The organism is Kribbella sp. NPDC054772 (genome assembly GCF_053611945.1).
The window spans coordinates 53,754-108,712 of the sequence record NZ_JBSHBJ010000030.1 but is presented as its reverse complement, the minus strand read 5'-3'; the positions used below and the strand labels follow the sequence as shown (position 1 = coordinate 108,712).

46 protein-coding genes are annotated in these 54,959 nt (G+C 69.1%); 27 read left to right on the top strand and 19 right to left on the bottom strand.

Annotation, left to right across the window (positions count from 1 at the left end):
• Window positions 1-127: 127 nt before the first annotated feature.
• Entirely contained in the window at window positions 128-2,497 is a 2,370-nt protein-coding gene (locus ACWGID_RS32980) for an immune inhibitor A domain-containing protein (RefSeq protein ID WP_452203234.1), read from the bottom strand.
• A gap of 187 nt (window positions 2,498-2,684) precedes the next feature.
• On the opposite strand from ACWGID_RS32980, the gene macS reads away from it, so the two are divergent.
• The 6 genes from macS (at window position 2,685) to ligD (ending at window position 11,104) form a co-directional block, all read left to right on the top strand.
• Window positions 2,685-3,809: a MacS family sensor histidine kinase gene (gene macS / locus ACWGID_RS32975; protein WP_452203233.1), complete on the top strand. Its 1,125-nt coding sequence runs from the start codon at window positions 2,685-2,687 to the stop codon at window positions 3,807-3,809.
• Window positions 3,806-4,447: a response regulator gene (locus ACWGID_RS32970; protein ID WP_452203232.1), complete on the top strand. Its 642-nt coding sequence runs from the start codon at window positions 3,806-3,808 to the stop codon at window positions 4,445-4,447. Before macS ends, ACWGID_RS32970 begins: the two co-directional genes overlap by 4 nt.
• A 190-nt stretch (window positions 4,448-4,637) precedes the next feature.
• Window positions 4,638-5,222 (top strand): dihydrofolate reductase family protein, encoded by a 585-nt coding sequence (locus ACWGID_RS32965; RefSeq protein ID WP_452203231.1) that lies wholly within the window; start codon window positions 4,638-4,640, stop codon window positions 5,220-5,222.
• Between the two features lie 512 nt (window positions 5,223-5,734).
• Entirely contained in the window at window positions 5,735-8,035 is a 2,301-nt protein-coding gene (gene secD, locus ACWGID_RS32960; protein WP_452203230.1) for a protein translocase subunit SecD, read from the top strand.
• A 97-nt stretch (window positions 8,036-8,132) separates the two neighbouring features.
• Window positions 8,133-10,130, top strand: a complete 1,998-nt coding sequence (locus tag ACWGID_RS32955; RefSeq protein WP_452203229.1) for an ATP-dependent DNA helicase — start codon at window positions 8,133-8,135, stop codon at window positions 10,128-10,130.
• Window positions 10,127-11,104: a non-homologous end-joining DNA ligase gene (gene ligD / locus ACWGID_RS32950; RefSeq protein ID WP_452203228.1), complete on the top strand. Its 978-nt coding sequence runs from the start codon at window positions 10,127-10,129 to the stop codon at window positions 11,102-11,104. Before ACWGID_RS32955 ends, ligD begins: the two co-directional genes overlap by 4 nt.
• A gap of 174 nt (window positions 11,105-11,278) precedes the next feature.
• Here the strand turns inward: ligD and ACWGID_RS32945 are convergent, their stop codons facing one another.
• Window positions 11,279-11,788, bottom strand: a complete 510-nt coding sequence (locus ACWGID_RS32945; protein ID WP_452203227.1) for a glutathione peroxidase — start codon at window positions 11,786-11,788, stop codon at window positions 11,279-11,281.
• Window positions 11,789-11,836: 48 nt separating this feature from the next.
• On the bottom strand, window positions 11,837-12,667 hold the full coding sequence (gene lexA / locus ACWGID_RS32940) for a transcriptional repressor LexA (protein ID WP_452203226.1): 831 nt from the start codon (window positions 12,665-12,667) through the stop codon (window positions 11,837-11,839).
• A gap of 369 nt (window positions 12,668-13,036) precedes the next feature.
• On the opposite strand from lexA, the gene ACWGID_RS32935 reads away from it, so the two are divergent.
• Window positions 13,037-13,618: a LysM peptidoglycan-binding domain-containing protein gene (locus tag ACWGID_RS32935; protein WP_452203225.1), complete on the top strand. Its 582-nt coding sequence runs from the start codon at window positions 13,037-13,039 to the stop codon at window positions 13,616-13,618.
• Between the two features lie 12 nt (window positions 13,619-13,630).
• Here ACWGID_RS32935 and ACWGID_RS32930 read toward each other — a convergent pair whose 3' ends face one another.
• Complete coding sequence (locus ACWGID_RS32930; RefSeq protein ID WP_452203224.1) at window positions 13,631-14,200, bottom strand: GNAT family N-acetyltransferase; 570 nt, start codon at window positions 14,198-14,200, stop codon at window positions 13,631-13,633.
• Window positions 14,201-14,274: 74 nt separating this feature from the next.
• On the opposite strand from ACWGID_RS32930, the gene ACWGID_RS32925 reads away from it, so the two are divergent.
• Window positions 14,275-14,865, top strand: coding sequence for a TetR family transcriptional regulator (locus ACWGID_RS32925; protein WP_452203223.1), 591 nt, complete (start codon window positions 14,275-14,277; stop codon window positions 14,863-14,865).
• On the opposite strand, the gene ACWGID_RS32920 is transcribed toward ACWGID_RS32925, so the two are convergent.
• Window positions 14,858-15,808, bottom strand: coding sequence for a nucleoside hydrolase (locus ACWGID_RS32920; RefSeq protein WP_452203222.1), 951 nt, complete (start codon window positions 15,806-15,808; stop codon window positions 14,858-14,860). The two genes, ACWGID_RS32925 and ACWGID_RS32920, sit on opposite strands and share 8 nt — an antisense overlap.
• Window positions 15,809-15,896: 88 nt before the next feature.
• On the opposite strand from ACWGID_RS32920, the gene ACWGID_RS32915 reads away from it, so the two are divergent.
• The 3 genes from ACWGID_RS32915 to ACWGID_RS32905 all read left to right on the top strand — a co-directional run bounded on the left by ACWGID_RS32915 (window position 15,897) and on the right by ACWGID_RS32905 (window position 21,287).
• A complete protein-coding gene (locus ACWGID_RS32915) occupies window positions 15,897-17,483 on the top strand; it encodes a GH39 family glycosyl hydrolase (RefSeq protein WP_452203221.1) in 1,587 nt (528 codons plus the stop codon).
• Window positions 17,484-17,762: 279 nt separating this feature from the next.
• On the top strand, window positions 17,763-18,257 hold the full coding sequence (nrdR, locus tag ACWGID_RS32910; protein ID WP_452203220.1) for a transcriptional regulator NrdR: 495 nt from the start codon (window positions 17,763-17,765) through the stop codon (window positions 18,255-18,257).
• A 117-nt stretch (window positions 18,258-18,374) separates the two neighbouring features.
• Entirely contained in the window at window positions 18,375-21,287 is a 2,913-nt protein-coding gene (locus tag ACWGID_RS32905; RefSeq protein ID WP_452203219.1) for a vitamin B12-dependent ribonucleotide reductase, read from the top strand.
• An 80-nt stretch (window positions 21,288-21,367) separates the two neighbouring features.
• Here ACWGID_RS32905 and ACWGID_RS32900 read toward each other — a convergent pair whose 3' ends face one another.
• A complete protein-coding gene (locus tag ACWGID_RS32900) occupies window positions 21,368-22,192 on the bottom strand; it encodes an aldo/keto reductase (RefSeq protein ID WP_452203218.1) in 825 nt (274 codons plus the stop codon).
• A gap of 199 nt (window positions 22,193-22,391) precedes the next feature.
• Here ACWGID_RS32900 and ACWGID_RS32895 point away from each other — a divergent pair, with 199 nt between their 5' ends.
• Together ACWGID_RS32895 and ACWGID_RS32890 are read left to right on the top strand one after the other, a co-directional pair.
• The gene (locus tag ACWGID_RS32895) at window positions 22,392-23,021 is read left to right on the top strand and encodes a hypothetical protein (protein ID WP_452203217.1); all 630 of its coding nucleotides are present in this window, start codon (window positions 22,392-22,394) and stop codon (window positions 23,019-23,021) included.
• Window positions 23,022-23,243: 222 nt separating this feature from the next.
• Window positions 23,244-24,323, top strand: a complete 1,080-nt coding sequence (locus ACWGID_RS32890) for a hypothetical protein (protein WP_452203216.1) — start codon at window positions 23,244-23,246, stop codon at window positions 24,321-24,323.
• A gap of 74 nt (window positions 24,324-24,397) precedes the next feature.
• Here ACWGID_RS32890 and ACWGID_RS32885 read toward each other — a convergent pair whose 3' ends face one another.
• Window positions 24,398-24,691 (bottom strand): hypothetical protein, encoded by a 294-nt coding sequence (locus ACWGID_RS32885; RefSeq protein WP_452203215.1) that lies wholly within the window; start codon window positions 24,689-24,691, stop codon window positions 24,398-24,400.
• A 141-nt stretch (window positions 24,692-24,832) separates the two neighbouring features.
• Between ACWGID_RS32885 and ACWGID_RS32880 the strand changes: the two genes are divergently transcribed.
• The 3 genes from ACWGID_RS32880 (at window position 24,833) to ACWGID_RS32870 (ending at window position 25,749) form a co-directional block, all read left to right on the top strand.
• Complete coding sequence (locus tag ACWGID_RS32880; protein WP_452203214.1) at window positions 24,833-25,186, top strand: helix-turn-helix domain-containing protein; 354 nt, start codon at window positions 24,833-24,835, stop codon at window positions 25,184-25,186.
• Between the two features lie 62 nt (window positions 25,187-25,248).
• Complete coding sequence (locus tag ACWGID_RS32875; RefSeq protein WP_452203213.1) at window positions 25,249-25,452, top strand: KTSC domain-containing protein; 204 nt, start codon at window positions 25,249-25,251, stop codon at window positions 25,450-25,452.
• Between the two features lie 69 nt (window positions 25,453-25,521).
• Window positions 25,522-25,749, top strand: a complete 228-nt coding sequence (locus ACWGID_RS32870) for a hypothetical protein (RefSeq protein ID WP_452203212.1) — start codon at window positions 25,522-25,524, stop codon at window positions 25,747-25,749.
• Between the two features lie 5 nt (window positions 25,750-25,754).
• Here the strand turns inward: ACWGID_RS32870 and ACWGID_RS32865 are convergent, their stop codons facing one another.
• The 5 genes from ACWGID_RS32865 to ACWGID_RS32845 all read right to left on the bottom strand — a co-directional run bounded on the left by ACWGID_RS32865 (window position 25,755) and on the right by ACWGID_RS32845 (window position 32,065).
• On the bottom strand, window positions 25,755-26,282 hold the full coding sequence (locus tag ACWGID_RS32865; protein ID WP_452203235.1) for an SAM-dependent methyltransferase: 528 nt from the start codon (window positions 26,280-26,282) through the stop codon (window positions 25,755-25,757).
• Between the two features lie 183 nt (window positions 26,283-26,465).
• On the bottom strand, window positions 26,466-29,579 hold the full coding sequence (locus ACWGID_RS32860; protein WP_452203211.1) for a chromosome segregation ATPase: 3,114 nt from the start codon (window positions 29,577-29,579) through the stop codon (window positions 26,466-26,468).
• Window positions 29,576-30,241 carry a hypothetical protein gene (locus ACWGID_RS32855; RefSeq protein ID WP_452203210.1) on the bottom strand — a complete coding sequence of 222 codons (666 nt, stop codon included), beginning with the start codon at window positions 30,239-30,241 and terminating at the stop codon, window positions 29,576-29,578. The genes ACWGID_RS32860 and ACWGID_RS32855 overlap by 4 nt, the downstream gene beginning before the upstream one ends.
• A complete protein-coding gene (locus ACWGID_RS32850) occupies window positions 30,234-30,878 on the bottom strand; it encodes a hypothetical protein (RefSeq protein WP_452203209.1) in 645 nt (214 codons plus the stop codon). The genes ACWGID_RS32855 and ACWGID_RS32850 overlap by 8 nt, the downstream gene beginning before the upstream one ends.
• Entirely contained in the window at window positions 30,875-32,065 is a 1,191-nt protein-coding gene (locus ACWGID_RS32845) for a hypothetical protein (RefSeq protein ID WP_452203208.1), read from the bottom strand. The genes ACWGID_RS32850 and ACWGID_RS32845 overlap by 4 nt, the downstream gene beginning before the upstream one ends.
• Before the next feature lie 282 nt (window positions 32,066-32,347).
• Between ACWGID_RS32845 and ACWGID_RS32840 the strand changes: the two genes are divergently transcribed.
• From ACWGID_RS32840 to ACWGID_RS32825, 4 genes are all read left to right on the top strand, one after another.
• Window positions 32,348-33,139: a TrmH family RNA methyltransferase gene (locus ACWGID_RS32840; protein ID WP_452203207.1), complete on the top strand. Its 792-nt coding sequence runs from the start codon at window positions 32,348-32,350 to the stop codon at window positions 33,137-33,139.
• A gap of 13 nt (window positions 33,140-33,152) precedes the next feature.
• The gene (locus ACWGID_RS32835) at window positions 33,153-34,175 is read left to right on the top strand and encodes a GDSL-type esterase/lipase family protein (protein WP_452203206.1); all 1,023 of its coding nucleotides are present in this window, start codon (window positions 33,153-33,155) and stop codon (window positions 34,173-34,175) included.
• Between the two features lie 106 nt (window positions 34,176-34,281).
• Window positions 34,282-34,935 (top strand): maleylpyruvate isomerase N-terminal domain-containing protein, encoded by a 654-nt coding sequence (locus ACWGID_RS32830; protein WP_452203205.1) that lies wholly within the window; start codon window positions 34,282-34,284, stop codon window positions 34,933-34,935.
• Window positions 34,839-35,288 carry an iron chaperone gene (locus ACWGID_RS32825; protein WP_452203204.1) on the top strand — a complete coding sequence of 150 codons (450 nt, stop codon included), beginning with the start codon at window positions 34,839-34,841 and terminating at the stop codon, window positions 35,286-35,288. Before ACWGID_RS32830 ends, ACWGID_RS32825 begins: the two co-directional genes overlap by 97 nt.
• A 290-nt stretch (window positions 35,289-35,578) precedes the next feature.
• Here ACWGID_RS32825 and ACWGID_RS32820 read toward each other — a convergent pair whose 3' ends face one another.
• Both ACWGID_RS32820 and ACWGID_RS32815 read right to left on the bottom strand, forming a co-directional pair.
• Complete coding sequence (locus ACWGID_RS32820; protein ID WP_452203203.1) at window positions 35,579-36,841, bottom strand: SWIM zinc finger family protein; 1,263 nt, start codon at window positions 36,839-36,841, stop codon at window positions 35,579-35,581.
• Window positions 36,834-39,656: a DEAD/DEAH box helicase gene (locus tag ACWGID_RS32815; protein WP_452203202.1), complete on the bottom strand. Its 2,823-nt coding sequence runs from the start codon at window positions 39,654-39,656 to the stop codon at window positions 36,834-36,836. Before ACWGID_RS32815 ends, ACWGID_RS32820 begins: the two co-directional genes overlap by 8 nt.
• Before the next feature lie 105 nt (window positions 39,657-39,761).
• On the opposite strand from ACWGID_RS32815, the gene ACWGID_RS32810 reads away from it, so the two are divergent.
• Window positions 39,762-40,718 carry a zinc-binding dehydrogenase gene (locus ACWGID_RS32810; protein WP_452203201.1) on the top strand — a complete coding sequence of 319 codons (957 nt, stop codon included), beginning with the start codon at window positions 39,762-39,764 and terminating at the stop codon, window positions 40,716-40,718.
• Here ACWGID_RS32810 and ACWGID_RS32805 read toward each other — a convergent pair.
• Window positions 40,708-41,892 (bottom strand): diguanylate cyclase, encoded by a 1,185-nt coding sequence (locus ACWGID_RS32805; protein ID WP_452203200.1) that lies wholly within the window; start codon window positions 41,890-41,892, stop codon window positions 40,708-40,710. The genes ACWGID_RS32810 and ACWGID_RS32805 overlap by 11 nt on opposite strands.
• 299 nt (window positions 41,893-42,191) lie before the next feature.
• On the opposite strand from ACWGID_RS32805, the gene ACWGID_RS32800 reads away from it, so the two are divergent.
• Entirely contained in the window at window positions 42,192-42,380 is a 189-nt protein-coding gene (locus ACWGID_RS32800; protein WP_452203199.1) for a DEAD/DEAH box helicase, read from the top strand.
• Window positions 42,381-42,425: 45 nt separating this feature from the next.
• On the opposite strand, the gene ACWGID_RS32795 is transcribed toward ACWGID_RS32800, so the two are convergent.
• The gene (locus ACWGID_RS32795) at window positions 42,426-43,697 is read right to left on the bottom strand and encodes an MFS transporter (protein ID WP_452203198.1); all 1,272 of its coding nucleotides are present in this window, start codon (window positions 43,695-43,697) and stop codon (window positions 42,426-42,428) included.
• A 398-nt stretch (window positions 43,698-44,095) separates the two neighbouring features.
• On the opposite strand from ACWGID_RS32795, the gene ACWGID_RS32790 reads away from it, so the two are divergent.
• Together ACWGID_RS32790 and ACWGID_RS32785 are read left to right on the top strand one after the other, a co-directional pair.
• Window positions 44,096-46,666, top strand: coding sequence for an MXAN_6230/SCO0854 family RING domain-containing protein (locus ACWGID_RS32790; protein ID WP_452203197.1), 2,571 nt, complete (start codon window positions 44,096-44,098; stop codon window positions 46,664-46,666).
• Window positions 46,667-46,804: 138 nt separating this feature from the next.
• Window positions 46,805-47,374, top strand: coding sequence for a hypothetical protein (locus ACWGID_RS32785; protein ID WP_452203196.1), 570 nt, complete (start codon window positions 46,805-46,807; stop codon window positions 47,372-47,374).
• Window positions 47,375-47,482: 108 nt separating this feature from the next.
• On the opposite strand, the gene ACWGID_RS32780 is transcribed toward ACWGID_RS32785, so the two are convergent.
• Genes ACWGID_RS32780 through ACWGID_RS32770 form a run of 3 tightly spaced genes read right to left on the bottom strand, consistent with a single transcriptional unit; the run spans window position 47,483 to window position 51,302 of the window.
• A complete protein-coding gene (locus ACWGID_RS32780; RefSeq protein WP_452203195.1) occupies window positions 47,483-48,868 on the bottom strand; it encodes a sensor histidine kinase in 1,386 nt (461 codons plus the stop codon).
• Entirely contained in the window at window positions 48,868-50,517 is a 1,650-nt protein-coding gene (locus tag ACWGID_RS32775) for an FAD-dependent oxidoreductase (protein ID WP_452203194.1), read from the bottom strand. The genes ACWGID_RS32780 and ACWGID_RS32775 overlap by 1 nt, the downstream gene beginning before the upstream one ends.
• Window positions 50,518-50,570: 53 nt before the next feature.
• On the bottom strand, window positions 50,571-51,302 hold the full coding sequence (locus ACWGID_RS32770; RefSeq protein ID WP_452203193.1) for a FadR/GntR family transcriptional regulator: 732 nt from the start codon (window positions 51,300-51,302) through the stop codon (window positions 50,571-50,573).
• A gap of 251 nt (window positions 51,303-51,553) precedes the next feature.
• On the opposite strand from ACWGID_RS32770, the gene ACWGID_RS32765 reads away from it, so the two are divergent.
• The 3 genes from ACWGID_RS32765 to ACWGID_RS32755 are packed head-to-tail and all read left to right on the top strand — an operon-like array spanning window position 51,554 to window position 54,815.
• A complete protein-coding gene (locus ACWGID_RS32765; RefSeq protein WP_452203192.1) occupies window positions 51,554-53,056 on the top strand; it encodes an ABC transporter substrate-binding protein in 1,503 nt (500 codons plus the stop codon).
• Window positions 53,053-54,000 (top strand): ABC transporter permease, encoded by a 948-nt coding sequence (locus tag ACWGID_RS32760; RefSeq protein WP_452203191.1) that lies wholly within the window; start codon window positions 53,053-53,055, stop codon window positions 53,998-54,000. Before ACWGID_RS32765 ends, ACWGID_RS32760 begins: the two co-directional genes overlap by 4 nt.
• Window positions 53,997-54,815: an ABC transporter permease gene (locus ACWGID_RS32755; protein ID WP_452203190.1), complete on the top strand. Its 819-nt coding sequence runs from the start codon at window positions 53,997-53,999 to the stop codon at window positions 54,813-54,815. The genes ACWGID_RS32760 and ACWGID_RS32755 overlap by 4 nt, the downstream gene beginning before the upstream one ends.
• Window positions 54,816-54,959: the final 144 nt, after the last annotated feature.

Here is a 54,959-nt window from a genome sequence, read left to right as displayed (position 1 = left end):
AAACGCTCGACTGGGACACCCCAGCCGAGCGTTTGCGTGATCTACTCACCACCTAGAACCCAAGGCGGTGTTGCGACGACCCCTTGAAACCGCCAATCTCTCGGGGGCTGTTCTGTGTTTCAGGACGTCACTTGCGCTTGCTGACCTGGACCTTCATCGAGGTGCCGGTCTTGGAGACGACCTTGATGTTGACGCCGTTGTTCGGGACCTTGACGCTGCTCGTCGGCTGGTCGGCGGACCAGTAGGACAAGCCGTCGTTGAAGGTCGGGACGGCGTTCTGACCGCGGACGTAGCTCGCCTGTCCGTTGACGTGCAGGGTGAACGAGTCCGCCTTCTCCAGCCCGAACGGAGCGTCGTACCCACCGACGCGCGGCCGCCAGAGCTGGCCGTCGATCCGGTTGATCGGCGTCGGGTGCGAGTCGATCGGCAGGACCAGACCCGCACCCGGGTGCGCGCTGGTGTTGTTGTCGGACTGCGAGGTGTCCCAGTACCAGATCAGCAGACCGTCCTGGTACGGGAAGTGCTCCACCTTGTCCGACAGGGTGCTCGCCCAACCGAAGTTGTACGGGCCGGTCTGCAGGTACTTGTCGTGGTCGACGTAGTTGATGTTCGACGCGAGGTAGTAGTTGTCGTGCAGGCTCGTGTACGACGCGCCGATCGCGCTGAACCCGTTCAACGTCCACCCGTCCGGCGAAGTCTCCGCCCCCGACGTGACCAGCGCGGTGCTACCGGACGTCACCTTGATGTCGTCGGCGAAGAAGCCGATCCCGCCGGCCGCCGGGTCGGTGGCGTAGCGGAACTGCAGGGTGATCGTCTTCCCGGCGTACGACGAGAGGTCGAACGTGGCCGGCTTCCAGCCGTTGCTGGTGCCGTCGATCCCGTTGCCCTCGGCGTCGTTGGTGATGTTGCCCTTGATCGTCTTGAAGCCGCTGCCGTCGTTCACGTCGACGTAGGCGTAGTCGCAGGCCGTCGTACCGCAGTCCTCGATGTCCCAGTTGGCCTGGAACGTGAGGCTCGCGGGCTGACCGGCCGGCAGCGCGACCTGGCGGCTCATCGTGTGCGTGAAGCTGTTGCCCTGACCGCTCCACCAGGACTTCGTCCCGGCGGCCGGTGCGACGAGCTGGTGCGTGACCGACTTCTTCGGCAACGGTACGACCAGGCCCTGGGCCTTCTTCGAGTTGTACTCGTGCGGGCCGAGTTCGACGGTCCGGTTCTGGCCGGCGTTCACGATCTCGTAGTCCAGCCAGCCGAGCTGCAGCTTGTCCCAGGCGCCGAAGTCGGCCGCCTGCTCGCCGATCCCGCCGTCACTGGGCTTGCCGACCCGGCTCTGCGCCATGATCGTCCACCAGTTGACGCCGTTCTCGCCGCCGGCGGTGTCGTAGTGGTCCGGCAGACCAAGGTCGTGGCCGTACTCGTGCGCGAAGACGCTGACGCCGCCGTTCTCCGGCTGGATCGTGTAGTCACCGACGTACATGCCGGTGTCACCGATCTGCGCGCCGCCGTTCGGGTTCGTCGTGGGGCCGCCCGGGAACCCGGCGTACCAGCGGTGCGACCAGATCGCGTCCTCGCCCTGCCACGGGTCGCCGTCGGCCTGGTCGCCACCGGCGTGCACGATCTGGAAGTGGTCGATGTAGCCGTCCGGCTCGTTGAAGTTGCCGTCACCGTCGTAGTCGTAGCGGTCCCACTGGTCGAACGACTTCAGGTCCGCGGTGATCTCCGCCTTGGTCCGGCCCTTGGCCTCCTGGTCGGCGACCCACTGGTTGACCGCGTCCTGGATCAGGTACCAGGTGTTGTTGCAGACGTTGCCGGTGCACGGGTAGCCGTTCGAGCGTCCGTACCGCGCCTCGTTGTACTTGACCTTGACCCAGTCGGTGACCTCGCCGTCGACGCTGTACCGGCCGGACGACTGCTTCTCGTAGTACTTCTTCACCGAGTTGCCGGCGCCGAAGTAGAGGTCCTGGAAGTGCTGGCGGTCGTAGTTCGGGCTCCAGACGGTGGAGTTGTCCACCGAGCGGTCCGGCGCCGGGATCTGGTTGTTCAGCGGGCCGTCGAACCGCGCCGGACCGGGGAAGGCGGGCGACGTGTCCTGGTCGGGGTAGCTCGGGTGCCGCTCGTTGCCGAACTCCGCGAGCACGACGAAGATCTTGTCGGTCTTCTCGCGGGACAGCTCGACGTACTGGTCGACCTTGCCCTTGGCGTTCTTCACGCCCTTGGCCCCGGCGGCCTTGGCGCCCAGGTTGACGACCGTGCTGGTACCGCGCTTCTCCGGGGTGGCCTGACCGTTCAGGACCTTGGTCAACGCCTCCTGGCGGAGATCGCGGCGCTTGTCCTCGAGCGGGCTGGACAGCTCGTCCGGCGCCGGCGCGGCCTCGCTGGCGATCGGCGCCGACCCTTGCGTGGGCGATGTGGCGGCGTTTCCGGCCGATGCCGAGGCGATGCCCAGCCCGGTCGTCGCCGCCAAGGCCAGGCTGAACAGCCCGGCGGGTAGCTTGCGCACGATTCCCCTCCGTGTCTCATAACGCACTGTGTTCGAAGCTCCCCCGAGCGTGTTTGGCGCGAGAGTACGGGGAAAACCCGCCCAGCTGAAGTGGAACTGAGGAAATCCTGTGAAGGTGCGGGGAATCCTGCGGACTGAGTAGTAAGCCTCACGCAGAGCAGCCCCGCGGCTTGGCAGACTATGGCGCGTGGAGCGTGAGACCGTCGATCTGTTGCAGCCGCTGTGGCGCGCACTCGTCGCCTTTCGCGTGATCACCTGGGTGTTCGCCTGCTTCGGCGTGTGGACCCGGTGGGACGGCATCGTCCGGCCGTCCGGCGCGGTGCTCCAGCTGGCCGTGATGGGAGTCTGGACGCTGATCTCGTCGTACGGCTACAGCCGGCGCTGGGGGCGTCGGAACACCCGGCTCGCTTTCGTGGACCTGGGCGTCACGGTCGGCTGCATGTTTGCGACGTTGTGGGCCCAGCCGCTGCTCGACATCCGCGCCGGCGCCTCGGTCCTGACCTCCGTGTGGGCGGCCGGGCCGGTGCTCGCGCTGGCGATCTCCCGCGGCCGGGACGGCGGACTGCTCGGCGCCACCACGATCAGCCTGGCGCTGCTGGCGCTGCGCGGCGTTGACCACACGTCGAAGATCCTCGCCAACGTCCAGCTGCTCCTGGTCGCCGGCCTGGTGGTCGGGTACGCCGCCTCGACTCTGCGGCGGGCAGGGGCCAGGCTGCATGAGGCGATCGCTGCCGAGAGCGCGACGGCCGAGCGGCTGCGGCTCAGTCGGTCGATCCACGACGGCGTACTGCAGGTGCTGGCCCAGGTCCAGCGACGCGGTACGGCGATCGGCGGCGAAACGCTCGAACTGGCGCAGCTGGCGGCCGAACAGGAAGTGGCGCTGCGCACCCTGATGTCCACACGCGTGGTTGCCACCGAAGGTGATCAGGCCGATCTGTGTGGCCTGCTGTTGCCGCTGGCCACGACTCGGGTCGACGTCGTCGTACCGGCCGGTCAGGTCCTGCTGCCCGCGGCCACCGCGGCCGAACTGGTTGCCGCGGTCAAGGAAGCGCTGAGCAACGTGATCAAGCACGCCGGTCCGGACGCCCGCTGCTGGGTGGTCGTCGAGGACCTGGGGGAGGAGATCGTGGTGTCCATCCGCGACGACGGAGTCGGTACGACGCCCGCGCGGCTCGAACAGGCCCGCGTGGACGGGCACCTGGGCGTCAGCCAGTCGATCCGCGGCCGGATCGCCGACCTCGGCGGCACTGTCACGGTCCGCACCGCGCCAGGCGAGGGAACCGAATGGGAGCTGAAAGTGGTGACCGCATGATTCGCGTGATGATCGTCGACGACCACCCGATGTGGCGCGAGGGCGTGGCACGCGACCTCGGCAGCCGCGGGTACGACGTCTGCGCGACCGCCGCGGACGTCGCGAGCGCGGTCAAGATCGCGCTGGCGACCCGCCCGGACGTGGTCGTGATGGACCTCCAGCTCGGCGACGGATCCGGGGTCGATGCGACCCGCGAGATCACCGCGGCACTCCCCGACACCCGAGTTCTGGTGCTGTCGGCCAGTGCCGAGCAGGACGACGTACTCGCGGCGGTGAAGAACGGCGCCTCCGGGTATCTGGTGAAGTCGGCGTCACTGGACGAGTTCGACGACGCCGTACGGCGCACCGCGGAGGGCGACGCCGTCTTCAGCGCGGGCCTCGCGGGACTGTTGCTGGGCGAGTACCGCCGCCTCGACGCCACCACCGGCCCCGAGGTCCCGCACCTCACCGACCGAGAGACCGAAGTACTCCGCCTGGTCGCCCGCGGCCTCACCGCCAAACAGATCGCCACCCGCCTCGTCCTCTCCCACCGCACGGTCGAGAACCACGTCCAGAACACCCTCCGCAAACTCCAGCTCCACAACCGAGCCGAACTGGTCCGCTACGCCATCGAAAACGGCCTCGACACTTGGCCGTGACCGGTGATGGGGTACGTGTGGTTCGTCCCACCCACCCCCGGGCTCACCGCGGCACATCCATTCCGGTCTACCGCTGGTCCCAGTAGCTGTCAGCATTTGATGCGGCGCCGTGTCGTATCGGCGGCGAAGTGTTCGTAGCAGGGGTGAAGGGTTGCCGACGACGGCGCCTGTTGAACTCAAGGAGACCGAAGTGAGCGCCAGCTTTACCTTTGACATTTTTTCCAGCTTCGACGGCTACGGCTCCCCGACCGGCACGTTCGGCGGGTACTGGGGCAAGCAGGGGCCGGAGTTCCTCGAGCACCGCCTCGACCAGTTCGGCGAGAAGCAGCGGCTGGTTCTCGGCGCCAACACCTATCGGCTGATGGCGTCGATGCTCGCGTCGCACCCGGCGGGCTCGGAGGTGCACGACTCGTGGGTCAGCCGGATGACGAACCTGCCGACGACAGTGGTGTCGAACACACTCCAAGGACCGCTCGACTGGCCGGATGCGACGGTCCTGAGCGGCGACCCGGTCGAGGCGGTCGCGCGGCTCAAGGAGGAGTCGGATCTGCCGCTGCGTTCGCACGGCAGCCTGACGCTGAACCGGGCACTCCTGGCCGCCGGCCTGGTCGATCGGGTACAGGTGACGGTGTTCCCGGTGATCAACAGCCGGGGCCAAACGGCAGAGAACCGGATCTTCGACGGCACCGGCGACTTCGACCTGGAGTTGCTCGAGAGCCGCATCCTCGACGGCCACACCCAGGAGCTCATCTACCGCCCGACCCTGCGCAACTGAGTAGCGGGTGGCATCCCACCTCCGAGAGGGCATCCCACCTCCGAGAGGGGATGCCACCCGCCGTGCCGGTACATGTTGTGCTTCCGAACGCACTCGTCCTGGTTCGCACAGGTGACTGTGTGGGCGCTCTGGGTCGGCGCCTGCGCCTGCGCCACCGGAGCCCCGCCGGCAACCCCAGCCACCGCCGCCGCGCCCATCGCAACCATTCGCCCGATCGATCTCATCAAGCATCAACCTTTCGCATCGGTCAGCTCGTTGCCCTATGCAACACCTCGTCACCCTGGTGCCGCGTTCGCAAGCCACCCGAACGATTCGATCTCAAGGCAATCCCGTTTTCCGAAAGCATGCCCTGGGCAACAGCCAGTGGCGGTCCGGCGAACTTCCGCGACCCGGTCGCTTCTGCGATTGTTCCCCGTAGGGCTTGAACGGCTTCGTACACTGTGCCTTCACACCCGCGTGGGTGCTCTCTGTCACGACACCCGTACTGCGGGTGCCCAGCTCCGGAGGCTTCGGTGAACCGGTCGTCCCTAGCCCGTGCCCTGCTCGCATTCCTCGTCCTGGCGGCGTCGACGTACGTCACGCTGACCGCGAAACCACAACTCGGTCTCGACCTGCGCGGCGGGACGCAGATCGTCCTCGAGGCCAAGGACTCGCCGACGGTCAAAGCGACCAAGGACACCACCGACAAGGCCACCCAGGTGCTGCACCGGCGGATCGACGCGCTCGGCGTCAGCGAGCCGAACGTGACCCGCCAGGGCGACAACCGGATCATCGTCGAGCTGCCCGGCGTGCAGGACCCGCGTGAGGCCGCCAAGGTGATCGGCAAGACCGCGCAGCTCACCTTCCACGAGGTGCTCGACCAGGTCGCGACGAAGCCGGCCAAACCGGCCGCGGGGGAGACGTACCTGCCGGCCGAGGGCGGTCAGGGCTTCCTCCGGCTCGCCAAGCCGGCGATGACCGGTGAGCTGGTCAGCGGCGCCGAGGGCCGGCTCGACCCGCAGCAGGTCGCGCAGGGCTGGTTCGTCGAGATGAACTTCAAGGGCGACGGCGGCAAGACCTGGGCGAACATCACCGGCAAGGCCGCCTGCCAGCCGGTCGGTACGCCGCAGCGGCTGATCGCGATCGTGCTGGACAACGACGTCATCAGCGCGCCGCAGGTCGACCCGAACGGCGGCAACCAGCTGTGCAACGTCGGCATCGGCGGCGGCACCACGACGATCTCGGGTACATTCACCGAGGAGCAGGCCAAGGACCTGGCCGCGCTGATCTCCGGCGGAGCGCTGCCGGTGCCGGTGCAGGTCATCGACCAGCGGACGGTCGGCCCGTCGCTCGGCCAGGACGCGATCCAGGCGAGCGCGCTGGCCGCGATCATCGGTCTCGCGCTGACCGCGCTGTTCATCGTCGTGGTCTACCGCCTCGTCGGTTTGATGGCCGTCCTCGGCCTGATCGGGTACGCCGCGATGTCGTACGCCGCCCTGACCGCGATCGGCGCCACCCTCACACTGCCCGGCCTGGCCGGTTTCGTGCTGGCGATCGGAATGGCGGTCGACGCGAACGTCCTGGTCTTCGAACGCGCCCGCGAGGACTACACAGCGGGCCGTACCGACGGCCTCCGCAGATCGCTGCGCAGCGGCTTCCAGAACGCCCTGTCCGCGATCGCCGACTCGAACATCACCACTCTGCTGGCCGCGGGGCTGCTGTTCTTCCTGGCCGCCGGTCCGGTCCGCGGCTTCGGCGTCACGCTGTCGATCGGTGTCATCGCGTCGGTGCTGTCGGCGCTCGTCGTCACCCGGGTGTTCGCAGAGTTCGCGGTGTCCCGAGGGTTCGTACTGCGCCGTCCGGGCCTGAGCGGGATCGCGGGCCACGGCCGGGTCCGGACCTGGCTCGAGGCTCGGCAACCGTCGCTGATGGAGCACAGCCGACGCTGGCTGGTGATCACGGTCGTGGCGATCGTGATCAGCCTCGCGGGGGTCGCCGTCCGCGGTCTGAACCTCGGGATCGAGTTCACCGGCGGCCGGCTGCTCGAGGTGAGCACGACGCAGCCGATCACGCCGGACCAGGCGCGGGCGGCGGTCGGGGAGGCGGGGTATCCGACCGCGGTCGTGCAGGCGTCAGGAGCCGACGACATCACGGTGCGGACGTCGACGATCAGTGACGACGAGGCGGAGAAGATCAAGGAGTCGCTGTCGCGGATCGGTGGTGGCGCCGAGGTGATCCGCAACGAGAGCATCGGCCCGTCGCTCGGCGAAGAGCTGCGGAACAAGGGCTTGATTGCCCTCGGCATCGCATTGCTCGCCCAGCTGGCGTACCTCGCCGTGCGGTTCCGCTGGACCTTCGGCGCCGGCGCCGTACTGGCGTTGCTGCAGAACGTCGCGATCGTGGTCGGTGTCTTCGCCTGGACCGGGAAGCCGATCGACGGCATCTTCCTGGCCGCGATCCTGACCATCATCGGCTACACGGTGAACGACTCGGTGGTGGTGTTCGACCGGATCCGCGAGACGCGCAGCGCCCGCTCGACCGACAGTCTCGGCAAGATCATCGACACCGCGATCGTGAACGTGCTGCCACGCACGATCAACACCGGGATCTCGACGCTGTTCATCCTGTCCGCGCTGCTGTTCTTGGGCGGTGACTCGCTCGCCGACTTCGCGCTGGCGCTGCTGCTCGGCATCCTCGTCGGCACATACTCCTCCAACCTCACCGCGGCACCGCTGCTGCTGGAGCTGGAGCGTCGCTACCCGGCGCCGCCGCCACGCCCCAAGCGCCAGCAGGTGGACCGCGATGCCCAGCCGGACCGCGGCGCGGTGGTCTGACTCTCGGTTCACCTACAGCCCCCGAAAGCGTCGCGCGGGAGCTTGTCCACAGCCTGGCCCGCCGGATCGGAAATCTGTCCGCCGGGCGGGCTAGGGTGTGGCGGTGGGTGTTGATGTGCGGGAACTGCTCGAAGCTGCCGTGTCCGGGATCAGTGGTCAGACGCGGCCAGGACAGGTGGAGATGGCGCAAGCCGTGGACACCGCGATGCACGACGGGTCGCATCTCCTCGTGCAGGCGGGCACCGGCACCGGAAAGTCCCTCGGGTACCTCGTTCCCGCCCTCGTGCACGCGATCGAGGACCGGCGGGTGGTGGTGTCCACCGCGACGCTCGCGCTGCAGTCGCAGCTGGTCGATCGGGACGTTCCGGCGCTCCTCGACGCGACCGAGAAGCTGCTGCCCCGCAGACCGAAGTACGCGATCCAGAAGGGCCGGAACAACTACGCCTGCCTGCACCGGATCCGCGAAGGCGCGCCGGACGAGGACGGCATGCTCATCGACGTGCCGCCCGCCGGCGAGATCGGCCGGTCCGTGATCGAGTTGCGCGAGTGGGCCGAGCAGCAGTTGCTGGACGGCGAGGCGGGCGACCGCGACCACGCGCCCTCGCACCAGTACCAGGCGTGGCAGCAGGTCGCGATCGCGGCGCGCGAGTGCCTCGGCGCCCAGAAGTGCCCGTACGGCGAGGAGTGTTTCGCCGAGAAGGCCAAGGAACACGCCCGCAAGGCCGACATCGTCATCACCAACCACGCCCTGCTCTCGATCGACGCCTTCGAGAACCGGACCGTCCTGCCCGAGCACGACGTCGTCATCGTCGACGAGGCGCACGAGCTGCCCGCCCGGGTCACCGGCGCGGCCGGCGACGAGCTGTCACCGCAGATGGTCGAGCGTGCCGCCAAGCGGGCCCGCCGGTTCGTCGACGACGACAAGGCCGACGACCTGATCGACGCCTCCGACGCCCTCCGTGCCGCCCTCGACGGCACCCGCGAGGGCCGGATCGAGCCGTCCAACACGCCGGTCCTGGAGGCCGCCGGCCTGGTCCGCGACGCGGCCCGCGGGCTGTACTCCGACCTGAACAAGAAGTCCGACGACAAGGACGACGACCCGGACGGCGCCAAGCGGCAGTCCAAGGGCGCGGTCAAAGAGATCTTCGACGTCGCCGAACGCGTCGCAGCGCTGAACGACCTGGATGTCGTCTGGATGATCGACCGCGACCGCTTCGGCCGCGAGCTCCGGATCGCGCCGCTCACCGTGGCCGGCCTGCTCCGCGAGCTCGTCCTCCGGGACCGGACGGCCGTGCTCACGTCCGCGACCCTGACTCTCGGCGGCGACTTCGACGCGATCGCCCGCCAGGTCGGTCTGCGTCCCGCCGACAAGCTCGAGGACGCCGACGAGATGCCGGAGCTCGACGACGACTCCGAGACCGGCCCGCTGCCGTGGCGCGGGCTCGACGTCGGCTCCCCGTTCGAGTACGAGAAGCAGGGCATCCTGTACGTCGCCAAGCACCTCCCGCCGCCGCATCGGGACGGCCTCGGCAAGAAGCAGTTCGAGGAGATCGTCGACCTGATCACGGCCGCCGGCGGCCGGACCCTCGGCCTCTTCTCGTCCCGCCGGGCGGCCGAGGCAGCGACCGCCGCGGTGCGGGAGGCGACCGACTTCAAGGTGCTGTGCCAGGGCGACGCGCAGCTCGGTGAGCTCGCCCGCGAGTTCGTGGAGGACCCGGAGACCTCCCTGTTCGGGACGTTGTCGCTGTGGCAGGGGATCGACGTACCGGGCTCGACGTGCAACCTGGTGATCATCGACCGGATCCCGTTCCCGCGGCCGGACGAGCCGTTGATGGCGGCTCGTCAGCGCGCCGTCGACGAAGCGGGTGGGAACGGGTTCATGGCAGTCGCGGCCACGCACGCCGGGCTGCTGCTCGCGCAGGGCACCGGCCGGCTGATCCGCCGCAGCTCGGACCGCGGCGTGGTCGCGATCCTCGACCCCCGCATCGTCACCCAGCGGTACGGCGGGTTCCTGCGTGCCTCCTTGCCGCCGATGTGGCCGACCGCCGACCGGGAGAAGGTGCTCGGCGCGCTGAAGCGGTTGCAGTCGTCATGAGTCCCGTGACCGGTCCGCCGGTGCTGCCGATGATGGCGGCGCTCGGGGAGCTGCCGTCAGGCGCGGGCTGGTCGTACGAGATGAAGTGGGACGGCATCCGGGTGATCGCCGAGGTGGACGACGGCGTCTGCCGGTTGTGGTCGCGCAACAGCCACGACGTGTCCGGTGGCTATCCGGAGCTGGTCGGGCTGGCGGATGCGCCGGGGCTGCGGCTTCCCGCCGTACTGGACGGGGAGATCGTCACACTCGACGAGAACGGCGCACCCTCGTTCGGTCTGCTGCAGCGACGGATGCATGTCCGCGACCCGCGCCAGCTCCGGCACCTGATCACCGAGGTGCCGGTCTCGGTGCGGCTGTTCGACCTGCTCCGCTTCGACGGCCAGTGGTTGCTGGATGCAACGTACGACGACCGTCGGGGGCTGCTCGATTCGCTGGAGATCGGGGACCCGTTCTGGGAGATCCCGCCGGCGCTGCGCGACGGTCAGGAAGCCCTGAAGCAGTCCTCCGAGCAAGGGCTCGAGGGAGTGGTCGCGAAACGGCGCAAGTCGCGGTACCTGCCGGGCCGCCGGAGCGCCGACTGGATCAAGATCAAGCCGGTGCGGACGCGGGACGTCGTACTGTGCGGCTGGCATCCGGGGGAGGGCAACCGGGAAGGGAAGATCGGCTCGTTCTACTGCGGGGCCTACGCACCGGACGGCGAGCTCGTCCTGATCGGGAAGGTCGGGTCGGGTCTCGACTTCGCGACCCTCGACATGCTGAGCGCCGAGCTGACCGGGCTGGAGATCGATCGGCCGGCCTTCGACCCGGCCGGGATCCCGATGACCGACCGGCGCCGCGCGCACTGGCTCGATCCGGTGCTGGTCGCCGAGATCACCTACTCGGGGTGGGGCGGCGACGGCCGGCTCCGCCATCCCGTCTGGCGCGGGTTGCGTCTCGACATCACCCCGGATGCGGTCCTGGTCGACAGCGAATAGCGACAGGCAGATCCGCGGGGGAATTGTTCGGAATGCGGTGCGAATTGCTGTTGCGCTGCGACGGATGATGTTCAGCTGTCGCAGAAAACAACGAAATTTCGCCAACGCCGACAGTGAATCGTGGTGCTTTCACGTGAACGGCTGGTTGCGCACGGCCTTGAGCCGTGTGCCGGGTCAGTCGTTCGTCTCCCGCGACGGCGCCGGCACCGCCAGTGCTGCCTCGATCTTGTCGGCCAGTTTGTCGGGCGAGTGGGTGGGCGCGTAGCGCGAGATCACCCCGCCGTCGCGGCCGACCAGGAACTTCGTGAAGTTCCACTTCACCCGGCCGCCGAGCAGGCCGCCCTGCTCGCGTTTCAGCCAGTTGTACAACGGGATCGTGCGTGATCCGTTGACGTCGATCTTGGCGAACATCGGGAACGTGACGTGATAGATCGTCGAGCAGAAGTTCGCGATCTCGTTCTCGTCACCAGGCTCCTGGTGGCCGAACTGGTCACAGGGGAAGCCAAGCACCGTGAAGCCCTGCCGGCGGTAGGTCCGGTAGAGCTTCTGCAGGCCGGTGTACTGCGGTGTCTGGGCACACTGCGACGCCGTGTTCACCACCAGGAGCACCTGGTCGCGGAAATCGGCAAGAGACTGTTCATTGCCTTCGATCCGCCGCGCGCTGAAGTCATAGACAGTCGTCATGACTCAATGCTGACATGTCCCGCCGGACTTTGCTCGGTGTCTGCGATGTCAGACACGCCGCAGAACTGTTACGACCTTTCCGAGAATGATGGCGTCCTTGCCGTCGATCGGCTCGAAGGCCGGGTTGTGTGGCAGCAGCAGGATCTCGGTCTTGGTCTTCTTGAACGTCTTCACGGTCGCCTCGCCGTCGATCATCGCGGCCACGATGTCGCCGTTCTCCGCGGTCGGCTGCTGCCGGACGACGACCCAGTCGCCGTCGCAGATCGCCGCCTCGATCATCGACTCACCCTTGACCCGGAGCATGAACAGCGTGCCCTCGCCGACCATTGCCTTGGGCAACGGGAAGACCTCTTCGATCTCCTGCTCGGCGAGGATCGGGCCACCGGCCGCGATCCGGCCGACGACCGGCACGTACGCCGCGTCCGGGTGCGCGTCACCGGCACCGGTCTCGTCGTACGCCGTCTGCCGGACCGAGCCGAGCGCGGAACGCCGGGCGGCGGCGTCGACCTCGCCCGGGTAGCGGACCTCGATCGCCCGCGGGCGGTTCGGATCGCGGCGGAGCAGGCCCTTCTGCTCGAGCACGCGGAGCTGGTGCGACACCGAGGAGGAGCTGGTCAGGCCGACCCGCTCACCGATCTCGCGCATCGAGGGCGGGTAGCCCCGGCTGTCCACCGAGTCGCGGATGACGTCCAGCACGCGGCGCTGGCGCGGCGTCAGACCGGTCGCGTCGGCCGGGCCGTCGGGCAGCTCGGAGACGGTCCGGTCGGCCTTCCCGGCCTTCTCGGCACTCTTCCCCGGAGCCTTCGGAGCGGCCTTGCCCGCGGCCTTCTCCACGCCTGTGCGCTCGTCCTTGCTGGAACCGCTCGGCGTCCTGGCCATCGCTGGTTGCTCCTCGGGTCGGGCCGGCGATCGCACCACCGGCCGAAGCTTGCTCGACTGAGATGACCGTAGACCGAATTCTGAGATTCTTCAAACATCTGTTCGAAGGCGTGTCGGTTCGCACGTCTGTTCGCGTGTCGGGTTATAAGGCGTGCGCGGGGTGCTGCGGCGGCAGGGAATTTCCCGGGCGTGTCGCGGTTGGTAGTGGTTGCGCGAACGGTGGCCGTCGGTTAATCATTCGTACAGACGTTCGATCGAACAGGTGTTCGGTCCGGTCGAACGGGGCGCTCTTCCGGAAACTGTCGGAGGCGACCGATAGACAGGAACCGACACCGCAGGACGCGCACCGACCGAGGTCTGGAGGATCCGATGAGCACAGCAGCTCTGGCGGCCGACGCACTTGTATCCCGCCGCGCACCCGAGGCTGTGCCGCCACGCACGCCATCCACCCGGACGGGCCGGTCGGCCCGGCACCTGACGGCGGTTCCGACCGCCCGAGCGGCGTCGCCGGCTGCGACCCCGTCGCCCGCCGTGTCACCTGCCGCCCCGCGGCGCCGCCGGCCTCGGGTCGGTGGCTCTGATCCGCTGTCGGTTCGCGGGTGCTCCGGCGAGGTTGTCGGTCGCCGCACACAGGAGCGTCACGAGTCGGCGCCGCTCCGCCTGACCCGTCGCGGCCGTCTGCTGGTGACCACGCTGTCGGTCCTGGTCTTCGGTTCCGCGATCCTGGTCCTCGGCCTCCGCGTGGCCGGCGTTCTCGAGCCCGGCCCGCACTTCACCCACACCGTGCCGGTCCAGGTGGCTCCCGGTCAGACCCTGTGGTCGATCGCCCAGTCCACCAACCCCGGTCAGGACCCAGGCACGGTCGTGGAGAAGATCGCCGACCTCAACAAGCTGTCCGGCCCGGCTGCCATCACGCCCGGCCAGACCCTGCAGATCCCCGTCGTCGGCTGAGTCCTCGGCTGATCAGGAGCGCGCCGCGCGCCACTCGTCCTCGAGCAGCGCGTAGACGTATTCGTTGCCCCACTCACCCTTGAACCACTGGGCGTGCAGATGGTGCGCTTCGCGCCGCATCCCCAGTCGTTCGAGCAGCCGGGCGGACGCGACGTTCCGGTCGTCCAGGACCGCGACGATCCGATGCAGCCCCAACTCGTCGAAGCCGACCCGCAGCATCTCCTGCGCCGCTTCCGCCGCGAGTCCTTTGCCCTGGTAGTCGGTGTGCAGCGCGAACCCGATCTCACCTTGGCGGTCCGCCTCGCTGGCCCACTTCAGCAGCACCTCGCCGATCACGGTCCCGGTCTCGCGGAGCTCGATCGCGAGCACCAGCCACTGACCCGCCTCGGTCAACTCTCCTTGCGGCAGCTTCCGCTCGAGCGCGATCCGGGTCTGCTCGCGATCCCGTACCGGCCACGGTGTGTACCGCACGACCTCCGGCCGCGAGTGGAACGCGAACAGGTCATCCAGGTCTTCCCGGCGGTGCGGCCGCAGCTCCAGCCGCTCGGTCAGCAACGGGTACGCGGGTCGGAATCCGGTCACGGCACCATCCTCGGCCAGTCTGTCTAATAACGTTAGACAGTATTCCCGACCAGCCCGCCGGACAACGAGATTTCATGACCACACGCGACCCCTCGTCCCATGCCGCGGCCGGTGTCACCGTCGCCGCGATCGCCGACGCGGCCCTCGCGGTGATCCGCGCGGACGGCGTCGACGGCCTCACCATGCGCGCGGTCGCCGAGCGCCTGCGAGTCCGCGCTCCGTCGCTCTATCACCATGTCCACAACAAGTCCGAGCTCCTCGACCTCGTCGCCCGCAATGCGTTCGACCAGTTCACGGCCGACAATGCGGCGTACCGGGAGCTGCGGACCGTCGACGAGTGGATCGACCTGACGCGATCCGGATCGCTCGAGCTGCGGGCGTTCTACGGCGACCACCCGGGCCTCGCCGGTCTGATCCAGCCCAAGGCCACGCCGGATCGTGACCGGGGCGACGGTTCCCGCGCCGAACTGGTCCGGGCCCAGATCGAGGCCCTCGCGCGCCTCGGCGTACCGGAGGATGCGGCGCGGCACGTCTTCGAGGTCACCGCGCGATGGACTCTCGCGGCCGTCGTCGCCGATTCCGCTGACGGTCCGGATCTCTTCGCGGACGGCCTCGATCTCTTCCTGTACGGCGTTCGCGCCCGCCTGATCGAGCTGCTTACCTAACGGTCGCCAGCCACATTTCGGCGTACCGCTTGCCGTCGACCGCTGTCGCGACGCGGACCGTCGTCGGCGCCTGTCCGTGCGGGTCGCTGGTCAGATCAGCGGACCAGTCGCGCGTGTCGACGATCGTCCGCCCGCGCGACCAGCTCCCGGACAGCTCGACGCGCACCGGGTACGACTGGGTCGTCAGCCCCGACGGATCGATCACCGCGCACACGGCCCCGCCGTCGCCGATCGTCGCGCCGTCCGACTGGTACAGCTCGCTGCGCTTGGCGATCAGCTTCTGCGCGAGGTCCGCGGAAGGGGATCCGTCGAGCCCGCGGGCCTGCTCCAGCGAGACCACGACGTCGTAGAACACATCCAGTCCGTACATCGTCAGCGGTACGCCGAGATCGCCGGCGGCCGCGAGAACGATCGCGGCCGCTTCCGGATCCGTCCAGATGTTGAACTCGGCCGACGCGGTCGCGTTCCCGATCCCCGCCGCGCCGCCCATGAACACGATCTCCCGCAGCCCCGCCGCCGTATCCGGATAGGTGCGCAGCAGCAAGGCGATGTTCGTCAGCGGCGCCAGCGGGATCAGCGTGATCAACTCACCGGTCGCCGCGGCTTCCCGCAGTACGTCGCGCAGCAGTTCGACGGCATGCCGCGGGTCGGTCGGCCGGGTCGACCGCGGCCAATCGAGATCCCCGAGCCCGTCGTCCCCGTGCACATGCCGCGCCTCCCGCACCGGCTGGATCAGCGGTACGGCGGCACCCCGCGCGACCGGTACGTCGGGCCGGCCGGCCGCGTCGAGCACGGTCAGCGTGTTGCGCACCACCGCGTCGAGCCCGACGTTCCCGCCGACGCAGGTGACCGCCTTCAGGTCGAGCTCGGGGTGCCGAGCGGCCAGCAGCAGCGCACAGGCGTCGTCCAGACCCGTGTCGACGTCCAGAATCACCGGCTTCATGGGCGACATCCTCACATCCCGCGCCGGCCGCGGGTTCCCGGTAGGGTCGGTCCTGGCTGTTTATCGATACAGCGATCAAGGGGCCAGGATGAGCCGGAACGCGCGCGTCACCGTCAACGCAGCCCACGACCTCGGTGTGCTGCATCGCCTGTGGGCCAGCCTCGGGTACGACGAGATCAACTGGACCTACACCGCACAGGGCCGTCGCACGCTCGAGGCGATCGGTGCGTTCGCGGAGACGCCGTACCACGTCCGGCCGCACAACATCTTCACCAGCGGCACCGGCCTCGGCCTGCCGCACTGGGGGAGTGGCAACGTCTATCACGAGCACGCGGACGGGACGCCGTACTACGACTTCACGATCGCGGACCTGACGTACGACGCGATCGTGAACGCCGGCCACCATCCGCTGGTCGAGCTCGGCTTCACCCCGCTCGCGCTCGTGCCGGACCATGCCAAGACCGACTTCCCGTACGAGGGCAGCCCGAGTCTGTACAGCGAGTACGAGGCGGGCTGGTGGTCGTATCCGCCGAAGGACTTCCGCAAGTTCGCCGGGCTGGTCACATCACTCGCCGAGCACGCCCTGGAGCGGTACGGCGAGGACGAGGTCCAGCACTGGCTCTGGGAGCTGTGGAACGAGCCGGACATCACCTACTGGCGCGGGACGCCGGAGCAGTACTACGACCTGTACGAGCTGACCGTGAGCGCGATCCGCGACGTCTACCCGGACGCGAAGGTGGGCGGCCCAGCGGTGACCGGTGGCGGTGACGACTTCCTCCGCGGATTCCTCCAGGCCTGCGCCGATCGCGACCTCGCGGTCGACTTCGTGTCGTTCCACACCAAGGGCGCGCATTTCACCCCTTGGCGAACCTACGGTCCGATCGGCGCGCCGGCGCCCGCACAGGAGTCTCCGTCGACCGCGAAGATGCTCCGCGAGATCGACACCGCGCTGACGGTCATCGACGAGTTCCCGCAGTACGCCGGGAAGCCCGTGATCGTGGACGAGTGCGACGCGTCCGTACCGGCGCACTGGGGGATCTACGACAACGCGAACTTCGGCTACCGCAACACGGAGTACTACCCGGTCTTCCAGGCGCAGCTGATGAAGGAGATCCTCGACCTCAACGAGCGGCACACCGCGCAGGTGCGCGAGGCGACGACCTGGAGCTTCTCGATGGAGGGCGAGCGGTACTTCGAGGGCACCCGGAGCTTCGTCACCGCGTCCGGCATCGAGAAGCCGCTGATGAACGCGTACCGCGCCTTCGCCCACCTCGGCGACCGGCGCGTTGAGGCCGCCGGCTCTGGCGAGATCGACGCGCTGGCCGGGCGGGACGCGGACAAGGTCGCGATCCTCGTCTGGCGGCACACCGACGACCAGTACGCCGCCGACACCGCCACGACCCGCGTCGATCTCGAGATCGAGGGGCTCGAACAGGGGCGATGGACCGTCGAGCACTTCCGCATCGACCACGCGCACAGCAACAGCCACACCATCTGGCAGGGGCTCGGCGCACCGCAGGACCCGACGGCCGAACAACTGGCGGAGATCACCGCGCGTCAGGGCTTGGAACGGCTCTGCGACGACACGCCGGTGGACGTGAATTCGGGCTATTGTCTGCCCCTTGACCTGCCGCTCCCGGCGTTGAGTCTGGTCGTCCTCACCCGTCAGCCCTGACCCGTCAGGGAGGCCGTAGTTTGCGCCTCCGAAGGGTCATTCGGGTGGCGCCACGCGGGAGTACACGGGTCCGCTTCAGTGTTGAAACCTAGACACGCGCGGGCGATCCGAGCCTGCTTGCAAACTGTCGGAGCAGGGACCTAAGATCCCTAGATGTAGTGGTTACACGGGTGTAATTTTCCACAGGTAGTGGTTAGTTGCACACAGGTTCTACACAAGTTGTCCCCAGGCTGATCCACAGGCCGCCCCTTCGGCGGTCACGGGAGGAAGTGATTCGTCGTGCACTGTCCGTATTGCCGGCACGCCGATTCCCGAGTGGTCGACAGCCGGGTGGCCGAGGACGGCGGAGCGATTCGCCGCCGCCGGCAGTGCCCGGTCTGCGAGAAGCGATTCACCACCGTCGAGCAGATGCAGCTCACGGTCGTGAAGCGCTCCGGCGCGACCGAGCCGTTCAGCCGGGAGAAGGTCATCAACGGGGTCGGGAAGGCGTGCAAGGGCCGGCCGGTGAACGCGGACCAGCTCGCACGCCTGGGTCAGAAGGTCGAGGACGCGCTCAAGGGCAGCGGCTCGCCGGAGATTCCCGCGCACGAGGTCGGACTCGCGATCCTCGGGCCGCTGCGGGAGCTGGACGAGGTCGCCTACCTGCGGTTCGCGAGTGTCTACCGGCAGTTCGAGTCGGCCGACGACTTCGAGACGGAGATCGCGCTGCTGCGGGCCGAGAAGGAGCCGCAGGGCACGGAGCCCGGCCGCCTGAAGCCGACCCAGCAAACGTAAACCGGGGGAACGGTAGTTCCAGAAACACCAGCGGTATCAGCGGTACGGCGTTACGCAGTACACCAACGGGGCGGTCCCGACAGACCGCGGTATGCAGACACAGGGCGAGGAGCAACCATGACAGAGACGGTGACCGGCCACTCGGGGTCGACCAAGCGGTCGGCGGCCGGGTTCCGCGGGCGGAAGAACGCGCCCACGGGACTCACCATCGAGCGCGTTTTCAGCACCGAGGGCGCGCACCCGTACGACGAGGTGACGTGGGAGCGTCGCGACGTCGTACAGCAGAACTGGAAGACGGGTGAGACGGTCTTCGAGCAGCGCGGGGTGGAGTTCCCCGACTTCTGGAGCGTCAACGCCTCGACGATCGTCACCACGAAGTACTTCCGCGGCGCGGTCGGCCACGACAACCGGGAGTGGAGCCTGCGCCAGCTGCTCGACCGGGTCGTGAAGACCTACCGCAAGGCCGGCGAGGACCACGGGTACTTCGCCACGCCGGGCGACGCGGAGGTCTTCGAGCACGAGCTCACCTGGATGCTCCTGCACCAGTACTTCAGCTTCAACTCGCCGGTCTGGTTCAACGTCGGGACGTCCTCGCCGCAGCAGGTGTCGGCCTGCTTCATCCTCGCCGTCGACGACTCGATGGACTCGATCCTGAACTGGTACAAGGAAGAGGGCCTGATCTTCAAGGGCGGCTCCGGCGCCGGCCTGAACCTGTCCCGGATCCGCTCCTCGAAGGAGCTGCTGCAGTCCAGCGGTGGCACCGCCTCCGGCCCGGTCTCGTTCATGCGCGGCGCGGACGCGTCGGCCGGCACCATCAAGTCCGGCGGCGCCACCCGGCGCGCGGCCAAGATGGTCGTCCTGGACGTTGACCACCCCGACATCGAGGAGTTCGTCGACACCAAGATGCGCGAGGAGGAGAAGATCCGCGTCCTGCGTGACGCGGGCTTCGACATGGACCTCGGCGGTCGCGACATCACCTCCGTGCAGTACCAGAACGCGAACAACTCGGTCCGGGTCTCGGACGAGTTCATGCGCGCGGTCGAGGAGAAGGGCGACTTCGGCCTGCGGGCGCGGATGGACAACTCGATCATCGAGACCGTCGACGCCCGTGAGCTGTTCGACAAGATCTCCCAGGCGGCGTGGGCGTGCGCCGACCCGGGCCTGCAGTACGACGACACGATCAACGACTGGCACACCACGCCGGAGACCGGCCGGATCACCGCGTCGAACCCGTGCTCGGAGTACATGCACCTGGACAACTCGTCCTGCAACCTGGCGTCGCTGAACCTGATGAAGTTCCTCCGCGACGACGACCTGTTCGACTCGGAGAAGTTCGCCAAGGCCGTCGAGCTGATCATCACCGCGATGGACATCTCGATCTGCTTCGCCGACTTCCCGACCGAGGCGATCGGTGACACCACCCGCGCCTACCGGCAGCTCGGGATCGGCTACGCGAACCTCGGTGCGCTGCTGATGGCGACGGGTCACGCGTACGACTCCGACGGTGGTCGCGCACTGGCGGGCGCTATCACCTCGCTGATGACCGGGACGTCGTACAAGCGCTCCGCCGAGCTGGCCGGCATCGTCGGCTCGTACGACGGCTTCGAGCGGAACAAGGACGCCCACACCCGGGTGATGCGCAAGCACGCGGCGGCCAACGACGCGATCCGCACCCTGCACCCGATCGACAAGGACGTCCACAAGCACGCGTCCGCCGCGTGGGACAGCGTCCTGAAGACCGGCGCCAAGAACGGCTGGCGGAACGCGCAGGCCTCGGTGCTCGCGCCGACCGGCACCATCGGCTTCATGATGGACTGCGACACCACCGGCATCGAGCCGGACTTCTCGCTGGTCAAGTTCAAGAAGCTGGTCGGCGGCGGCTCGATGCAGATCGTGAACACCACGGTCCCGCGGGCGCTGCGCCAGTACGGCTACACCGAGGAGACGATCGAGGCGATCGTCGAGTACATCTCGGAGAACGGTCACGTCGTGGACGCGCCGGGCCTGAAGCCGGAGCACTACGAGATCTTCGACACCGCGATGGGTGAGCGGGCCATCAAGCCGATGGGTCACGTGCGGATGATGGCGGCGGCGCAGCCGTTCCTGTCCGGCGCGATCTCGAAGACGGTGAACCTGCCGGAGACCGCGACGGTCGAGGAGATCGCCGACGTCTACTTCCAGGGCTGGAAGCTCGGCCTGAAGGCGCTCGCGGTCTACCGCGACAACTGCAAGGTCGGTCAGCCGCTGGCGGACGCGAAGGCGAAGAAGGCCGCCGAGGCGGCCGAGGCCGAGACCGAGGCGGTCGCCGAGAAGATCATCGAGAAGGTCATCGAGTACCGGCCGACGCGCAAGCGCCTGCCGAAGTCGCGGCCGTCGCGGACCACGTCGTTCAGCGTCGGTGGCGCCGAGGGCTACATGACCGCCGGGTCCTACCCGGACGACGGTCTGGGCGAGGTCTTCCTGAAGATGGGCAAGCAGGGTTCGACGCTGGCCGGTGTGATGGACGCCTTCTCGATCGCGATCTCGATCGCGCTGCAGCACGGCGTACCGCTGGAGACCTACGTCCAGAAGTTCACCAACCTGAAGTTCGAGCCGGCCGGTCTGACCGACGACCCGGACGTCCGGATGGCGCAGTCGATCATGGACTACATCTTCCGGCGCCTGGCTCTGGACTACCTGCCGTTCGACGATCGGGCCGCGCTGGGCATCTACTCCGCCGAGGAGCGGTCGCGCCAGCTCGACACCGGTTCTTACGAGGCGGCTCCGGTCGAGATCTCCGAGGCCGAGTCCCTGAAGTCGATCGAGCCGGCCGCCGACGCCGCTGACACCGCCGAAGCCACCGTCAAGCCGGCCGACGCGGCAGCAGCCAAGCCGGTCAAGGGCGAGGCCCACACCACCGCCGAGATGCTCGAACTCATCACCGGCACGTCGGTCGACGCCCCGCTCTGCTTCACCTGCGGCACCAAGATGCGGCCCAGCGGCTCCTGCTACGTCTGCGAAGGCTGCGGCAGCACCTCCGGCTGCAGCTGATCCAGTAGCTGCAACCGACCCGCGCTGATAGCGCCACGGCCCCCGGGAACTTCCCACTTCCCCCGGGGGCCGAGGTGCGTTCAGTGGCCGGAACGATCCGAGTCCGCCGGCGGCTTCGCGGTGCCGTCCAGCTCGTCCAGCGCCGCCAGCTCGTTGCTGGTCAGGTCGAAGTCGAAGATCGCCAGGTTCTGCGTGAGCCGGCCGGGGTCGGCCGACTTCGGGATCGGTACGACGTTCTGCTGGGTCTCCCAGCGGAGGACGACCTGGCCGGGGGAGCGGTCGTGGGCTTCGGCGATCGCCTGGACCGTTGGGTGGCTGAGGAGCTCCGTGCCCTTGCCGAGCGGGCTCCAGGCCTCCGTGACGATGCCGTGCTGCTCGTGGAAGTCCCGCTCGGCGGCCTTCGTCCACACCGGGCTGAGCTGGACCTGGTTCACCTCCGGCGCCACGCCGGTCTCGTCGATCAGCCGTTGCAGGTGCGTGGGCTTGAAGTTCGACGTACCGATCGCCTTCACCAGCCCGGCCTCGCGCAGGGCGATCAGCCCTTGCCACGCCTCGACGTACCGATCCTGGGCCGGGTTCGGCCAGTGGATGAGCAGGAGGTCGAGGTACTCGACGCCGAGTTTCTCCGCGCTCGCCTCGAACGCGGTCCGCGGGCCGTCGACGCTGTGCCAGCGCTTGTTGAACTTCGACGTCACGAACAGCTCGTCCCGCGGGGCGCCGCGCAACGCCCGCCCGACGCCGGTCTCGTTGCGGTAGTTCTCCGCCGTGTCGATCAGGCGATAGCCGAGTTCGAGCGCCGTACTCACCGCCCGTTCGGCGTCCGCGTCGTTCATCGGTGAGGTTCCGAGTCCGACCCGGGGCATCCTGGATCCGTGACTCAACGTGACCGTTGGAACGTGGCTCATCCGTCTCCTCCTTCGTCAACCGCTGCCCGAACACGGTACGTCGGTCACCGTCCGAACTCATCGGAACAGCCCACGAACCGGCCGTACGGCGTACGGTCCGGGCGGCCGGTCTCATCGTTGGTACACCGGGGCGCGAACTGTCGGATCCGTGCCTCATCATGGTCCCGCAGGGCTTGAAAAGCTTGGGAGGGATGGGCGAATGCGGAATCGGCTGATCACTCTGGTGGACCTCGGTCTGGACAACTCCTTCGACGCGTCGATGACCTTCGTGCAGGGGATCACCGGCAACATCAACGCGGGCTGGGACCAGCCGGTCATCGATGTGAACTTCGTCCGGACCCGCGACCACGAGACCGCGTTCTCCGCCCTCACCACCCCGTCGACCGTGCTGCACGTGATGGCACACGGTGACCACAGTGAGGAGCCGTCCTTCCTGTCGACCGACGGCGAGACCCAGGTCTCGCTCAAGTCGCTGGCCGACTGGTTCCTCGATCACCAGTGGGGGATCGCCAGCGGCGTCGTCATCGCCGACGGCTGCAAGACCGGGATCGGCAAGTGGCAACGCGCCATCCGCGACTGCATCCAGGACGACGTCACCTACATCGGCACAAGCGCGGTCATCGGCTGGTACGAAGCCACCGTCTTCTGCTCCGCTTTCTACGGCGCCCTGGTCCGCAACCGCGGCCTCGGCCGCACCCCCGCCGAACAAGGCTGGGACGCCGCCAACCGAGCCGTCCAGGCCTACGAAACCCTCACCGACCAACGCTGCCCCTACAAACCAGTCCTCCTCACCCCCTCCCGCCAAGCCCTCCGCTCCCTCACCGGCTGAGCCGGCGCGCGGCCGGTCGAGCCGCTGTCCCACTGGCTGAGCGGCGACACGCAGGTTTCGACTACTTTGGGTGAGGCGTGTGAGACTTTTTGTGGACTCGTCGTGTGGCGCAGTCTGTGGTCTGGGTGGCCGGTGGCTCGGGTGGTGTGACGTCGGGGAAGCCGTCGGGTGTGCATTGGCTGACCTGCTGACCTCCGCCCTACGCGGTGAAGGAACGCCACCATGAAGCTCCACAGGAACTCGCTCCTGACTGCTGCCGCGATCGTCCTGGTGCTGTACCTCGTTTCGCTGGTCATCCGACTGCCGGCGTGGGCGGCTGTGCTGCTCACCGTGGTGCTCCTGGTGTTGCTCGCGGTCGTGTGGAAACAGCCGGACGAGCAGCGGCCGGCGGTCGCGAAGCAGCAGGCTGCGCGGCCGTCCGTCGTGCTCCCGGACCCAGAGCCGGTCTTCTCTGGGCCGCCGTCCCGGACGGTCGCGGACGTGCGGCTGCCGTCCGCGTCGCCCGACTTCCAGTTCAGCTTCTCGGCCGTGGTCCAGTGGTCGACCGTCCTGTCGGGCTCCCGGCACGCGGACCTCGGCGCGGTGGCCGTCGACGCGTTGCTGGAGCGCGCGCGATCGCTCACCGCGCGCCAGCAGGTGACGGACGAGTCGCTGAATCAGCATCGCCTCGCCGCGCTTCTGGGCGAACCTGCGCTGGACGAGAAAGGTCAAGTCCGGGCGTGGGCGACCGAGATCCGGCTCCGGCTGCCGGACGCGGACCAGAAGCACCTTCAGCATCTGGCGGCGCTGCACCGCCGCGAACAGACCACGCTGCTCGAGCGCCGCATGGAGCAGGACAAACGCGCGTATCTGAAGGACGACGTCTTCTCTACGCCCGGCTCGGCGGCGGTCTGGTGGCTGGTCAACAACCCCGGCGAGGTGGAGACCGCCCTCGGCCTCCTCGACACCCTCGCCGGACTCTCGGCCGCGGCGAACGACCTCCCCGTACGGCGTGTGGCCGCAGAGGAGATCGAACGCCAACGGCCGACCCGTGCCGAACTCGCCTTCAGCACGGCGATCGAGGAACTCGCCGATCCGGCCGGCCTTGACAGCCCCGACAGTCCCGACGGCCCCGACGGTGTGGAGTCGAAGAGCCCGAGCGACGAGGCGCAGCAGCGTCCGGTGCCGCGCCACGCGGGCGGCGCGACGGACGTGCGCCATGAGACCGGACCGAACGGGTCGGGGGTCAGCGGCTCGGGGGTGAACGGCTCGACGCAGTCGCCCGCGCAGGCGACGTACCGGGAGCAGTTCTTCTCCGAGTAGGCCGGAACCGAGTAGGCCGGCGGGGTGGGGTGTCTGCAGGGTCGGCCCACCCCGCCGGGATCGGGGCCGCGTGATCACTCGTCCAGCCAGCGGATCGTGGTCGATCCGCTGTGTCCGTGGATGGCCAGCAGTGCCTCGACGCCGTCCTGCCACACGGTGGTCGTCGGGTACTTCCCGCCCCAGCGCAGCGCGACCGTCCGGTCGCTCCACTCGACGCCCTCGGCGATCACACCCGTCCCGCTGACTCCGGAGACGTCGACGCGGCGGTGCAGCTGGAAGCGGCGTGCTCCGGACTTGCTCGCGACCTTCAGATGACGCCGCCGGGTGGTCCGCGGCAGCGTCGCGGTTGTCCCGCTGATCTCGTCCATGGCCCAAGTCAACGCGCAGCCCGCGGTCCTCACCAGGAACTCAACCGGTATCCACAGCGCACAAATTCTGCCCACCGGCGATCACCAAATCGCCATATTCTCATTGCAGGGAGTAATCGACGCCGCAAGGGAGCGACACGGATGACAGTCATCGACGAATGGACCGGCCGGCACGCACATGCCTTGCGTACGGCGCTCCGCCTGACCAACGAGGCCTTCGCCGAGCGGCTCGGGATATCGCCGCGCACGCTGACGAAGTGGCGGGAGAAACCGGACGTCGTTCCCAGCCCCTACCTGCAGGAGGCCCTGGACACCTACCTCAACCAGGCGCCGCCGGACGCCCTGGTCCGGTTCACCGCCAACCTGGGTCTCGACCAGCGCCGGGTGCCGATCGACCACACCGTGCTGACCCAGCTCAACACCGCCGTCGGCGATCTCGCCCGGGCGCTCGCGCGCCTGCAGACCGAGGATCCGGAGAGGTCTTCATCGCCCTGAGAGATCGCCTTGACAGCACCGGCAGACTGGATCGCTCAGCTCGATCACGGAAGGAGTCACGAGTGCGGCGACGCCCGGTGAACTCGTCGAGCATCCGATCGATCGGATGGTCCGACGGCACCCTGGAACTCGAGTACGCGAACGGCTACATCTACCAGTACCTCGACGTCCCGCAACCGACGTACGCGGCGCTGTTGGCCGCACCAAGCATCGGTGCGTACGTGAACGCGCACATCAAGCCGTACTACGAGTTCCGGGAGGTCTGAGTTTCTGGCCGTTTCGCCGCGGGCACTTGAGGTGCGTTGCACGGGGGTCCACCGAAACAGGAGATGGACATGAGCACCCGTAGAGCTTCCGCGACGCGTTCCCGTGCACTCACGATCGTCCTAGTCGTCTGGCTCCTTGTCGGTTTCGCGGCCGCGGCGCAGCGGAACTACTTCGAGAGCTCCCGGACGTCCTGTGCCAAGGTCGGCACGGTGCTAGTCACGATCGTCGCGGGCCCGCTGAACTACATCGGAGCCAACCCGAAGATCGACTGCTCGACACCGCAGCCGTCGCGGTAGCCCAGCTACTGCGCGGGGTTCAGAGTGCCGCTGACGTAGAGCATGTCGCCCATCCGCATCGCGTCGTCCCGCAGCGCCGGCAGGTTGTTGGCGGCAAGCAAGTCGCGGATGGTGATCCCGCTCAGCGCCCAGCCGCGGTCGACCAGGTAGGGAGCTGCTTCGTTGCGCTCGCCGAAGTAGCGCAGGCTTGCCGCATCGGAGTCGAAGTTCTGCGCACGCCAGCGTTCGGACAGGCGATTCAGCTTCTCCTTCGTCTTGTCTTCGACCCCCGGCTGTGGGTTGGGCCTGCTTTCGGTGGCGACGCGGCTGCCCGGCGCGCTGAGCTCGGTGATGGTGTCGAGCAGGCGGTCCTGTGCCTCCGGAGGCAGGTAGCCCAACAGACCTTCTGCACTCCACGCGGTCGGCGCTGCCGGGTCGAATCCCGCGGCGCGCAGTACGGCGGGCCAGTCGTCGCGCAGATCGACAGCAGCCACTCGACCATCGGCGGTGGGTACGGCGCCCAGCTCGGCCAGCGCCCGCGTCTTGAACTCGATGACCTCCGGCTTGCGAGCTCGTACACCACTGTCCCGGTCGGCCAGGGGAGTCGGTACGCGCGGGAATCCAGCCCGGACGCCAGAACCATGGCGGTCGAGCCGACGCTCGATGCGAGATCCCAGGTGTTCCCGTCGTGCCTGCTGGACGTCATGTGCACGCACTCTAGAAGGCACCTCCGACAACTACGTGAGCGTCGGCTCCAGCGTCGGCGTCGAACCGCGGTACGAGGTCATCCACTCGCGCAGCAGCTCGACCCGGGACGCGTTGTCCTCATTGCCCTTCACCACCGGAGCCTGGTTGTACGGCATCGTGTCGGAGCTGCGCCGGAGCTTCACGTACAGCCGGGACGACGCGAGCGCATACCGCTCCATGTCGTCCTGGAGCGCGCCGATGACGGTGATGTTCCGGTCGCGGCCGATCTGCTCGAACAGTGCCACCGCCTCGCGCCGGTGCTGCGAGCCGAGGTTGCGGCCGAGCTCGTCGAGGATCAGCAACAGCGGCCGGTCCGATCCGCCGGCGAGCGCGGCCGCGCACACCAGCTTGACCGCCTTCTCGTCCATCTGGGCGGTGTTGCCCTTCACGTTGAATGCGGAGAACGGACCACCTTCGGAGCGCCGCCACTTCGGCGTGACCGTCCAGCGCCACGGCTTGTCGGGCTCGGCCGGCGGGTCGGGCTCGGGGAACTCGAGCTTCGCGCCGTACCCGCCGTACTGCTGGTCGAGGCGGTCGAACTCCTGTGACACCAGGCGAAGCCGCGCCGTGATGCCGTCGGCAAGCGACGCGCGGTGGGCGCGGGCGGTGCTCTCCGCCTCGCCGAGACCTTCGCGGGCGCGCTCGAGCGCGGCGTTCCGCTCGGCGCGCTGGCTGGCGATCTGCTGTTGCTGCAGACTGTCGAACGTCTCGTGCTGGGCGAGGTGACTGCTCAGGGTCCGGTGCAGGGCCGGCACCAACCCGACGCGGTCGCCGAGCGTGCCGTTCGTCCAGCCGTCCGGTCCGTTCAGGATCTCCCACAGCTCGGTCGGGATCTCGTCCCGGGAGCGGGCGTTCGGGAAGCAGCGGCGGATGACATCGTCGAGCTGCGTGCACGCCTGGTGGTTCCAGTCGGCCGTCGTCCGGCGCTGGGAATCGTCGGGGAGACCAACGATGAACTCCTCGGCCTCCGCGGGTGTTCCGCCCCACGCCGTGGTCCGGGTGGTGAGGTCGAGCGCGGTCTGCTCCTCGAGCAGGGTGAGCCGGCGACCGGTCAGCTCGTCGAGGATCCGGTCGTGGTCGCGCCGGGTCGCCTCCAGGTTCTTCAGCCGCTCGTCACGAACGAGCTGCTGCCCGGCGGCCGTCTCGGCGGAGTCCTTGGCTGCCTGCAGTTGCGGAGCGAGCGAATCGCGATCCGACTCGTGCCGGTCGACGGTCTCGCGCAGCGCGAGGATCTGTTCCTGCACCGATTCCGCGTCGGCGAGTGCGCGAGCGGCCGCCGTACGGCGCTCTGCCTGATCGACCCGGGATCGCGCCTGATCGAGCGCGGCGGACGCTTCGGCGCGGGCTTCGACGGCGCCCTCCACGCGGCGGCGCGCGGCCTCGATCCGCGCCGTCCGGCCGGTGATCGGCTCGTCGAACTGCCCGACCGCGACCACACCGGCGACGTCGTCGATGCTGTCCTTGGTCGCCCGCTCGCCGATCGTCGCGAAGAACGCGTCCAGCACGAACCGCTTGTCGGCCGACTTCGGCCCGCGCTTCGTCGAGGCCTTCTTCGTCGCACCGGGCCGATTCGCCAGCACCAGAAGGAATCCGGAGTACCCGGCGTCGGCCAGCGCGGTCGACGCCACGGTCGCGTCACCGGCGTCGATGACAACGGCTTCACGGTACGGCGCGAGCCGCGGCTCCCATTCGGCGCGATCGGATTCGGGCAGCTCGGTGATGTCCGTGAGGGCGCCGCACTCGATGCCGGCGTTTTCCAGGACCTGCTGCTGGGGCGCGGACACCGTCTGTCCGCTCTCTGCTTCCCGAAGATCGGCCGTCGCGTGCTGGACAGCGACGCGGGCGGCGTGGTCCTGGCCGATGTGCTCCTCGAGGACCACGCGCGCTTCGGCCTGCTCCTCGCCGGCCGCGGCGAGGTCGCGGCCGTCCGCCGAACGACCCGCCTCCAGCAGCCGCCGATGCTCCTGCCCGAGCCGCTCCAGCTGCTCGCGAACCGAACGCTGCGCCAGGTCGAGCTCGCGGTCGCGGGCGTCCAGCTTGTCCCGCTCCTGGCGGGTCAGCTGCACGTCCCGGAGCATGCCCTCCTCGTTGCCGAAGGCATCGATCTCGGTCTCGATGGCTTCCTTGCGGGCCTGCTGCTCGGCGACCCGCCCGTCGAGGACGGCAAGCTCCTGCACGATCTCGTCGTTCCGCGCGGCGCCGTCGATGAGGTGGCGGGCGGAGCGCGCCTGCCAGGACTCCTTGGCGGCGGCGAGCGCCTCCCGGGCGGCGGCGCGCTGCAGGATGCCGGCCTCGACGGTCGCCATCTCCTGCTCCCAGCGCTGCAGGTCCGCGGCCGCCTGCTTGGTCGCTTCGCGCTGCGTGTGCTCGGCGGATCGGTGCGCCTGCTCCTGCTCCAGCTCGTGGTCGAGACCGGTGAGGGTCGCGATCGCGTTGAAGATCCGGGCCGGGCCGAGTTCGTTCAGCGGCTCGGCGAGCAGGTTCGCAGTCGGGCTGGAGCGGACCGACGTGGACAGGAACGAGACGCAGCGGACCTGACCGCCGTACAGCACCTGGGAGAGCTTGTTGGCGTGGAAATCCGTGCGGCCGTTGGAGTGCGGGAGGGCGGCCCACAGCGCGTCGGCGCCCGCGGCGCGCTCGGCCTCGGTCGCGCCGTACGGGATGTGCAGGCCCTGTTTCCAGCGCAGATCGAGATACGACGCCTTGCGGTTGATGCGGATCCAGACGGTCACCGCGGCCGTCTCGATCTCGTCGAGGTCGGTCAGGTCGGGGTCGGAGAAGACGCCGACGATGTAGCCGCGGTCGACGTTCGACCAGTTGCCTTCCTGGCCGGCTGCCTCGGCCGTGAACAGCAGCTCGGCCGCGCCCGGGGCGCCGCTGGTGAGGCGCCATTGGTCGTCGGCGTGCAGCAGGCTGAGCGCGGCGATCCAGGACGACTTGCCGGCACCGTTGGAGTCGGTCGGGCCCTGACCGGCGACCGTGATCAGGCCGCGGCCGATCATCGGGATCGGGTGCGTGGACAGCCGCGACAGGTCGACGACCTGGACGCCGAGCAGCACCTTCGACCCGAGGATGTCGAACGGCCCGTCTTCCGCAGCGCTCACGCGTCGTCTCCCGTTGTCGTAGCTGGTTCTGGACCGCCGTTCCGCGCGCGGATGGCTTCCGCGATCGGGCTGGCCGGGGCGGCCGCGAGGATCAACTGGTCTTGTAACCGGCGGCGCGCGGCCGGCGTGAGGCGTTGCAGCTGCGGACCCGGGATGTACGACGGGCCGCCGGAGTGGTCGCCGGACAGCTGGATCAGGCCGGCGGCGCGCAGCCGTTGCAGCGCCAGGCGCCGCTCCTCGCCGCTGATCCTCGTGGTGCGCAGCTCGTCGACCGTGGTCGGGCGCGCGGACTTCCAGCTGTCGCCGGTCAAGATGCCTTCGCTGCGCGGGATCGCGACTGAATGGATCAGCACGAGTACGAGCACCGCGCGATCGATGGCCGACAACGGCTGCCAGCCCTGCGCGGTGAGGGTCGCGGCGATGTCGTCGTCGTACCCGGCGGTCCAGTGGGTGCCGTCGACGTGGACGAGGGTTCGGCCGATCAGTTTGAGCATTCGCTGGACCTGGCGGCGCAACGTCACGTCGCGGAGGCCGGCGAGCTGTACTTCGGGGACCGGGTGCGCGGCGTACTGGACCGCGCTGAACGCGGCCAGCACCTCGTCGCGGGACCGATCGCTGAGGTCCTGGAGCAACGAATCGAACAACGCATGCTGCTCACTCATCCGGCACCTCCAACTCATCGGAGGAGACACCGTCAGCGAGCGCGGCGTCGGGGAGCGCGTCGGCCGGGGGCGGTTCCGCCTGGTGGGTCGACAGGATGGGGGTGGGCGGGTCGGGGAGGTGGCGGCAGAGGTCGCGGAGGGTGGAGAGGTCGGCTGCGGTCCAGGTGATGACTCGCGGGCCGAGCCGGACCTCGGCGTTCTTCTCGTCCCAGCGGATCCAATGCGTCGCGTGCAGGCGGCGCAGGCTGCCGATGATCAGGGTGAGATCGCTCGACTGTTCGGCGCGCCCGCGCATCCCGGCGTACACGGACCTGACCTGCGCGAGGGTGCCGGTCGTGCCCGGCCAGGCCGGCGCGCTGCGGTCCGTCCAGCAGCAGGCGACACAGATCGCCAGCAAACGGGCCGTCTCGTTCGGCTGCTCGACGGCGACCGGGGGAGCGCCGAGCTCCTCGAGGACGCCGTGACCCGCGCCGGACGGGAGCGTCGGCACGAGCCAGACGGTCGCGCCGTCCGGAGCCGCGGCCCGGGTGAGACCGGCGACGGCCGGAGTATCGGGGTCGACCTCGAGCGGGCCGGCGGACTGCACCTTGGCCCACCAGATCGCGTTGTACAGCCGCCGCTCGACCGCCTCGCTCATCGGGTCACCCGGCGGAACACGCCCTCGGTGGCCCACGGCGTTCCTGCCGTCGGGTCGATCCGCATTCCGTCGGACCAGACCAGCTCGTAGTCCAGTTCGTCGTGCAGATGTGCTGCGGTCAGCTCGGCGAGCACGCGGCGCGCGGTGATCCAGTCGCCGGCCGCGTCGATGACCTCGACGATGTCCACCGCTGGTCGACCGGCCAGCACCCGGTCGGCCTCGGCGCGCAAGTCCTCGCGGTCCGTCGCGGCAGCGGACTCAGGCGCTTCGGCGTCGGCTGTTGGTCGTGGTGGCGCCATCCGCGCAGTACCGCTGCGGCGTCCGGTCTCCACCGCCTCGACCATCGTCTGCGCGGAGAAGTCCGGCGCGGCGGCATCGAACAGCAGACCGTCGAGTACGGCGGCGAGTGTCTCTGGTTCGCTGCTCCGGCTGAACGTCAGCCACGTCTCGATCGGGAGCAGACCGAGCGCCCGCGTCGTACCGGCTCGCTCGACCAGGCGGCCCGCGGCGAGCTGGACGGCGTCGGCGTACGCGGCCAGGGCCATCCGGAGCGAGGTGCAGTCGCGATGCAGCTCGGGCCAGCGGCCGAGGACGAGCCGGTGCACCTTCTCGGCCTGCTCGATGAGGCGCTCGTTGCCCCAGGCGAGCTGGGCGTTCTCCCGGAGCTGCGCCGTCGTACTGGTCGAGACCAGGATGGCCAGCTCGTTGCCGAGCAGGCGGAAGACCTTGGTCAGCCGGCCGATCGAGGCCTTGCCGTCGTCGGCGGTCGCCTGCGGGTCACTGACGCTGTGCGCCTCGAGCGTGAGCAGCTGGTGCAACTCGGCCTGACCGCCCTGCACCGACATCCGGCGCAGGAACATCAGCATCACGTACGGCGCGAACGCCGCGCGGTGCCGCAGCTCGTTCGGACGGTCGACGAGTTTGGTGATCGCGCCGTACTGCCGCAGGACGTCGAAGCGGCGGACGATCACGTCGTGCGGATACGCGCGGCAGGCGAGCGTGGCCTGCTCCACGGTCAGACCGTCGCTGCCGGCCTCGGCGAACGCGTCCAGGATCGCCTGGTCGACGTCCAGCAGGTCGGGATCGACGATCATCGCGCCGGCCTCGCGGGCGAGCACGGCGAACACCTGACGGTAGACGCGCAGCACAGCCGCTTCGGCTTCGGCGTCGAGCAGTGTCGCGTCCATCCGCACTCCCTCCCGTGTGATAGCGACCGGGGCTACCAGAGAAAAGGACTCTAACCACCGCCGCCGACAGACCAAAACTCACGCCCCGCCCGCCTGTGGAAAACCGGGTGACGGCACTGTCGCGGGTGCCTAGCATCCGGAGTGTGATGAGAATCCTTGGCTGACGCGGTCGGGAAGGCCGCGTCAGAACCACGGCGCCGTTCAGGCGTCGCCCCGCCGGTGCGGGCCCTGTCGCGGGGTCCCCGGCGCGCTTGCTGATTCTCTCCGTTCGGAGCTCTGCACATGACTGTGCACCACGCGCGCACCGTAGGCGCGCAACACCCCCGTGTCCGTGACCTGCTCACCCTGCGGAAGGACGGTTCACCCGGCCGCATCATGGTCGAAGGAGCCTGGGAACACGACCGCCTGCTCACCACGGCAACCACCATCGACACGTTCTTCTGGTGTCCCGAGGCCGGTACGACGGACATCGACCGGATCGCCGCCCGAGCCACCGAGGTGTACCGCATCTCGGAGAAGCTGCTCGCCCGGCTGTCCCGCAAGACGCGGTCCGACGGCCTGATCTCGATCGCCCGCGTTCCGGAATGGCGGTCGCAGGCGCTCCGGTTCACCAGCCGGTCCCTGGTCCTGGTCGCGGACGGCGTCGAGTACGCCGGCAACCTCGGCACCCTGATCCGGACCGCGGACGCCGCCAACGTCGACTGTCTCGTCCTGACCAGTCGCCGCGCCCGCCCGACCCATCCGGCCGTGTACTCCGCGAGTCGCGGCACCGTCCTGTCCACGCCGATCGTGGAGTTCGACGACATCCCGGCCGCGGCGGACTGGCTGCGGAGTCACCGCTTCCGCGTCCACCTCGCGGACCCCGCGGCGACCGGTACCTACCGAGTTCCGCAGTACGACGGCCCGACGGCTTTCGTGGTCGGGTCGGAGGGCTCGGGGCTGTCGAAGCAGTGGCACGCGGAGGGGTTCGACGCGGTGTCGATCCCGATGCTCGGGCAGGCCGACTCGCTCAACGTCGCGCTGTCCGCGGGCATCCTGCTGTTCGAGGCGCGGGCTCGGAAGGAAGGTTGGTGAGGCGCCAGGCAGAATGGCTGGGATTGGCGCCGCCGTCGAAGAAGAGGAGCATCTCGTGCCGTTCGAGCCTGGCGAGGTCGTCGCCCCGTCCGATCCGCGCATCGTCCTGGAAGGACAGTGGGGACACCAGCCCGGCGTCGCGATCACGGTGAACTCCGGGTCGCGGATCTCGTTCTCGTACGCGGGTGAGCGGCTGCAGTTGCTGTTCGACACCGACGGTCTGACGGTCGCGCCGCACCTGTGGATCACGGTCGACGACGGCGAGCCCGAGCTGCACGTCATCGAGGAGCCGGTCGTCGAGCTGTCCGCGGCGGACGGCCGGCACCACGTGACCGTCGTGGTGAAGGACGTCAACGAGCACGCCAACCGGTGGACCCCGCCGTTCGGGTGCGCGGTCGTGTTCGCCGGGCTGGTCCTCGACACGAGGTCGGTACTGCGGTTGAGCGGCCGGCCGAGCGGCCCGCGGCTGGAGTTCTACGGCGACTCGATCACGCAGGGCGTGCGGTCGCTCAGCACGCATCCCGAGTCGGAGGGCGCGGACGGTACGACGTCGTACGCGTATCTGACCGCGCGGGCGTTCGGCGCGACGTCGTACCAGGTCGGGTTCGGGAGTCAGGGGATCAGCAAGCCGGGGAACGGTGAGGTGCCGGCCGGTGTGGACTCGTTCGGCTGGAACTTCGCCGGCTCACCGGCCGAGCGGGTCGAGGCGTCCGACGTCGTCGTCATCAACCTCGGGGTGAACGACCCGACGCTGGACATCGAGGAGTACGCCGACTACGTACGCCGGGTGCGCGCGGCGTACCCGGGGACGACGATCGTGTCGCTCACGCCGTTCAACGGGAAGCACGCGGAGACGATCCACGCCGCGGTGAAGTCCCTCGACGACCCGAACCTGGTCTGCATCGACTCGACCGGCTGGATCAGCGAGGACGACTGCACCGACCTCGTCCACCCGACAGTCGCCGGTCACGCGACGATCGCCGAGCACCTGGTCGCCGAGCTGGAGAAGCACACCTCGCTGCGCCGTCGGGGGTAACCCGCCCTTCCTTCTATCTATGACAAAAAGGGGCGCCGCGCAACAGACTGTTTTTCGTCCGGCCGGACCGTCACACTGAGTGGCGAATCCGGCGAAGGGACCAGGAATGGTGACGGCGGAAGACCTCGAGGCGGCAACCGACTGTGTGGTCGAGGCGCTCCGGCCGGCGACGGACGCGGACTGGCACGTCAGGGCCGGCTCGATCGAGTGGAGTTGCCGCGACACGGCTCAGCACATCGGTCAGGCCCAACTGCACTGGGCGTCGCAGCTCGTGGTGGGGGCGCGGACGCAGTACGTGCGGTGGTTCGCCCGGCCGCAGGAGCTGGCTCCACCGGCCGGCGTACTCGACTTCGTGGAGGCGGCGGGGAGGATCCTCGCACGCGTGGTTTACGCGAGTTCGCCTGATACTCGGGCCTTCCATCCCTTTGGGTACGGCGATCCGGAAGGGTTCGCCGGGATGGGGTGTGTCGAGATGCTGGTGCATGGCGAGGATCTTGCGACCGGTCTCGATTGCACGCTGTCGCCGCCGACCGACGTGTGTGAGCGAGTGCTGACACGGTTGTTCCCTCACGAGCCGCGGGTGGCCGACGACGCGTGGCTGGAACTTCGGCGGCTCACCGGTCGCGCTGCGGTCCCGGGCACTCCCGCGCGAGACTCGTGGAAATGGCGGCCGACACCCTTGGACGAGCCTTGGGACGGGTCCCCGACACCCGAACCGATGCCGTTCGTTCCGCTGACGGAAGGACAGTCGAATGGCTGAGAAATTCGAGACGGTCGACGAGTACATCGCGTCGTACCCTCCGGAAGTCCGCGAGGTACTGGAGGAGGTACGGCGGACCATCCACGCGGCCGCACCCGGGTGCGGGGGAGAAGATCAGCTACCAGATCCCCACGATCACCCTCGACGGCACCGCCCTCGTCCACTTCAGCGGCTGGAAGTCCCACATCGCCCTGTACCCGATCCCACCCGCCGACGAGCCCCTGACCGCCGCCCTCGAGCCCTACCGCTCCGGCAAAGGCACCCTCAAGTTCCCCCTCACCCAGCCCATCCCGTACGCCCTCATCACCCGCATAACCCACGCCTTCATCACCGCCCGCAGCACTCAGGAGTAAGGCAGCGGCTCAGGAGTAAGCCGGAGGGATGGCGCGCGCGAGCACCACGATAGGGATCGGGCGCATCTCGTCGTACGGCGTGGACCTCCTACGGCCGCCGCATGTGGTGACTGGGGACAGGAAATGGTGTCTGGGGACCTGTTATTGCCTGTGTCCGGACACCGTTGGGGGTCTCCGGTCCCGAGAGCTGACGACTGTTTCGGCGGATGTGGCGGGTGGCTGGTGCCAGGCGGGCGGTGCGGGTGACGCGGCCGCTGCGGGACCTGAGGTTTGGCGCGTGCTGGGGGTGCTCAGAGGAGGTCTTGGGGGTTGGGAGCGGGTGGGCGGGTGAGGGTCCAGTCGTTGAATTGTTGGTCGAAGCGGTACCAGAGGTTGTCGTGGCCGAGGCGTAGTTGGAGCTTGCCGGTGGTTACGCGGTTGGCTTCGGTGGTGGCGGTGGGGAGGGCTTCTAGGGCTTCGGTTAGGGCTTCGGGCGTGACGTCGTGGGGTGCGTCGACGGTGACGGCTAGGCCGCCGCGGCCGGCTTGGCGCCAGGCGGTGGCCCAGGTGGTGAGTTGACGGGCCGAGATGCCGGCGCGGTGCGCGAGGTCGGCGAGGGTCGGCGTACCCAGGACGTCGGCTGCTCGGCGGGCGAGGTCCTGTTCGAAGGTGAGGGTCAGGCCGCCGTCGCCGTCGCCGGAGGCGAGCTCCCAGGCTCGGCGGGCGGCGTCGGTCGCGAGGGCCACGAGGTCGCGTACGTCGACGCCGGAGGAGCGGGGTGGGTCCAGGACCCGAACCGCTGCGGGCACACCGGGCCCGGCCAGCGGACGCGGTGGCGCCGGCACCGGCACCACACCGGCAACCTGCTCGGTGGATTTGGTGGGCGGGTGGCGGGCGAAGGCGGCTATGGCTGGGATGCCGGGTGGGGCGGGAGTGCGGGGTGCCGACGGAGGAGCGGAGGTGGTGGCGCGGCGGGAGCGGAGGATGGTGAGGAGTTCGTCCTTGCGGCGGCCGCGGAGGAGTAGGAGGGCGAACGGGTCGTCGTCCAAGGCGTCGGCGATCAGGTAGCAGACGGCCGCGGAATGCTTGCACGGTACGGCGAAATCCGGGCACGTGCAGTGCGTCAGAACCTCACCGGCCCCCGGCAGCAGATCCAACCCAGCAGCGCGGACATCGTCCACGACCTCAGGCGGCAGCTCCCCGTCGAGCAACGCCGCCACCCGCCCGATCTGCGCCGACACGATCGCGAGTACGGCGTCCCACTCGTCGCGATCGAACGCCCGGATCCGGACCGTCACCTGGTACGGCGTGACGCGGCTGCCCTGGACGACCGCCTCGACCTCGCCAGGCTTGACCGTCAGCTCCAGCACACTGCCACGCCGCGCGTACGACCGCCCGCGCGACAGCCGCCCTGGATCCAGCCGGGCCCGTTGCTCGAGCGCCTCCAACCATGCGCGCCCCCACCACGTCGCTCCGAACGTCCGTCTGCTGCCCGGACCTTTGGCGGCGGGCAACCCCGCGTCCTCGCCCTTCCGTCGCCAGCCCTGCCACGGCACCCGGTCCTCGTCAGGCATCGGATTTCCCCACCGCAGAAGGGTTGTAGGCACTCGCCGACCCCGACTTGGCCGGACCGGTCGACAGCTCGACCAGCTCGGTGAGCTCCGCGTCCGAAAGCTCGCTCAACCACGCCTCGCCCGACCCGACGACCGCGTCGGCGAGGTCGCGCTTCGCGTTGATGACCGTCGAGATGCGGTCCTCCAACGTGTTCTCGGTGACGAGCCGATGGACCTGCACCGGCCGGTCCTGGCCGATCCGGTACGCGCGGTCCGTCGCCTGATCCTCGACCGCGGGATTCCACCAGCGGTCGTAGTGCACGACATGCGTCGCCTGGGTCAGCGTCAACCCGACTCCGCCGGCCTTCAACGACAGCAGGAACACCTGCGCCGCGCCGGACTGGAACTCCTCGACGAGTTGCTCGCGCTTCCGCACCCCGATCCCGCCGTGCAGGAACAACGATTTCACCTGCCGCGCTGCCAGATGCGCCTCGATCAGCCGGCACATCTCGACGTATTGGCTGAAGATCAGCACCGACTCGCCCTCGGCCAGGATCACGTCGAGCAGTTCGTCGAGCGCGGCGAGCTTGCCCGACCGCCGCTCCAGCGGACCGGGCTCGTGCAGGAACTGCGCCGGATGGTTGCAGACCTGCTTCAACTGCGTCAGCAGACTCAGCACCAGCCCGCGCCGGGCGATCCCCTCGGCCGACTCGATCTTGGCGAGCGTCTCCTTCGCGACCGCTTGGTACAGCGTGGCCTGCTCGGTCGTGAGCGGTACGACGACGTCGTGCTCGGACTTCCGGGGCAGCTCCGGGGCGATCCCCGGATCGCTCTTCCGGCGGCGCAACAGGAACGGCCGCGTCACCCGGGCGAGCCGCGCGGTCGCCTCCTCGTCCTGGAACCGCTCCACGGGTACGGCGACGTCGTGGCGGAACCGGTCGAGGGTCCCGAGCAGACCGGGCGCCGACCAGTCGAGGATCGACCACAACTCGGAGAGCCGGTTCTCCACCGGGGTCCCGGTGAGCGCGATTCTGGTTGCTGACGGCAACGTCCGGAGTGCGCGGGCGGTGCGCGACAACGGGTTCTTCGCGTGCTGGGCCTCGTCCGCGACGGCCAGGCCCCACGCCACCTCACCGAGCAGACGGTGGTCCTGACGCACCACGCCGTACGTCGTGAGCACGACCTCGTCCGGGGCCAGGTCACCGAGGGTCCGGCCGGCGCCGTGGTAGCGCCGGGTCGGTACGTCGGGCGCGAATCGCTCGAACTCGCGCTCCCAGGTGCCGAGCAATGTGGACGGGCAGACGACGAGCGTGGGGCCGCGGCGCTCGAGCTGGAGGTGCAGCGCGATCACCTGGATCGTCTTGCCCAGGCCCATGTCGTCGGCGAGACATCCGCCGAGGCCCAGGTTGGCGAGCTGCGCCATCCAGGCGACGCCTCGGCGCTGGTAGTCGCGCAAAGTGGCGCGGAGGCCGACGGGGTCGGTGAACGGCGCCGGCTCCTCGGTGGTGCGGAGCCGGGCGAGCATCGCGGCGAGCGAACCGTCGGCGTCGAACGGGATGAGCTCGCCGTCGATGTCGATCGTCCCGGTCAAGGCGGCGCCGAGCGCTTCCGCGCCGGTGAGCTCGCGGGTGGAGCCGGCGCGGAGTCGTCGTACGACGTCCTGGTCGACGCGGATCCAGCGGCCGCGCATCCGGATCATCGGGCGCTTCGCCTCGGCCAGCGCGGCGACCTCGGCCTCGGTCAGGTCGGCGCCGTCGAGAGTCGGGCGCCAGCGGAACGCGACGAGATCGTTCAGGCTGAAATCGGGGCCGGTGATCGCGCCGGGGGTCGGAGTGGCGACGGTGCCGCGGACCGCGAGTTCGCCGGCGAAGAGCTCGGTCGGCCAGAGGACCTCGATGCCGGCGCCTTCGAGGGCCGTGCTGCCTTCGGCGAGTTCCTCGAGCGCCTCGTCGTCGATCGGGACCTCTTCGGGGGCGGCGTCGCGCAGGGCGGAACCGAGCGGCGGCCAAACTCGCGCGCCGCGGCGGAGCGCGAGCAGGAGGTCGGTTTCGGCGCGTTCACCGAGCGCGGTGAGGACGGCGGCGGGCGCGTTCCACAGGTCCGCGACATCCACCAACAGACTCGGATCCACCCCACTCCGCAACTGCAACACCGCCCGAAAATTCTCCACATCCTGCACCTCGACGGCCTCATCAGGCGAGTCGGGCGGCTCGATGCGGAGGACGAGGCGGGCGCCGGCTTCTTCGGCTAGGGCGGTTTCTTCGAGCCAGGTGGTGGGGTCGGGGAGGGGCGTGGGGTCGATGGCGGCGAAGGGGGTGGCGCCGGGACGGGTGGCGACGGCTGCGGCGGGTGTGCGGACCAGAGCGTCGGCGAGCGCGTCCCAGAACGCGCGCACGAGCTGCTCCGGATCGACGAGCCGCACCGGGCGGGTGCCTTCGATGGGAAGGGCATGCCCGTACGCCGGCATCGCGGCGCTCAGGTTGCGCAGCCAAGCGCGGTCGAGCGGATCGAGCGGTGCCACCCGCCAAGCGCCGTACCCCTCCGCGCTCTGATCCGGCACCAGACGCCCACGCCCGATCAACACCAGCCCAGCCAGCCCCGCCGCCCGCCAGGCCGCGAAGCTCCCCTCTACTCCATCGAGCGTGGTCAGCCGACTGAGGACCTCGGAGATCCGGAGCAGCCGCGCAGGAACCGTCGTACGCCGGACCGTGCTGCCGCGCGGGAGGACGAGATCCACCGTCCCGTCCGCGGTCTCGCCCGCGGCGGTCAGGTCCCCGTACAGCGCCAGCCGGCCCGCGCGGGGCGGGTCGGCGGGGACGAAGACGGCGTCGAGCATGCCCTGCACAGTACGCCGGACCGCCGACAATCCCGGGCTTGACCTGAACCAACGTTGAGGTTGCACTCTCGGAGATCCGAGGGAACCACGAGAAAGAGTTCAGATATGCGCGCAGCAGTAGTCGCCGCGTTCGGCGGCCCCGACGTGATCGAGACCCGTGTCCTGCCGGATCCCGAGCCGGCCGACGGCCAGGTGCTGGTCGAGGTTCACACCGCGGACGTCATCTTCGTCGAGACCGCAATCCGCCGCGGTCAGCACGGTCAGTTCTTCGACGTCGAGCCGCCGTACGTGCCCGGCAACACCGTCGGCGGCCGGGTCCGCGCGGTCGGTCCTGGCGTACCGGCGGAGTGGATCGGCAAGACGGTCGTCGGCCGCACGATCGGCTTCGGTGGTCACGCCGAACTGGCCCTGACCGGCACCGACGTTGTCGAGGTGCCGGCCGAGCTTGACCTCCAGACCGCGGTCGCGGTGTACGGCGACGGCTTCACGGCCCTCATGCTCGAGGAGCTCGCACCGTCGATGGCGGGCAAGGACGTGCTGATCACGGCCTCCGCCGGCGGTATGGGTCTGCTACTGATCCAGTTGGCGCACGCGGCCGGAGCGCGGGTGATCGCGGCCGCGCGCGGCGAGGAGAAGCTTGAGCTGAGCCGGGCACAAGGTGCCGACGTACTCATCGACTACGGGCAGCCGTCTTGGGAGAAGTTGGTGAACGGTGCCGACATCGTCTTCGAGGGCGCGGGGGGCGAGCTGGGAGCGGCCGCGTTCAGCGTGGTGAAGGACGGCGGATGGTTCTCGGCTCACGGTGCACCGAGCGGCGGTTTCGCTTCCTTCGACCCGGCCGAGGCCGAGCGCCGGGGCGTCACGGTGAAGGGCATCATGGACCTCCGAGCCGACACGACGACCACGACGGTCAGCGGCGCCGCCGTGATCGCCCGTGCAGTCGCGGGCGATCTCAGACCGGTCGTCGACCAGGTCTACGACCTCGACCACGTCGCCGACGCGCATCGGGCGCTGGAGAACCGCACACTGCGCGGGAAGGCCCTGATCAGCGTCAGTCAGTGACCGGGTGGCCGGAGTGGTCTGTGCGGTCCGACTGCTCCGGCTGCTCCATGACAGCCGGCGGAAGCGGGCGCGCGGCGACGATCTGGTTGCGCCCGGACCGCTTGGCCGTCAGCAGTGCGTCGTCGGCCGCCAGGATGAGCTGGTCCATGGTCGTCGCGACGTGCGGGTAGATCGCCGTACCGAACGATGCGGGTACGCCGGTGATCGCAGCAGAGCCGCCGTTCGTCGTACTGACTGCGACCGTGAGGCTCACCAGCCGCTCTCTGATCCGCTCCGCGATCTCCAGCACCTCGCCCTCGGACGCACCCGGCAGCAGCACCGCCAGCTCGTCACCGCCGACGCGGGCGACCAGATCGCCCTGCCGGACCTCCGCACGGATGCCCGCACCGACCGCACGCAGCGCCTCGTCACCCGCGGGGTGACCGTAGGTGTCGTTGATCTCCTTGAACTTGTCGAGGTCCAGCATCAGCAGACCCACAGTGCTGCGCAGAGTGTCCGCGCGGGCAAGCTCCGCGGGCACTGCGGTCGCCCAGTACGACGAGGTGGCCAGCCCGGTCTTCGAATCCGTGCCAGCCGCCCGCTGGTACTGCGGAAGCAGCAGATCGCGGTGCAGCGCCAGGACCGTCACCATGAGCACCGGAACGACCCATGGGTACGACGTTTGCACCGCAGCGATCGCTACGCCGAGCCCCAGGCCGGCGCAAACGACAAGCTGGTCCGACAGCTCACCGAGCGCTTCACGCGCAGTGGCCTCGGGACTCGACAGCATGATCGCGCCGATCACCAGCGCGTAGTTCACCAGCCACCAGGTCGCGGCCGCCGCCAGGACGACCAGCAATGACCAGAGGCCGGTCGGCACCCGTGGCTCGGTCAGCAGACCACCTGCACGCAGCACGGCGGCAGCGGCAGCGCTGGCCAGGATGTAGGTCGCGGTGGAGAAGACCTTGCGGTGCGCGACGGTCCGGCCGTACACCCGGAACCACGAGTAGGCGTAGGCCAGCACGACCAGCGGGATCACTAGCGAGAGCGGGAGCAGCAACAGGGCCGCGAAGATCCAGAGGCACTTGAGATTCGTGTGCGGAGAAGTATTGGCTGCCAGTTCGCGTCGGCGCTCGATTCCGCGGGCACACTCCAGATGCAGGGTCGACGCGATGGCCAGCACGACGAACGCCACCCACTCCGAGTGTCGGACGCCGGAATTCGGCCCGCTCAGCGTGCCCCGCACCGCCAGTGTGGTAATCGTGACCGCAATCACATCAATCGCGAGCACATAACCGAGCGCAGACCTCGGTAGCGACCAGAGCTTCCATTGCCGGGGTGGCACCCAACTGCTCCGACCGATCAGAATCATTTGAGCCTCACACGCAGTCGATCTGAGCGGTTATGCGTTCATAGTAACGACCTGTTCACGTCAGGTCACCCCGATGGTCGGGGTATTCCACCAGTTGGTCACTTCAGAAGGGTCGAGAAATCATGCAGAAGGCAGCGCGCGTCAACAGCACCGGCAACGACTGGTTCACCGGCGGCAACGACTGGTTCCGCGGCGGGAACGACTGGTTCACCGGGGGTAACGACTGGTTCACCGGCGGTGGCAACGATTGGTTCACCGGCGGTAACGACTGGTTCGCGCCGCGGACCGCCACCAACGGCAACGATTGGTGACGAAAGGTAAATCTTTACCTGTGTCTTACATTCCGGAGAACTCGCTCACGAGTTAAACCCGGGAGCCGGAGAATTTACCGTACCGGGATTCCCGGAATCGCCGCCGATTCGGCGGGCGCGCGCCCAGGCGGCGCCCGCCAGGGCCGCGAGTACTGCACCCGCGGCACCGGTCACAGCGAGTGCGTCAGCGGCGCCCAGCGGCTCTGCCAGCACGCCTGCGAGCAGAATGCCGAGGCCTTGGCTGCCTTTCAGCGCGGTGCCGGCCACGCCGAACGCCTTGCCCCGTTGGTGATCGGGCACTGCCTGGATGAAGGCCGCGCTCGTCGGCAGGTGGTACGCCGAGGCGACTCCGGACAGTGCCCAGAGACAGATAGTCACGGCCAGCCCCGGCTGGAGCACGGAGAACACCAGCGGAACGCAGGCCGCGACCGCCAGCGGTCCGATCAGCCGGAGCCGACGTTCAGGCGTCCACAGCGTGATCAGCCACATCCCGAGCACACAGCCGGCCGGACTGGCAGCGAGCAGGATGCCTGCGGCTGTGGTGCCGTGGCCGATCTGGTGCGCGTACGGGACTGCCAGGCCCTCCACGGTCACGTAGAACCCGGCGATCGTCGCGAGGAAGACGAGCGCGCGGAGCTTCGGCGTCCGTGCGACCAGTGAGATGCCGGACCTCAGGTCGCTCAGGTAGCCGGTCGATGGCGCATCTGTGCCACTTGTCGGGACGGGTCGTTTTCGGACCCCGAAAGCGATCAGAGCCGCCGACAGGAGGAAGGTCGCCGCGTCGAGCAGCAGGCCGCCGGAAGTACCGACAGCGACCACCACGGCGCCGCCGAACCCGAACCCGAGCACCTGGCTGAACTGCACGACCATGTCGTTGGCGGCTTTGCCGAGTACGTAGTGGTCACCCGGCAGTACGGCGGGGAGCGTCGCTCCACGCGCCGCGTTGAAGGGCGAGCCGAACGCCTGCAACGCGAGCAACAGCAGGATCACCACGACCAGCGGAAGGGCCTGGATCGCCATGGCTGCAACGAGAATCGCCCGCGCGAGGTCGGTGACGATCATGACGCCACGGCGGGGGAACCGGTCGGCGATCCCGGCCAGCAGCGGCCCGAACAGCAGATCGGGTACGTACGTCAGCGCGTAGGTGATCGCGGTCAGTCCGGCGGACTTGGTCCGGTCGAAGACCAGCACCGACAGGGCCACGCGGGCGAGCTGGTCGCCGGCCACGGACAGCACTCCGGCCAGGAACAGCGCCCGGAACTCCCCGTGCCCGAAGACGTCGCGCCACCGCGCCCGTTCGCTCACCCCAACCGACATACTCACGACCGTAACCACAATCTGTCGCGTGACACCTCCCGGCTGTGATCACAAGGGTGTCGAAACCTGGTTCAAGGGTTTGCCTGCGGCGCATCTGTGCCAGTTCGGGCCGGATCAGGGGACCCGGTGGAGCACTATTTGGATGAACGCTCTACTCTGGAGATCTCCGGTAGCGGGGTCTGGGCGGGGCGGCCCCGACCCTGCTACCGGAGCTCTTCTTTGTGGGGCCGATCCGGCCCCGGGGCCGTCCGAAACTGTCGGTGGCTCCCGGTAGCGTTCTCAGTGCCAGGGGCGGCTCCTGGACGTGCTTCCTTCTCCTTCACCAGGCCAAGTAGCGCGTCCGCTCTCCGCCCCTGGCGCCTTCGTCGATGACGCCACCGCCCAAGGGGGACGACGCCATGCCCGACCAGCCAGCAGACCCGCAGGCCGCGATTCTGCTGCGACGCCGGCGGCTTGTCGACGCCACGGCACTGACCCCACCGGTCCGGCGCTCCGCCTGGCAGTGGCTGCGCCGCCCGCTCACCATCCAAGCGGGACTGTCCGCGCTCCAGGCCGACCTGATCCAGCGCGGCTTCCTGCTCTCGGTCGGCCTCTACAGGTACTGCGCTGCGCTGTCGGCCCCCGCACTGGCCGGGTTCGGCACCACGCTGCTCGACCTGCTGGACGCGGAGTCCGGTCAGGACGCCGAGCACACCCCACTGTTCCGCGGCTTCCCGGAGAGCGTCCCGGGTAACACTGAGACCTTCTATCTGAACCGGGTCTTCGCCCGCCTGCTGCAGGAGCCCGACCAGCCCTGTGTGCTCTGCGGTGACACCACCTCCGTGCACGCCGTCTCGCCGTGCGCACATCTGGTCTGCCGCACCTGCTGGGACGGCAGCGACCTCAGCGCCTGCCCGTTGTGCCTGCGGCGCATCGACCCGGACGACCCGTTCCTCAGGCCGGCCGCCGACGAGGAGCACCCGGCCCACGTCCGCTCGGAGCGGCTGCGGCTGCTCTCGCTGGCAACAGCCGACTCGCTGCGGCAGACCATCGACGGGCTGCTGGCTCGGCGCGCGCCGTTGTCTGCAGCGGACCGCGCGGATCTGCAGGTGCTGCTGCACGGCGCGACCCCGGCCTGGCTCCCCGACGACATCCCCGTCCGGGAGACCCGCGCGCTGGTGCTCGCCCATTTCCTGGCCGACGATCCGGACCTGCTCGAGCGCGCCACGACCGCGACCGACGTCCTGCGGGTGGTCTACGCGCTGATGGATGCCGATCCGGGGTTGCGGACGCCGCCGGCCCGGCGAACGTCGTTGCCTCGGGCAACGCGTCGGCTGGTGCTGCGGCGGCTGGACCGGTTCCCGGTCGAGACCTTGGTCGAGGACATGCTCCGCCACGAGCGTGCCTGGAAGCGGATCGGCGAGAACCTGCATCCCTTCGAGTTCGCGACTCGGTTCCCGGTCGCCGCGCTGGCGTTCGCGATCCTCCGCCGTACCGATCTGGATCTGGGGAGTGCGGCGGGGCGGGCGGTCGCCGGGGAGGCGTCGCGGCATCCGCTGGTCCGGGTGGAGAGTGGACGGCTGGTGATGAGCACCTACGCCGCGCGGGTCGAGGGGGCCTTCGCCTCCGGGCGTCCGGGGCAGGCGCTCGACCTCTTGCGCCAGCGTCCGGGCGAGTTGGTGCGCCGCCTCGTGCACCTCGCGCGTGCCCTGCCGCCTGAGCAGCATGCGGCCCTTGTCGATGCATTGACGACCGTGGTCTCCGATGTGTCGCCGGCGGTTGTCACGGCCGCGCTCGGCCAGGTGCGGACGCCGCCCGGCGATCTGCGCTTGTTCTTCCCGCGCGGCGGGACCACCCGGATCTGGACGTCGGTCGACGACCGCGAGCCGTTGCCGGCCGAGCTCGGCGCCGAGTTGGCCGGCGTACTCACCACAGAAATGTTGCGGCGGGCAACGGACCTGCCGCGATGCCGGCGCGCGTTCCTGGACGAGGAACTGGTCCGCCTGGCCGCGCCCGGTTCGGAGCGGAGCTCCTCGGCGAGCCGGCTGCGGATGACGCGCGGGAGCGCGGTGCCGATCCCGCAGGACGAGCTCTTGCGACTGTTCCTGCACTGGGTCGAGCCGCGCGGCCGGCGAGTCGATCTTGATCTCTCGGTCGCGGTGTTCGACGAGGAGTGGGCGTTCGTCGGGCTCTGCGATTACACCCGGCTGCGCTTCGACGAGGACGCGCTGGTGCACTCCGGCGACCTGACGTCGGCGCCCGGGCCGGACGGGTCGACGGAGTTCGTGGACCTCGATCTGCGCGCGGTGCGCCGGGTCGGCGGTCGGTATGTGCTGCCGGTGGTGTTCAGCTACAACGACGTACCGTTCGAGGAGTTGGAGCGGGGGATCGTCGGGGTGATGCGGCAACCGAACGGCCTCTTCGACCCGGCCGCGGTTACGGACCGGTTCGACTTGTCCGGGCCGGCGAAGATCCTGATGCCGTTCGGCGTCGACCTGCACACCAAGGAACTCCGCTGGTACGACGTGAACCTCGGCGCCGCCGGCTACGGCCACAGTATCGCGCGGTACGGCGGTCGGCTCGGGCTGATGGCCGCCACGCTCGAAGAGGTCCACGGCGCGGGGGACCGCGTGAGCCTGTGGGAGCTGTGCTGCTGGCACGCCGCCGCGCGCACGAAAGAGATCGCGGTCCGCTGCGCCGACGGGTCCGTGGTCGGCTACCTGCGCGACCCGGCCGAGGACCTGACGACGTTCGCGCGCCGGGTGATCGCCCGCCGGGAGCCTGATCGACGGTGGGACGAGGACGCCGCGCACCGGTCCGACTTCGTCGCCGTGCTGGCCGGCGACGTCACTCCACGACCGGGGACGGAAGTCTACGCGCTGCATCCGCGCCTGCTGGACGGCGCGAGCCTCACGTTGATCGACGCGCCGCATCTGCTGGCCGAACTGGCGCCTGACAGCCGCGCCCGCGCCAGTGTCGGCGCGGCCTGAGCTACCCGTCACCTTCGCTCGGGCGAGTCTGGGGAGAACCTGAGAGGACTTTGACAATTCCGTGACGGACGCGCGGGCCTTCCTTTGGCGCGGTCCGGTGCAGGAGTACAACGGAATTGACTGCGAAGGGAGCCACGAATGACGTACGACGTGGTGGTGCTCATCGAGCATGAGATGAGTGAGGGCGACGCGCGCCGCGTTGCCGCCCTGCACGCGAAACTCGAAGAACCTGTGGAGTACCACCTGCTGGTCTCCAGCCATCCGGAGCGTGGGTTCGGCGGCCCGATGGCGCTGCTCGGCTCGTCGTTCGCGGACGTTGCCGGTCTCACCGGCTCGGCGTCCGTGGTCGGCTCCGCGACCGGCCCGTCGGCGCGCGTCAGCCCGCCGGCACCGAGCCGAACACCGAGCCGAACACCGAGCCGAACACCGACGGCGACACTCGCCGACCCGGACGTCGACCTCGCCTCGGTGATCGAGCACAGCTCCCGCCGGCTCCGGGACGCGAGCCGCTGTCCGGTGCACGTCTCCATCACGCACGGCGAGGTGCTGCTGGCACTCATGCAGATGGTGAAGACCACCGGGAGCCACGACGTCGTGGTGGTGGCCTGGCCTGAGACCGCCGCGGCCTTCCTGTGCTCGGACTGGATCGCGAAGGCCCGCAAGCTGCTGAAGGTGCCGAGGGTTCGGATCCTCGAGCACGACACCTGAGGCCGGTACCGAACGACGGGGGGTAGTGCGACGCCGGAGTGGGCGGACTCCTGGCAGACCGGCGCTACCTCCTGTCGTTCGCCGTCACTACCCGTTCTTCGGTACCGGTCAGCCGGGCGGCTGCCGGGGCAACCGCACCTGCAGCGTGGTCTCACCGGGTCGTGAGGTGATGGCGATCGTGCCGCCGTGGTGTTCGGCCACGATCCGCTGCGCGATGTCGAGCCCCAGACCGGTGCCCTTGCCGACGTCCTTGGTTGTGTAGAACGGCTCGAACGCGCGCGCCGCGACCTCGGGCGGCATCCCCGCGCCGGTGTCGGTGAACTCGACGATGATCCGGTCGTCCTCGGTCCGGGTCGCGATCCGCAACGTGCCGGTGCCGTCCATCGCGTCGACGGCGTTGTCGATCAGGTTCGTCCACACCTGGTTGAGCTCCCCGGCGTACGCGTCGATCCGCGGTACGTCGGCGCCGTACCAGCGGACCACCTCGACGCCGCCGCGGAGTTTGTGCCCGAGCATCACCAGCGTGCTCTCGATGCCTTCGGTCACGTCGATGGTCTGGATCGAGCCGCGATCCATCTGTGAGTACGACCGGACCGCGGCGACCAGTTCGGTGATCCGCCGCGTCGACTCCTTGACCTCTCCGAGCAACGTCGCCGCGGACAGGGTGCTGGCCACCCACGCCAGACCCGCCTCCAGCGCGTCTCCGAGTACGTCGGCGGCGCGCTCGCACCACTCGGTGGTCGCACCGGCCGCGGCGAGTGCCGGCGCGATGAACCACGACTGCCCGACGCCACGGTCGTCGAGCCAGTCGGAAATGAGGTTCTCGTAGTCGGCGAGATCGACCGGGTCCGGCACCGCCGTACCGGAGCCGAGCTCGAGCCGGAGCTCGTCCAGCGCGCTGAACTGCGCGGCTGTCACGTCGCCCTCAGCGAGCCGGCGCAGCGCCGACAGCAGCGCGACGCAGGCGGTGTCGAGCGCACTGACGGACCGTGAGGCCGCCGCGGCTGGGTTGTTGATCTCGTGCGCGAGTCCGGCGGCCAGGGTGCCGAGCGTGATCAGCGACTCGCGTTGCCGGGCCGTCGACTCGATCGCGCGGGCGGTCCCGTACACGCCCTTGATCAGGTGCCCGGCGAGCGGGAACCAGGCGTCGATCCGCTCCCGCAGGAGGTCGGTGGGAACCCGCAGTACCCGGCCCTCCGCGACGCCGCGGCCGCTTGCGAGGTAGAGGCCGTGCTCGTCCCAGGCGCGGAACCCGCCTGCCCAGCGGCCGGGGACGTCCATCTTGCCCATCACGGTGTCCTCGCGGCCGATCTTGCGGTGCAGCGCGATCGCGCCGTCGACGAGCACCCACCAGAAGTCGGCCGGCTCACCTTCGTGAAAGAGATCCGTGCCGAGCTCGATCGGTACGGCGGTACTCCCGGCGATCAGCTCCTCGAGCTGCGCGTCGCTCACGCCCGCGAACAGCGGGATGTCGCGCAGGTCCGCGGCGCGCATCAGACGGTCGCAAGGTAGCGGTGGACGAGATAGATCGACATAGCGCCCTCGCCGACCGCCGAGGCCACCCGTTTCATCGAGTCGAGCCGCACGTCACCGGCGGCGAACACCCCGGGCACGCTGGTCTCCAGCGCGTACGGCGTGCGCGGCAGCGGCCACCGTCCGAGTGTGACCAGGTCGGGGCCGGTGACGACGAAGCCCTTGGTGTCGCGCGCGACGGCGTCGCCGAGCCAGTCGGTGTGCGGGATCGCGCCGACGAAGATGAACAGCCAGCTAGCCGGCACCTCGTCGACCCGGCCGGAAGCGCGGTCGGTCAGCGTCAGGCCTTCGAGATGGTCGTCCCCGCGGCAGCCGGTCACCTCGGTCCGGCAGCGCACCTCGATGGTGGTCGCCTTGCTGATCTTGTCGACGAGGTACCGCGACATCGAGCTCTCCAGCGACGTGCCGCGGACGAGTAGGACGACCCGCTTGGCGTAGCGGGCGAGGTTGAGCGCCGCCTGGCCGGCCGAGTTCGCGGCGCCGACGATGTACACCTCGTCGCCCTGGACCTGGCTGGCCTCGCTGGCGGTCGCGCCGTAGTAGACGCCGCGCCCGGTGAGGTCGCCGAGGCCCTCGACGTCGAGGCTGCGGTACGAGACGCCGGTCGCGACGATCAGCGCGCGGGCCTCGATCTCGCCGGCGCCCTCGAACAGTACGGCGTGCACCGGGCCGCGGGACTCGAGACCGACGACCGTTCGGGCGAGCACCATCTCGGCGCCGAACCGCGAGGCCTGGGCGACCGCGCGCTGGGCGAGATCCGAGCCGGTGAGTCCGCGCGGGAAGCCGAGGTAGTTCTCGATCGCGGCACTCAGGCCGGCCTGGCCGCCCGGTGCCTCGCGCTCGACGATCACGGTGCTCAGGCCCTCGGACGCGGCGTACACGCCGGCGGCGAGTCCGGCCGGTCCGCCGCCGACGATGCAGACGTCGTACAGCGGCTGCTCGGCTCGGGTGCGGAGGCCGAGCGCGGACGCAAGGTCGAGGACGGCGGGGGAGCGGAGCGTGTCGCCCTCCGGGGTGAGGATCAGCGGGAGGTCGGTGTCCGCGGCGTCGGCGAGGTCTTTGAGGCGCCTGCCCTCGGCGTCCCGGTCCACGTCGTACCACTGGTACGGGACGTGGTTGCGGGCCAGGAAGGTCTTGATGTCGTGGGCGCGGTCGGACCAGCGGTTGCCGATCACACGGACGTCGGAGGTGTGCTCGGGGTTGGCGTGCTGCCAGTCGCCGAGCAGGTCGTCGACGACCGGGAACAACTGGTCCTCGGGCGGGTCCCAGGGTTTCAGCAGGTAGTAGTCCAGGCCGATGTCGTTGATCGCCCGGATCGCCACCTCGGTGTCGGCGTACGCCGTCAGCAGCAGGTACTTCGCGCTCGGGGCGTGCTCGCGGGCGCGTTCGAGCAGCTCGATGCCGGTCATCCCGGGCATCCGCTGGTCGGTGGCGATCAGCGCGATCGCCTGGCCGCGCAGGGCGAGTTTGGTGAGCGCGGCGAGCGCCTGGTCGCCCGAGGTCGCCCGGACCACCAGGTAGTCGTCGCCGTACCGGCGGCGCAGGTCCCGGGAGATGGCCGCGGAGACCATCGGGTCGTCGTCGACAGTGAGAATCGCAGGTTTGCTCACGCGGTGCCCCCCACAGCAGTGAACCGAATTCCGTCAGAATGCCACGGTCTTCGTCAGTCCTCTACGAGCGCACGCAAGGTTTCCTGCTCGGAGTCGGGCACGTACCCGGCGTAGTAGTCGAACATGTTCTGCCGAGCCAGCCGGGCGGCGGCGTGACCGTCGCCGGCCCGGATCGCATCGACGACCTCGGCGTGGTGGTGCAGCGACTCCAGCATCAGGGCACGGCCGTTCGGCGCGTGCGCGATCTTGTCGGAGATCAGGCCGAGGACGACGCCGCGGACCACCTCGTTGCAGATCTGGATCAGCGAGTTCCGGCTGATCTGCGCGATCAGCTCGTGGAACGCCAGGTCGGCCTGGCTGAACGCGTCGAAGTCGACGTCGATCGCCTCCCGCATCGCGACCAGGGTCGCCTCGAGTTCGTCCAGCTGCTCCGGGGTGCGCAGCCGGGAGGCGACCTGGATGGCGGCGCCGTCCATGATCATCCGGAAGCCGATCAGCTCGCTCAGGGTCAGCTCGTCGACCCGGGCGAGCCGGACCATCTGCTTGCGCAACGCGGCCTGGGAGAACGGCAGGACCTCCGGACCGTTCGGGTCGCCGGGCCGGGACCGGACCACGCCGTTGCTCTCCAGCACCCGCAGCGCCTCGCGGACAGTGGACCGGCTGACCGCGAACTGTGCGACCAGCTCCCGCTCGCTCGGCAGCCGCTGGCCCGGGGTGAGGACGCCGCGGGCGAGCGCGTCCTCGACCTGCTCGACGATCCGCTGGTACGCGCGCACAGGCTGCACGGGCTCGAACCGCGGGCCCTCAGAACTGCCCCGTGAAGTGCTGTGTGAATTGTTTGTCATCCGATGCGCCCCCAATCGCCTTGACAGCGCGGTGTGGTGCGACAAACCTAGTGGCCCACTGATACCTAGTCCACTGGTCTGACCAGTCACAGCTGGACGGCGAAGTCCGCCGTACCGGCGTGGCCGGGGTCGGCCCGGCGGGGGTGGCTCGTCAGAATGCGGCGACAGTCCGAAGCACTGGAGGAGTTCGCGTGAAGTTTCCCACCCGTGCGGTCGCATTCGCCGCGGCGGCGCTGCTGGCCGTCAGCGCCTGTTCGGCCGGGTCGAGTACGTCGTCCGGCAGCTCCCCGGGTGGTGATCAGAACCTGTCGATCGGCCTGGTGGCCGAGCCGGCCAGCCTGGACTTCACCACCACCGACGGTGCCGCGATCCCGCAGGTGCTGCTCGGCAACGTCTACGAGACGCTGGTCAAGCAGGACGACTCCGGCAAGATCGTGCCGTCGCTGGCGAAGTCGTGGACGGTGTCGCCGGACCGCAAGACGTACACGTTCGACCTGGTCGACAACGCGAAGTTCACCGATGACAAGCAGTTCACCGCGAACGACGCGGTGTTCAGCATCAACCGGGTGAAGCCGGCGTGGACGACGTCGCTGAAGTCGGCGATGGACGTCGTCGCGCAGGCGAAGGCACTGTCGCCGACCCAGCTGCAGGTGACGCTCGCCAAGCCGAGCAACGACTGGCTGTTCCGGATGACGACCCGGATCGGCGCGATGTTCTCGGAGAGCGGCGTCAGCGCGCTGGCGACCGCTCCGATCGGCACCGGCCCGTTCAAGTTCTCGAAGTGGAACCGCGGCGACTCGATCGTCCTGAACCGCAACGACGCCTACTGGGGCAGCAAGCCGTTCTTCCAGCAGATCACGCTGAAGTACTTCAAGGACGCGACCGCGCTGAACAACGCGCTGCTCACCAGCACGATCAACGTGATCGGCACCGTGCAGGCGCCGGAGGCCCTCAGCCAGTTCACCAGCAACGCCAAGTACCAGGTGATCGAGGGGACGACGAACGGCGAGGTGCTGCTGTCCTTCAACAACGCGGCTCCGGTGTTCAAGGACCTCCGCACCCGGCAGGCGATCCGGATGGCGATCGACCACAAGGCGCTGCTGGACACCTGCTGGGCCGGTCGCGGCAAGCTGATCGGCAGCATGGTCCCGCCGACGGACCCGTGGTACGAGGACCTCACCGGCGTCGCGCCGTACGACCTGGCGAAGGCGAAGTCGTTGCTGCAGGCGTCGGGTGCGGCCGGGAAGACGCTCCGGCTCCGGCTGCCGACGTTGCCCTACGCAACGTCCTGCGGCCAGGTGGTGAAGAGCCAGCTGGAGCAGGCGGGGCTGAAGGTGAAGATCGACCAGCTCGAGTTCCCGGCGGCCTGGCTGACCACGGTCTTCAAGAACGCCGACTACGACATGTCGATCATCGCGCACGTCGAGCCGCGCGACCTCGGTGCGGTCTTCAACGCGAAGTACTACACCCGGTACGACGACCCGACGCTGCAGGGCTACCTGGCCGCGGCGGACACCGGGGACGAGGCCGCGCAGGTCGACAACATGAAGAAGGCGGCGCGCCGGCTGTCCGAACAGGCCGCGGGCGACTGGCTGTTCCTGCTGCCGAACCTGGTGGTCGCGGACAAGAACATCAAGGGCCTGCCGACGAACGCGATCACCGAGAACTTCGATCTCTCCAAGCTCGCGCGATGATTCTCCGCCTGATCGAGCGCGCGGCAGTGTTCTTGGTCAGCCTTGTGGTGAGCTCGGTGCTGGTCTTCGCGTTCATGGCGGTGCTGCCCGGGGACCCGGCCCGGGTCGCGCTCGGCGTGAACGCCTCGGACGCGGCGGTGGCCGAGCTGCGGCAGCAGTTCGGCCTCGACCGGCCGCTGCCGACGCAGTACTTCGACTGGCTCGGCGGACTGCTGCACGGTGACCTCGGGACGTCGTACATCTCGAAGGTGGCGATCGGTCCGCAGGTGTTCGACCGGCTGCAGGTGACCCTGTGGCTGGTCGTCGCCGGGATGATCGTCGCGCTGCTGGTCGCGGTGCCGGCCGGGACCGTGATGGCGGCGCGGCATCGCAAGGTCTCCGGGCTCGCCCTGTCCGCGGTCTCGCAGCTCGGCGTCGCCGTACCGGCGTTCCTCGCCGGGATCCTGCTGATCGTGGTGTTCGCGGTGAAGCTCGGATGGCTGCCGGCCAACGGGTGGACGCCGCCGGCCCAGGACCCGGCGATGTTCCTGAAACAACTGATCCTGCCCGCGCTGTCCCTCGGGCTCGTCCAGGGCGCCGTCCTGACCCGCTACGTCCGCAGCGCGGTGCTCGACGTACTGCGTGAGGACTACCTGCGAACCGCCCGCGCGAAAGGCCTCCGCCCGTTCCAGGCCCTGTGGAAACACGGCCTTCGCAACGCGGCCGTGCCCGTCGTGACGGTCCTCGGGCTGCAGCTGGCCACCCTGCTGATCGGGGCGGTCGTCGTCGAGCGGGTGTTCGTGATCCCAGGCCTCGGGAGCCTCCTGCTGGACGGCGTGTCGAACCGCGACCTGCTGCTCGTCCAAGACGTGGTGATGATCCTCGTGATCGCCGTACTGCTGGTCAACTTCCTCGTCGACCTGCTGTACGCCGCTCTCGACCCGCGACTGAGGACGGCAGCATGAAGCGGCTGAACCCGAGCCTGGTGGTCGGCGGCGTGATCGTCGGCGTGATCGTGCTCATGGCGCTGCTGTCGTTCGCCTGGACGCCGTACGACGCGACGCTGGTGAGCCCCGCGTCGCGGTTGCTGAAGCCCTCGTGGTCGCACTGGTTCGGGACCGACAAGTTCGGGCGGGACGTGCTCAGCCAGGTCATGGTCGGGTCGCGTACGACGCTGTTCGTCGGCGTCGTCGCAGTCGGTGTCGCCGCGCTGATCGGCGTACCGCTGGGGATCCTGGCGGCGATGGTGCGCCGGTGGCCGAGCGAGTTCATCCTGCGCGCCAACGACCTGTTGCTGGCGTTCCCGGCGTTGCTGCTGGCGATCATGTTCGGTGCCGTGTTCGGGGCCGGCACGCTGACCGCGATGGTTGCCATCGGCATCGCCTCGGTGCCGAGCTTCGCGCGGGTGATCCGGAGCGGGGCGCTGCAGGTGATGCGGACCGAGTACGTGCTCGCGGCGCGCGCCGCGGGACGGCAGCCGTGGCCGATCGCCGTACGGCATGTGCTGCCGAACGTGACGAGCCTGATCACCGTGCAGGCGTCGGTGTCGTTCGCGATCGCGGTACTGGCCGAGGCCGCGCTCTCGTTCCTCGGGTACGGGACGCCGCCGCCGACGCCGTCGTGGGGGCGGATGCTGCAAGAGAGCCAGGAGTTCCTGTTCAGCGCGCCACGGCTGGCGATCTTCCCGGGTGTCGCGATCGCGGTCGCCGTCCTCGGGTTCAATCTGCTGGGTGACGGTCTGCGCGACCGGTTCGATCCGAAGCTGGAGGACCGCAGATGAAGGAGCGCAGCGAGTTCATCATTCAAGACCGCGAACGCTGTCGTTCATCCCCCCCCCCACCCAAACGAGGGCGTGGATGAACCACCTTCACACGGGGGGCCGGCTGTGGGTGTCGGTGACGGTCCCCCCCCGGGAGTGCGAGAT

Excerpts from the sequence above, each read along its gene's own strand:
- ACWGID_RS32970 (WP_452203232.1), top strand. The coding sequence starts at position 3,806 with ATGATTCGCGTGATGATCGTCGACGACCACCCGATGTGGCGCGAGGGC.
- ligD (WP_452203228.1), top strand. The coding sequence starts at position 10,127 with ATGAGTCCCGTGACCGGTCCGCCGGTGCTGCCGATGATGGCGGCGCTC.
- ACWGID_RS32945 (WP_452203227.1), bottom strand. The coding sequence starts at position 11,788 with ATGACGACTGTCTATGACTTCAGCGCGCGGCGGATCGAAGGCAATGAA.
- lexA (WP_452203226.1), bottom strand. The coding sequence starts at position 12,667 with ATGGCCAGGACGCCGAGCGGTTCCAGCAAGGACGAGCGCACAGGCGTG.
- ACWGID_RS32935 (WP_452203225.1), top strand. The coding sequence starts at position 13,037 with ATGAGCACAGCAGCTCTGGCGGCCGACGCACTTGTATCCCGCCGCGCA.
- ACWGID_RS32925 (WP_452203223.1), top strand. The coding sequence starts at position 14,275 with ATGACCACACGCGACCCCTCGTCCCATGCCGCGGCCGGTGTCACCGTC.
- ACWGID_RS32920 (WP_452203222.1), bottom strand. The coding sequence starts at position 15,808 with ATGAAGCCGGTGATTCTGGACGTCGACACGGGTCTGGACGACGCCTGT.
- ACWGID_RS32915 (WP_452203221.1), top strand. The coding sequence starts at position 15,897 with ATGAGCCGGAACGCGCGCGTCACCGTCAACGCAGCCCACGACCTCGGT.
- ACWGID_RS32905 (WP_452203219.1), top strand. The coding sequence starts at position 18,375 with ATGACAGAGACGGTGACCGGCCACTCGGGGTCGACCAAGCGGTCGGCG.
- ACWGID_RS32900 (WP_452203218.1), bottom strand. The coding sequence starts at position 22,192 with ATGAGCCACGTTCCAACGGTCACGTTGAGTCACGGATCCAGGATGCCC.
- ACWGID_RS32895 (WP_452203217.1), top strand. The coding sequence starts at position 22,392 with ATGCGGAATCGGCTGATCACTCTGGTGGACCTCGGTCTGGACAACTCC.
- ACWGID_RS32890 (WP_452203216.1), top strand. The coding sequence starts at position 23,244 with ATGAAGCTCCACAGGAACTCGCTCCTGACTGCTGCCGCGATCGTCCTG.
- ACWGID_RS32885 (WP_452203215.1), bottom strand. The coding sequence starts at position 24,691 with ATGGACGAGATCAGCGGGACAACCGCGACGCTGCCGCGGACCACCCGG.
- ACWGID_RS32880 (WP_452203214.1), top strand. The coding sequence starts at position 24,833 with ATGACAGTCATCGACGAATGGACCGGCCGGCACGCACATGCCTTGCGT.
- ACWGID_RS32870 (WP_452203212.1), top strand. The coding sequence starts at position 25,522 with ATGAGCACCCGTAGAGCTTCCGCGACGCGTTCCCGTGCACTCACGATC.
- ACWGID_RS32855 (WP_452203210.1), bottom strand. The coding sequence starts at position 30,241 with ATGAGTGAGCAGCATGCGTTGTTCGATTCGTTGCTCCAGGACCTCAGC.
- ACWGID_RS32850 (WP_452203209.1), bottom strand. The coding sequence starts at position 30,878 with ATGAGCGAGGCGGTCGAGCGGCGGCTGTACAACGCGATCTGGTGGGCC.
- ACWGID_RS32845 (WP_452203208.1), bottom strand. The coding sequence starts at position 32,065 with ATGGACGCGACACTGCTCGACGCCGAAGCCGAAGCGGCTGTGCTGCGC.
- ACWGID_RS32840 (WP_452203207.1), top strand. The coding sequence starts at position 32,348 with ATGACTGTGCACCACGCGCGCACCGTAGGCGCGCAACACCCCCGTGTC.
- ACWGID_RS32835 (WP_452203206.1), top strand. The coding sequence starts at position 33,153 with ATGGCTGGGATTGGCGCCGCCGTCGAAGAAGAGGAGCATCTCGTGCCG.
- ACWGID_RS32830 (WP_452203205.1), top strand. The coding sequence starts at position 34,282 with ATGGTGACGGCGGAAGACCTCGAGGCGGCAACCGACTGTGTGGTCGAG.
- ACWGID_RS32825 (WP_452203204.1), top strand. The coding sequence starts at position 34,839 with ATGGCGGCCGACACCCTTGGACGAGCCTTGGGACGGGTCCCCGACACC.
- ACWGID_RS32820 (WP_452203203.1), bottom strand. The coding sequence starts at position 36,841 with ATGCCTGACGAGGACCGGGTGCCGTGGCAGGGCTGGCGACGGAAGGGC.
- ACWGID_RS32815 (WP_452203202.1), bottom strand. The coding sequence starts at position 39,656 with ATGCTCGACGCCGTCTTCGTCCCCGCCGACCCGCCCCGCGCGGGCCGG.
- ACWGID_RS32810 (WP_452203201.1), top strand. The coding sequence starts at position 39,762 with ATGCGCGCAGCAGTAGTCGCCGCGTTCGGCGGCCCCGACGTGATCGAG.
- ACWGID_RS32800 (WP_452203199.1), top strand. The coding sequence starts at position 42,192 with ATGCAGAAGGCAGCGCGCGTCAACAGCACCGGCAACGACTGGTTCACC.
- ACWGID_RS32795 (WP_452203198.1), bottom strand. The coding sequence starts at position 43,697 with ATGTCGGTTGGGGTGAGCGAACGGGCGCGGTGGCGCGACGTCTTCGGG.
- ACWGID_RS32790 (WP_452203197.1), top strand. The coding sequence starts at position 44,096 with ATGCCCGACCAGCCAGCAGACCCGCAGGCCGCGATTCTGCTGCGACGC.
- ACWGID_RS32785 (WP_452203196.1), top strand. The coding sequence starts at position 46,805 with ATGACGTACGACGTGGTGGTGCTCATCGAGCATGAGATGAGTGAGGGC.
- ACWGID_RS32780 (WP_452203195.1), bottom strand. The coding sequence starts at position 48,868 with ATGCGCGCCGCGGACCTGCGCGACATCCCGCTGTTCGCGGGCGTGAGC.
- ACWGID_RS32760 (WP_452203191.1), top strand. The coding sequence starts at position 53,053 with ATGATTCTCCGCCTGATCGAGCGCGCGGCAGTGTTCTTGGTCAGCCTT.
- ACWGID_RS32755 (WP_452203190.1), top strand. The coding sequence starts at position 53,997 with ATGAAGCGGCTGAACCCGAGCCTGGTGGTCGGCGGCGTGATCGTCGGC.